Annotated in this window: 42 protein-coding genes (1 of these 42 cut by a window edge); 21 read left to right on the top strand and 21 right to left on the bottom strand. The window is 61.3% G+C overall.

What is annotated here, in order from left to right:
- The 9 genes from QLG10_RS16145 to QLG10_RS16105 all read left to right on the top strand — a co-directional run.
- The coding region (locus QLG10_RS16145) for an aldehyde dehydrogenase family protein (protein ID WP_282487669.1) at positions 1-362 on the top strand (362 nt) is incomplete at its 5' end.
- 265 nt (positions 363-627) lie between these two features.
- Positions 628-1998, top strand: a complete 1371-nt coding sequence (eat, locus tag QLG10_RS16140) for an ethanolamine permease (RefSeq protein WP_110755075.1) — start codon at positions 628-630, stop codon at positions 1996-1998.
- Positions 1999-2166: 168 nt separating this feature from the next.
- On the top strand, positions 2167-3561 hold the full coding sequence (locus QLG10_RS16135) for an ethanolamine ammonia-lyase subunit EutB (protein WP_110755074.1): 1395 nt from the start codon (positions 2167-2169) through the stop codon (positions 3559-3561).
- An 8-nt stretch (positions 3562-3569) separates the two neighbouring features.
- Positions 3570-4394, top strand: coding sequence for an ethanolamine ammonia-lyase subunit EutC (eutC, locus tag QLG10_RS16130; protein WP_110755073.1), 825 nt, complete (start codon positions 3570-3572; stop codon positions 4392-4394).
- 116 nt (positions 4395-4510) lie between these two features.
- Positions 4511-4972 carry a GNAT family N-acetyltransferase gene (locus tag QLG10_RS16125; protein WP_110755072.1) on the top strand — a complete coding sequence of 154 codons (462 nt, stop codon included), beginning with the start codon at positions 4511-4513 and terminating at the stop codon, positions 4970-4972.
- A gap of 204 nt (positions 4973-5176) precedes the next feature.
- On the top strand, positions 5177-5833 hold the full coding sequence (locus QLG10_RS16120; protein WP_188265173.1) for a DedA family protein: 657 nt from the start codon (positions 5177-5179) through the stop codon (positions 5831-5833).
- A gap of 4 nt (positions 5834-5837) precedes the next feature.
- On the top strand, positions 5838-6650 hold the full coding sequence (locus QLG10_RS16115; protein WP_248676959.1) for a zinc-dependent peptidase: 813 nt from the start codon (positions 5838-5840) through the stop codon (positions 6648-6650).
- A gap of 113 nt (positions 6651-6763) precedes the next feature.
- Entirely contained in the window at positions 6764-7291 is a 528-nt protein-coding gene (gene ppa, locus QLG10_RS16110) for an inorganic diphosphatase (RefSeq protein WP_020796295.1), read from the top strand.
- A gap of 228 nt (positions 7292-7519) precedes the next feature.
- On the top strand, positions 7520-8266 hold the full coding sequence (locus QLG10_RS16105) for a helix-turn-helix transcriptional regulator (RefSeq protein ID WP_110755069.1): 747 nt from the start codon (positions 7520-7522) through the stop codon (positions 8264-8266).
- Between the two features lie 386 nt (positions 8267-8652).
- Here QLG10_RS16105 and QLG10_RS16100 read toward each other — a convergent pair whose 3' ends face one another.
- From QLG10_RS16100 to QLG10_RS16075, 6 genes are read right to left on the bottom strand one after another with little or no spacing between them, the layout of a single operon-like run.
- Positions 8653-9465 carry a DUF2135 domain-containing protein gene (locus tag QLG10_RS16100; protein WP_282487668.1) on the bottom strand — a complete coding sequence of 271 codons (813 nt, stop codon included), beginning with the start codon at positions 9463-9465 and terminating at the stop codon, positions 8653-8655.
- A gap of 3 nt (positions 9466-9468) precedes the next feature.
- The gene (locus tag QLG10_RS16095) at positions 9469-11100 is read right to left on the bottom strand and encodes a DUF2300 domain-containing protein (protein ID WP_282487667.1); all 1632 of its coding nucleotides are present in this window, start codon (positions 11098-11100) and stop codon (positions 9469-9471) included.
- Position 11101: 1 nt separating this feature from the next.
- On the bottom strand, positions 11102-15658 hold the full coding sequence (locus QLG10_RS16090; protein WP_282487666.1) for an alpha-2-macroglobulin: 4557 nt from the start codon (positions 15656-15658) through the stop codon (positions 11102-11104).
- On the bottom strand, positions 15655-16305 hold the full coding sequence (locus QLG10_RS16085; RefSeq protein WP_248676935.1) for a DUF1175 domain-containing protein: 651 nt from the start codon (positions 16303-16305) through the stop codon (positions 15655-15657). Before QLG10_RS16085 ends, QLG10_RS16090 begins: the two co-directional genes overlap by 4 nt.
- Entirely contained in the window at positions 16290-18017 is a 1728-nt protein-coding gene (locus tag QLG10_RS16080) for a DUF2138 domain-containing protein (RefSeq protein WP_282487665.1), read from the bottom strand. Before QLG10_RS16080 ends, QLG10_RS16085 begins: the two co-directional genes overlap by 16 nt.
- A gap of 36 nt (positions 18018-18053) precedes the next feature.
- Positions 18054-18842: a DUF2135 domain-containing protein gene (locus QLG10_RS16075; RefSeq protein ID WP_110755063.1), complete on the bottom strand. Its 789-nt coding sequence runs from the start codon at positions 18840-18842 to the stop codon at positions 18054-18056.
- 400 nt (positions 18843-19242) lie between these two features.
- Between QLG10_RS16075 and QLG10_RS16070 the strand changes: the two genes are divergently transcribed.
- From QLG10_RS16070 to QLG10_RS16055, 4 genes are all read left to right on the top strand, one after another.
- On the top strand, positions 19243-19485 hold the full coding sequence (locus QLG10_RS16070) for an exodeoxyribonuclease VII small subunit (protein ID WP_007970180.1): 243 nt from the start codon (positions 19243-19245) through the stop codon (positions 19483-19485).
- Positions 19482-20369, top strand: a complete 888-nt coding sequence (gene ispA, locus QLG10_RS16065) for a (2E,6E)-farnesyl diphosphate synthase (protein WP_110755062.1) — start codon at positions 19482-19484, stop codon at positions 20367-20369. Before QLG10_RS16070 ends, ispA begins: the two co-directional genes overlap by 4 nt.
- 91 nt (positions 20370-20460) lie before the next feature.
- Complete coding sequence (dxs, locus tag QLG10_RS16060) at positions 20461-22359, top strand: 1-deoxy-D-xylulose-5-phosphate synthase (RefSeq protein WP_248676932.1); 1899 nt, start codon at positions 20461-20463, stop codon at positions 22357-22359.
- 129 nt (positions 22360-22488) lie between these two features.
- Complete coding sequence (locus QLG10_RS16055) at positions 22489-24372, top strand: TonB-dependent receptor (protein WP_282487664.1); 1884 nt, start codon at positions 22489-22491, stop codon at positions 24370-24372.
- Positions 24373-24499: 127 nt separating this feature from the next.
- On the opposite strand, the gene QLG10_RS16050 is transcribed toward QLG10_RS16055, so the two are convergent.
- The 12 genes from QLG10_RS16050 to nrdR form a co-directional block, all read right to left on the bottom strand.
- Positions 24500-25300 carry a cobalamin-binding protein gene (locus QLG10_RS16050; RefSeq protein ID WP_110755059.1) on the bottom strand — a complete coding sequence of 267 codons (801 nt, stop codon included), beginning with the start codon at positions 25298-25300 and terminating at the stop codon, positions 24500-24502.
- Complete coding sequence (locus QLG10_RS16045) at positions 25300-25719, bottom strand: MFS transporter (RefSeq protein WP_110755058.1); 420 nt, start codon at positions 25717-25719, stop codon at positions 25300-25302. The genes QLG10_RS16050 and QLG10_RS16045 overlap by 1 nt, the downstream gene beginning before the upstream one ends.
- Positions 25716-26333 carry a GTP cyclohydrolase II gene (ribA, locus tag QLG10_RS16040; protein WP_008059515.1) on the bottom strand — a complete coding sequence of 206 codons (618 nt, stop codon included), beginning with the start codon at positions 26331-26333 and terminating at the stop codon, positions 25716-25718. Before ribA ends, QLG10_RS16045 begins: the two co-directional genes overlap by 4 nt.
- A 194-nt stretch (positions 26334-26527) precedes the next feature.
- A complete protein-coding gene (locus QLG10_RS16035) occupies positions 26528-27265 on the bottom strand; it encodes a transporter substrate-binding domain-containing protein (RefSeq protein ID WP_282487663.1) in 738 nt (245 codons plus the stop codon).
- Between the two features lie 23 nt (positions 27266-27288).
- Complete coding sequence (locus tag QLG10_RS16030; RefSeq protein WP_008059518.1) at positions 27289-27792, bottom strand: phosphatidylglycerophosphatase A; 504 nt, start codon at positions 27790-27792, stop codon at positions 27289-27291.
- A complete protein-coding gene (gene thiL, locus QLG10_RS16025) occupies positions 27789-28754 on the bottom strand; it encodes a thiamine-phosphate kinase (protein ID WP_188265183.1) in 966 nt (321 codons plus the stop codon). Before thiL ends, QLG10_RS16030 begins: the two co-directional genes overlap by 4 nt.
- A 28-nt stretch (positions 28755-28782) precedes the next feature.
- Complete coding sequence (gene nusB / locus QLG10_RS16020; protein WP_008000432.1) at positions 28783-29283, bottom strand: transcription antitermination factor NusB; 501 nt, start codon at positions 29281-29283, stop codon at positions 28783-28785.
- Positions 29280-29756, bottom strand: coding sequence for a 6,7-dimethyl-8-ribityllumazine synthase (ribE, locus tag QLG10_RS16015; RefSeq protein ID WP_003228649.1), 477 nt, complete (start codon positions 29754-29756; stop codon positions 29280-29282). The genes nusB and ribE overlap by 4 nt, the downstream gene beginning before the upstream one ends.
- A gap of 91 nt (positions 29757-29847) precedes the next feature.
- Positions 29848-30939: a bifunctional 3,4-dihydroxy-2-butanone-4-phosphate synthase/GTP cyclohydrolase II gene (gene ribBA, locus QLG10_RS16010; protein ID WP_020796278.1), complete on the bottom strand. Its 1092-nt coding sequence runs from the start codon at positions 30937-30939 to the stop codon at positions 29848-29850.
- Between the two features lie 31 nt (positions 30940-30970).
- Positions 30971-31636, bottom strand: coding sequence for a riboflavin synthase (locus QLG10_RS16005; RefSeq protein WP_020796277.1), 666 nt, complete (start codon positions 31634-31636; stop codon positions 30971-30973).
- A gap of 47 nt (positions 31637-31683) precedes the next feature.
- On the bottom strand, positions 31684-32817 hold the full coding sequence (gene ribD, locus QLG10_RS16000; protein ID WP_282487662.1) for a bifunctional diaminohydroxyphosphoribosylaminopyrimidine deaminase/5-amino-6-(5-phosphoribosylamino)uracil reductase RibD: 1134 nt from the start codon (positions 32815-32817) through the stop codon (positions 31684-31686).
- Entirely contained in the window at positions 32814-33278 is a 465-nt protein-coding gene (gene nrdR / locus QLG10_RS15995; protein WP_003228656.1) for a transcriptional regulator NrdR, read from the bottom strand. The genes ribD and nrdR overlap by 4 nt, the downstream gene beginning before the upstream one ends.
- A gap of 127 nt (positions 33279-33405) precedes the next feature.
- Here nrdR and QLG10_RS15990 point away from each other — a divergent pair, with 127 nt between their 5' ends.
- The 3 genes from QLG10_RS15990 (at position 33406) to trxA (ending at position 35515) form a co-directional block, all read left to right on the top strand.
- Complete coding sequence (locus QLG10_RS15990; RefSeq protein ID WP_110755076.1) at positions 33406-33864, top strand: YbaY family lipoprotein; 459 nt, start codon at positions 33406-33408, stop codon at positions 33862-33864.
- Entirely contained in the window at positions 33861-34514 is a 654-nt protein-coding gene (locus tag QLG10_RS15985) for a 50S ribosomal protein L11 methyltransferase (protein WP_282487661.1), read from the top strand. The genes QLG10_RS15990 and QLG10_RS15985 overlap by 4 nt, the downstream gene beginning before the upstream one ends.
- A 128-nt stretch (positions 34515-34642) precedes the next feature.
- A complete protein-coding gene (gene trxA / locus QLG10_RS15980) occupies positions 34643-35515 on the top strand; it encodes a thioredoxin (RefSeq protein WP_008065763.1) in 873 nt (290 codons plus the stop codon).
- A gap of 34 nt (positions 35516-35549) precedes the next feature.
- On the opposite strand, the gene QLG10_RS15975 is transcribed toward trxA, so the two are convergent.
- A complete protein-coding gene (locus QLG10_RS15975) occupies positions 35550-35888 on the bottom strand; it encodes a hypothetical protein (protein ID WP_110755052.1) in 339 nt (112 codons plus the stop codon).
- A 136-nt stretch (positions 35889-36024) separates the two neighbouring features.
- On the opposite strand from QLG10_RS15975, the gene QLG10_RS15970 reads away from it, so the two are divergent.
- From QLG10_RS15970 to QLG10_RS15950, 5 genes are all read left to right on the top strand, one after another.
- Positions 36025-36609 carry a DUF2796 domain-containing protein gene (locus QLG10_RS15970; RefSeq protein WP_188265186.1) on the top strand — a complete coding sequence of 195 codons (585 nt, stop codon included), beginning with the start codon at positions 36025-36027 and terminating at the stop codon, positions 36607-36609.
- A gap of 136 nt (positions 36610-36745) precedes the next feature.
- Positions 36746-37456, top strand: coding sequence for an ABC transporter ATP-binding protein (locus QLG10_RS15965; protein ID WP_033043467.1), 711 nt, complete (start codon positions 36746-36748; stop codon positions 37454-37456).
- Position 37457: 1 nt separating this feature from the next.
- Positions 37458-38723 carry an ABC transporter permease gene (locus tag QLG10_RS15960; RefSeq protein WP_110755050.1) on the top strand — a complete coding sequence of 422 codons (1266 nt, stop codon included), beginning with the start codon at positions 37458-37460 and terminating at the stop codon, positions 38721-38723.
- Between the two features lie 10 nt (positions 38724-38733).
- On the top strand, positions 38734-39249 hold the full coding sequence (locus tag QLG10_RS15955) for a DUF3299 domain-containing protein (protein ID WP_020796268.1): 516 nt from the start codon (positions 38734-38736) through the stop codon (positions 39247-39249).
- A gap of 143 nt (positions 39250-39392) precedes the next feature.
- The gene (locus QLG10_RS15950; protein ID WP_110755049.1) at positions 39393-40091 is read left to right on the top strand and encodes an OmpW family outer membrane protein; all 699 of its coding nucleotides are present in this window, start codon (positions 39393-39395) and stop codon (positions 40089-40091) included.
- Positions 40092-40253: 162 nt separating this feature from the next.
- On the opposite strand, the gene QLG10_RS15945 is transcribed toward QLG10_RS15950, so the two are convergent.
- Entirely contained in the window at positions 40254-41183 is a 930-nt protein-coding gene (locus QLG10_RS15945; protein ID WP_248676927.1) for an NAD-dependent epimerase/dehydratase family protein, read from the bottom strand.
- A protein-coding gene (locus QLG10_RS15940; protein WP_110755047.1) for a sugar nucleotide-binding protein crosses the window boundary here: on the bottom strand, positions 41176-41529 show its final stretch. The gene runs 531 nt beyond the window's last position; only the last 354 of its 885 coding nucleotides appear in the window; the start codon falls outside the window, past its right edge; its stop codon occupies positions 41176-41178. Before QLG10_RS15940 ends, QLG10_RS15945 begins: the two co-directional genes overlap by 8 nt.

Raw genomic sequence — 41529 nt, 5'->3', positions numbered from 1 at the left:
CGACGCTGCTCAAGGGCACCAACAAGATGCGCGTGTTCCAGGAAGAAATCTTTGGTCCGGTGGTGAGCATCACCACCTTCAAGGACGAAGCCGAAGCCCTGGCCATCGCCAACGACACCGAGTTCGGCCTGGGTGCCGGCCTGTGGACCCGCGACATCAACCGCGCCTACCGCATGGGCCGGGCGATCAAGGCCGGTCGCGTGTGGACCAACTGCTACCACCTGTACCCGGCGCATGCCGCGTTCGGTGGCTACAAGAAGTCCGGCGTCGGCCGTGAAACCCACAAGATGATGCTCGACCACTATCAGCAGACCAAGAACCTGCTGGTGAGCTACGACATCAATCCGCTGGGCTTCTTCTAAAAACCAGGGCGATGCAGGTATTCCTGCGTCGCCCCTTACACCGCTCTCGCGAGCAAGCCCGCTCCCACAGGGGTTTTGTGTGGCCCCACTGGAATGGGTAGACACAAGTCCACTGTGGGAGCGGGCTTGCTCGCGAAGGCGTCCTTAACGACAACATCAAAACATCGCCCTGCCTCTCTGGCACGGGCTTTGCGTGCCCGCTCTCCAAGCAAACGCAACTCCCGAAAGTCCAACAAGATCAAAAAATAAAAGACAGCGAGGACTTATGACAACTACCACACAGCTCAAACCCACACTCGGCACCCTGCATTTATGGGGCATTGCCGTTGGCCTGGTGATCTCCGGCGAATACTTCGGCTGGAGTTACGGCTGGGGCACCGCCGGGACCCTGGGGTTCCTCGTCACCGCCCTGATGGTGGCAACGATGTACACCTGCTTCATCTTCAGTTTCACCGAATTGACCACGGCGATTCCCCATGCCGGCGGGCCGTTTGCCTACAGTCGGCGAGCCTTCGGTGAAAAAGGCGGATTGATCGCCGGCATCGCCACCCTGATCGAATTCGTATTTGCGCCGCCAGCCATCGCCATGGCCATCGGTGCCTATCTGAATGTGCAATACCCGGAACTGGACCCGAAAATCGCCGCCGTCGGCGCCTACTTCGTGTTCATGACCCTCAATATTCTCGGCGTCAGCATCGCCGCCACCTTCGAACTGGTGGTGACCGTGCTGGCGGTCGCCGAACTGCTGGTGTTCATGGGCGTGGTCGCGCCAGGGTTCAGTTTCAGCAATTTCGTGCTCAATGGCTGGTCTGGCTCCAGTGAATTCACTATCGCGTCCATTCCCGGCATTTTCGCCGCCATTCCCTTCGCCATCTGGTTCTTTCTTGCCATCGAAGGCGCCGCCATGGCAGCCGAGGAAGCCAAGGACCCGAAACGCACGATTCCCCGGGCATACGTCAGCGGCATCCTGACCCTGGTGTTCCTGGCCATCGGCACAATGGTAATGGCTGGCGGCGTCGGCGACTGGCGTCAACTGGCAAACATCAACGACCCGCTACCCCAGGCCATGAAAGCGGTAGTCGGCAACAATTCGACCTGGATGCACATGCTGGTCTGGATCGGCCTGTTTGGCCTGGTGGCGAGTTTCCACGGAATCATTCTCGGCTACTCCCGGCAGTTCTTCGCCCTGGCCCGCGCCGGTTACCTGCCGCGCAGCCTGGCCAAGCTTTCGCGCTTCCAGACCCCGCACCGGGCGATCCTGGCCGGTGGCGTCATCGGCATTGCAGCCATCTACAGCGATGGCCTGGTCAACCTGCAAGGCATGTCGCTGACGGCGGCGATGATCACCATGTCGGTATTTGGTGCCATCGTCATGTACATCATCAGTATGCTGAGCCTGTTCAAATTGCGTAAAACCGAGCCGAACCTCGAGCGCACCTTCCGCGCACCGGGTTATCCGGTCGTACCGGGGATTGCGCTGTTCCTGGCGCTGGTGTGCCTGGTCGCGATGGCGTGGTTCAACACCTTGATCGGCCTGATCTTCCTTGGCTTCATGGCGGCCGGCTACCTGTATTTCCAATTGACCGCGCGGCAACGCTCCGAAGCACCAGCTGACGCTATGCTCGAAGGTATCTAGCAGCCCGGCAACGCCCTATCAAGGTGCACACCACGCCCCTGTAGGAGCTGTCGAGTGCAACGAGGCTGCGATCTTTAAAGGCAAGATCAAAAGATCGCAGCCTCGTTGCACTCGACGGCTCCTACAAAGGATAAGCAGTGAATTTGAGTTATTTGGAGGACACCGCCCATGGCCGTTTATGCCCATTCCGTCGGCGCCCAGACCTATCGCTTTGAAAACCTCAAGGAAGTGATGGCCAAGGCCACCCCGGCACGCTCCGGTGACTACCTGGCTGGCGTCGCCGCCCTCAATGACGGCGAGCGCGTCGCTGCGCAGATGGTGCTGGCCGACATCCCGCTGAGCCACTTCCTGCAGGAAGTCCTGATTCCCTATGAGACCGATGAAGTCACCCGCCTGATCATCGACACCCACGATAAACAGGCTTTCGCAGTGGTCAGCCATCTCACCGTCGGCGGTTTTCGCGACTGGCTGCTCAGCGACGCCGCCGACGAACAGGTCCTGCGCGCCCTCGCCCCCGGCCTGACCCCGGAAATGGCGGCTGCCGTGTCGAAGATCATGCGCGTACAGGACCTGGTGCTGGTCGCGCAGAAAATCCGGGTCGTTACGCAGTTCCGCGGCACCTTGGGCCTGCGCGGTCGCCTGTCTACCCGCCTGCAACCCAACCACCCGACTGACGAACCGGCCGGCATTGCCGCGAGCATTCTGGATGGACTGCTGCACGGAAACGGTGACGCCATGATCGGCATCAACCCGGCCACCGACAGCATCGCCTCGATCTGCGCCATGCTGGAGATGCTCGATGCGATCATCCAACGCTACGAAATCCCGACCCAGGCGTGTGTACTGACCCATGTCACCACCTCGATCGAGGCGGTCAATCGCGGCGTACCCCTGGACCTAGTATTCCAGTCGATCGCTGGCACCGAGGCGGCCAACGCCAGCTTCGGCATCAATCTCAATGTGCTCAAGGAAGGGTACGACGCCGGCTTGAGCCTCAACCGCGGCACGCTCGGCAAGAACCTGATGTATTTCGAAACCGGCCAGGGCAGCGCCCTGTCGGCCAATGCCCACCACGGCGTCGACCAACAAACCTGCGAGACCAGGGCTTACGCCGTGGCCCGCCATTTCAAGCCGTTCCTGGTGAACACCGTAGTCGGGTTCATCGGGCCCGAATACCTCTATAACGGCAAGCAGATCATCCGTGCCGGCCTCGAAGACCACTTCTGCGGCAAGCTGCTGGGCGTGCCGATGGGCTGCGATATCTGTTACACCAACCACGCCGAGGCCGACCAGGATGATATGGACACCCTGTTGACCCTGCTTGGGGTCGCCGGGATCAACTTCATCATGGGCATCCCCGGCTCCGACGACATCATGCTCAACTACCAGACCACGTCGTTCCACGATGCGTTGTACGCCCGCCAGACGCTGGGGCTCAAGCCTGCGCCGGAGTTCGAGCAATGGCTGGCGAAAATGGGTATTTTCACGCAGCCGGACGGCAAGGTCCTCTTCGGTAACAGCCTGCCGCCGGCCTTCCGCCAGGCCTTGGCGCAATTGGGATGAGTGTCGATATGGAAAAACCACCTTTTGATCCGCACAACCCGTGGCTGGAACTGCGACGCCTCACCCCAGCACGCATTGCCCTGGGCCGCACCGGCACCAGCCTGCCGACCCGTGCACAACTGGACTTCCAGTTTGCCCACGCCCAGGCGCGAGACGCGGTGCACTTGCCGTTTGACCATGTCGCCCTCAGCGAGCAATTGGCCGAATGCGGTCGCGACAGCTTGTTGCTGCATAGCGCTGCAACCGATCGCAACAGTTATCTGCAACGCCCCGATCTGGGGCGAAAATTGAGCGTGGAGTCGGTAAAAAAACTGCGCGAATACGCCGCCGCCAATCCTGCCGGGGTCGATCTTGCCATCGTAGTGGCCGACGGTTTGTCGGCATTGGCCGTGCATCGCCATACCCTGCCGTTCCTGGCGCGCTTTGCCGAGCAAAGTTCGGCCGATGGATGGTCAATGGCACCGGTGCTGCTGGTGGAACAGGGGCGGGTCGCGGTAGCCGACGAAATCGGCGAACTGTTGGGTGCAAAAATGACTGTGATCCTGATCGGCGAACGCCCTGGCCTGAGCTCTCCAGACAGCCTGGGATTATATTTCACCTATAATCCGAAGGTCGGCCTGACCGACGCCTATCGCAATTGCATCTCGAATGTGCGCCTTGAAGGCTTGACTTACGGCATGGCGGCACACCGTTTGCTGTATTTGATGCGCGAGGCATGCCGGCGACAGCTATCGGGCGTCAACCTGAAGGACGAAGCGCAGGTGCAAACGCTGGAGTCAGACGCAGGAGCGGACATTAAAGGAAATTTCCTACTGGATTCGCCGCAAACCTGAACCGCTTCCGCATTGCACTTTCCAATCCTTTTCAGGCAGGATCGATGCACGGCTGCCAGTGAGTACCCTTTGCCGCCAAAGCACGTGAAGACAGCCACTTGAAGACGAGAACTACCATGCGGATTATTCAAGCGACCCTCGAACACCTGGATCTGCTCACCCCATTGTTCGTCAAATATCGCGAGTTTTATGGCTCCCTGGCGTACCCGGACTCGTCCCGGGCGTTCCTCGAGAAACGCCTGCGGCGCAAGGAATCGGTGATCTACCTGGCACTGTCCGATGACGACAGCAACAAACTGTTGGGCTTCTGTCAGCTGTACCCCAGCTTTTCTTCGCTTTCGCTCAAACGCGTTTGGATCCTAAACGACATCTACGTCGCCGAAGACGCCCGCCGCCAGTTGGTCGCCGACAACCTGATCCGCACGGCGAAGAAAATGGCCAAGGAAACCAACGCGGTGCGCATGCGCGTGTCCACCAGCAGCAACAACGAAGTGGCGCAGAAAACCTACGAATCCATCGGATTCAAGGAAGACACCGAGTTCAAGAACTACATATTGCCGATCAGCGACGAGTTGTAAGGAAAAAAAGATCGCAGCGTTCGGCCGAAGGCTGCGATCTGGTTCTCGCAGAAATCCCCTGCTACAAACGCCACACGCTTTTCACTTCCCAGCCCGTATAATTCCGTTCTTTCCGGCTTGTAAGAAAAACTACCTCCTGTCTGTAGTCTTACGCGAAGTCATCCGCAGGCCTGCCGAACCGGGCCGTTACCACAGGTGCCGTCCATGGATTTCAACCCGCTCGATCTCGTCCTGCATCTCGATGTCTACCTCGATTTGCTGGTCAACAACTACGGGCCATGGATCTACGCCATTCTCTTCCTGGTGATCTTCTGTGAAACCGGCCTGGTGGTCATGCCTTTCCTGCCGGGCGATTCGCTACTGTTCATCGCTGGCGCCGTCGCGGCCGGTGGCGGCATGGACCCGGTTTTGCTGGGCGGCTTGCTGATGCTCGCGGCGATCCTCGGTGACAGCACCAACTACATCATCGGACGAACGGCGGGCGAACGATTGTTCAGCAACCCGAACTCGAAGATCTTCCGGCGCGACTACCTGCAACAAACCCACGACTTCTATGACAAGCACGGCGGCAAAACCGTGACCTTGGCGCGTTTCCTGCCGATCATCCGCACCTTTGCCCCTTTCGTCGCCGGCGTCGCGAAAATGCCTTACCCGCGCTTCTTCGCCTTCAGTGTGCTGGGCACGGTGCTCTGGGTCGGTGGCCTGGTCACTCTGGGTTACTTCTTCGGCAACGTACCCTTCATCAAATCGAACCTGTCGCTGCTGGTGGTCGGCATCATCCTGCTGTCGCTGGTGCCGATGATCATTGGTGTCGTGCGCAGCCGTTTTGGCAGCTCGAACTCCAAAACCGCATCGCGCTGACAGAATGTGGTCCCTTGCCGCCTGGCGACGTCGACGCATCCTGGCCAGGCACCCGATAGCCGACGACATGTGGCAGCGGGTGCGTCATCACCTGAGTTTCCTGGATGGCATCAGCGCCGCCGAGGACCAGTGGCTGCGTGAAGCCTGCGTACTGTTTCTGCAAGACAAACACCTGACCGCCCTGCCCGGTGTCGAACTGCATCAGGAACAACGCCTGCTGCTCGCCGCCCAGGCGCAACTGCCGTTGCTGCATCTGGGCGACCTGAACTGGTATCAGGGTTTTCACGAAATCGTGCTCTACCCCGACGACTTCCTCAGTCCCCAGCGCCATCGCGACGCCAGTGGGGTCGAGCACGAATGGGACGGCGAGCACAGCGGTGAAGCCTGGCAGCAAGGGCCGATCATCCTGGCCTGGCCCGGTGTCATGGCCAGCGGCGGCTGGGAGGGCTACAACCTGGTGATCCACGAACTGGCGCACAAGCTCGACATGCTCAATGGCGATGCCAACGGCTTGCCCCCGCTGCACACGAACATGCGCGTCAGCGACTGGGCCAGGATCATGCAAGAGGCCTACGACGACCTCGACCGCCAACTGGAGCGCAATCCAGACGCCGAGACCGCCATTGATCCGTATGCCGCCGAAAACCCGGCCGAGTTTTTCGCCGTCACCAGCGAATATTTCTTCAGTGCCCCGGATTTGCTGCACGAGGCTTATCCACAGGTCTACGAGCAACTCAAGCTGTTCTATCGCCAGGACCCGCTGGCGAGGCTGCGGCAACTTCTGGCCGAGAACCCGGTCTATCAGGCACACGACTAAGGTCTACACGACCTCTGGTACGTGGCGTCGCCGTAGGAATATGCCTATAATCGCCGCCACTTTTTGGTCAATCCGGCCAAGTATTTCTGGTCAACTAACGGGGGCAACGCCCAATGAGCTACAGCAAGATTCCGGCTGGCAAAGACCTGCCGAACGACATCTACGTCGCGATCGAGATTCCGGCCAACCACGCGCCGATCAAATACGAAATCGACAAAGACAGCGATTGCCTGTTCGTTGACCGTTTCATGGCCACCCCTATGTTCTACCCGGCCAACTACGGTTACATCCCGAACACCCTGGCAGACGACGGTGACCCCCTCGACGTGCTGGTCGTAACCCCTTACCCGGTTGCTCCAGGTTCGGTGATCCGCGCTCGCCCAGTCGGCATCCTGAACATGACCGACGATGGCGGCGGCGATGCCAAAGTGATCGCGGTTCCACACGACAAGCTGTCCCAGCTGTACGTCGACGTGAAGGAATACACCGACCTGCCTCCACTGCTGATCCAGCAGATCGAGCACTTCTTCGCGAACTACAAAGATCTCGAAAAAGGCAAATGGGTGAAGATCGAAGGCTGGGACGGCGCAGACGCCGCCCGTGCTGCGATCACCCAGTCGGTTGCCAACTATAAAGGCTAAGAGCAGCTGCAGGCTTTGAGCCATCAGTTTCAAGAAGAACCCCGGTGATCCGGGGTTTTTTTTGGGCACCTGTAAAGCCGATTTAAACTATTCGTTTAACGCTTTAGGCTCTCAGGTTGCCCTGTTTATTTTTTACCCAACACGTCTCACATCAAGTCGTAAATTTCACGCGAAATTTGAACGGGACGTTTATTCAAACCCCCGACCGGCGCCAGTAGACTTCCGGTCATGAAAAAGAACACTAGCGGCCCTCGGTTTAAAGCGCTCCTTGAAGCAGCGAACATCACGACGACAGGTTTCGCCGAATTCCTGGATACGGCTCCGCAAAATGTACACAACTGGTACAGCCGCGGCGTGCCCGCCCATTGCATGGAAGAAGTCGCCAGAAAACTTTCGGTCAACAGCGACTGGCTGAAAACCGGCGAAGGCTCGAAAGACGCCAGGCACTTGCGCCTGCTCGACGACTCCGGCAACCCCTTCGACGCCCAGGCGATCCGAGGTGTCTACACCGTAGTCGAACCTATCGACATCGAATTGCCGTTCTACAAGGAAGTCATCACGGCCCCCGGTTCCAACAAGACCCACGTCGTCGAAGACCGCGAACAATGCCTGCGCCTGCCCCGCAGCCACCTCGACGCTTTGGAAATTAATCACACCGACGCCATCGGTGCCGCGATGATCGGCAACAGCATGGCCGAGAAAATCGATGACGGCTCCACCCTGGCGATCGATCGCGGGCTGACCCAGATTGTCGATGGCGAAATCTACGCAATCGAACATGACGGCATGCTGCGCATCAAATACCTGCACCGACTGCCGGGCAACTCCCTGCGCTTGCGCAGCCATAACCGCGCAGATTACCCCGATGAAATCTTCAGGCCGGCGCAAATCGAAGAGCAGAACATCAGGGTACTGGGCTGGGTATTCTGGTGGTCAACCCTGAACAAACGCCGGCCACCGATACCGTTCCTGTAACAACAAGGCGTATCTCGCGGACACCACAGGTATTGCGCACCACCGTAGGAGCGAGGCTTGCCCGCGAACGCGCCAGTCAATTCGCCGAAACCCTGCTCCACCCCCTGACTGAGCTCCCCAGAAACGCCCTCTCACACACCAAGCTGGGAATTTCACAAAAAAATCAGTATGCTGCGCCCCACATTTGCGCATCGACCCGCCAAGCGGCCCTGATCGCACCGACAAGGCAGATGACTTTCTCGCCAAGTCCCACAGCCGGACGCAAGATCCGGGTGTACGTTTTGAAGGCTGGCGCGGTTTACCAAAAATGAACCAAGCCAGTCCCCGAGAAGCCGGCCACAAGCCGGCTTTTTAATGCCCGTAATAATGTCATCCGCCAGTCTCTCTCACGGATAACTAAACGACTTAACCAACGTCAACTCCCCCACCGCCCGCATCGGCACCAGAAACGTCTCCATCTTCTCACTCGGCGTCCCCTCCTCCGTAATCACCGTCACCTGCGCCGTCGTCAGCGGTTGCACCGCATCCTCCTGCCCTTCCTCGTCGCTGCGATAGCCACCGCCAAAGTAATTCACATACACCAGATACTGCCCCTTGATCGGCGCGGGCATGGCGAAGATTTCCGGGCCGTAGCCGGTGGTGACGTCGACATCGAGTGCGGCGCCGTTGGCCACGGCGCGGTCGCCGTACCAGATGTGGGCGCCGTCGGGGGTAATCAGGTGCAGGTCAAGGTCGGTGCCGTCGCTGTCCCAGGCCAGTAGCACGCGCAGTTTGGCTGGAGTTGCTCCACCACTGGCGTTGAGGAATTGCACGCGGCGGCGTTGCTGGCCGTCTGGGCTGCGGACTTCAACGCTGTTGCTGCCATTGGGGAATGAGAACGGCCGATCGAAGCCGCCCGCGGGATCGATTTTCAGCGGCATGCTGACACCGTTGACGATCAGCCGTCCGGGCTCGCCGTTCTTCGGCGCGACTTTGATCTGACCTTTGATACGTGCGGTGTTTGCCTGTCCCGCCGGGGTGTTCACCGATGACGCCGGGTAGTTGACGACCTGCCGAAAATTTTCGCCTTCCCCTTCGGCGGCGCCGGCTCGCCAGCCGCCAGAGGGGGTGTCGAGTTTGACGCTGTCGGCGGCGGTTGCCGGCGATAGCACGGCAAACGCGCAGAGCAGCAGCAAGACCTGTGGATAACGATCAGTCATGGCCTATTCCAGCAAGAGGTGGCGGGCGAGCGCTTCGATGTAGGTTTCATCCTGGCCGTTCGGGTGCGCTTCGAAGGCCAGGTGCAGGTATTCGTGGGTCAAGTCGAGGCGGTCCTGCAGCGAGAGCACTCCGCGCGCGTAGATGCGCTGGCGTTCACGGTCGACGAAAGGACGGCCGAAGGCCAGGCGACATACGGCGAAGATGCTGACTTCGTTGTAGCCGGCTTCGCTTTCAAGACGGGGGCGCCAGCCGCGGCGTTGCTTTTGCAGCCAGTCTTGTGCGGCGGGCAGCGCCTCGCAGGAAGCAACAGGATTGTCCCAGCGGCTGAGGCTGGCGCGTGGGTAGGCATGGAGCAGGATGGCGTCGTAGCGCTGGCCGGCGTTGGCTTGGTCCACGGCAAGTTGCCAGGACAATCTGTCGAGGCCTGGCTGATTGGAGTGGTAGGTCACGGTGCCGCCGGCGAGCACCAGGTCACTGGTCCAGGCGGCGATGCTGCGTACCTGCGCCGCGGCTGGGCGCGGGGCGACGCGTTGGCGCTGGCTGCTGTCGTCGATGCTCAGGCAATCACCGCGGCGCGTGGCGTTTTGCAGCAGGTAGGTGCGAATGGCCACGGCCAAGGCCTTGGCGGCCTCGGCGGGTTCCGCACTGGCTTCACGCTGCAAGACTCGGGCGACGTACTCTTCGCGATCGAGGCGGCCGACCAGTTTTGGTGAAGGGCTGTCGTTGAGTAAAAACAGGTCGCCGTCACTGTGGATATCCAGTTGGTTGCCGTTGACGAACTCGACCCGGTAATCGCCCCGCAACAGGCCGGACGACATGACACGCTCACCTGACATGACCCGCTGCAGTGGATAGCGGGAGAACAGATCGACCTCGACACACTGGCCGCTGTCCACCGCCCAGGACGTCGGCAGCACTACGGACAACGCCTGGGCGTAATCGCGCAGAACCCGCTGACTGGTTCCGCGCCCTCCCGCCCAGATCGGCGTGCCATCCGTCGTCCAACCGGCGAATCCACCCTGACGCGACGCAGTATCCCGGTCCCCGAACCAGCTCCAGGTCTTCACCCGCAAGCGACTGCCGAGCTCGCCCACGACGTTGCCATCCGCCGCGTTCAATAGCACATCCAGCAATACCCGACGCGCCTGGTCCTGCGCCGGCATCAGCGCCAACATGCTCAACAATTCCACCACCGAAACCCGGGTGGCTGGCTGCAAGGATGGCAAGTCCAGCAGCCACTCCGGCGCCTGACGAGCCTGCCAATACGCTCGCCAACCAGAAACATCGATGCCCAATCGCGCCGGCTCGAAATACAGCCCGCAGGATTTCACCAACGCCTGATCCCGATCGATCTTGCCACCAGCGGCGCAACAATAGACTTCCTCTTTCGACTGCCCGCGGCAGGTATATGCCGGCTCACGCGCACCGGTGTCCACCAGCCATCCGTACACGAACAGCTTCCAGACACTGCCCAAGGGCGTTTGCAGACTGGTGGACAACGGTTCACGCGACAGCAGTTGCGTGCGGCTAACCGTCAGCAACTGATCCTTGAAAGCCAGGCGCAAGGGCTCTTCCTGCGCACTGGCCAGCGCGGGAATCAGACACAGCAGCAACCAGACCCAAGGCCGACGCATATCAGTGAACCGTCACCTGACCGAGCGCCGGTTTTTGCTCCTGAGCCTGATGCTGTGGCGCGTACACCTGGGTAAAACGCGCCGGGGGCAGACTGAACTGGCCTTTCTGCGAGAAGCGCACCAGGTGACGCAGACGCAGTTCGCCACTCAAGGCATCCACCGGCACTGCATAGGCCATTTGTCCGGGCTCGAAACGGGCCTTCTCCAGCGCCGAAGGTTCGGTCCCGGCCTTGCCCATGAGCTTGATGCCCCAGGTCGTGCGTTCGACATCCGCACCCGGTGGCAGCGGTACTTCGAGCAGGCCGTAACGCAAGGGTCTGGCGGCTTTGCTGGTCAGGATCACTTCGTCCAGATACAGGTTGTCGCTGGACAAGGGAGCATTGCCGACCGGCTGCAGCTTGAAGGTGAAGGCTTCATCGCCCGGCACCAGTCGCGACAGGCGACGGGTAATGGTCACAGGCAGCGGATCGACCGCTGGCTGTTTGCTCTGGAAGCTCAGCGCGGCGCTCAATGGACGCTCCTGCGCACCGCTCAGCGACAAGACGCCGGGGACCTGTGCGCCTTGCCATGCCCAATAGACTTCACCCGTCGCGCCCTGCTCCTGCTTCCAGTCGTCAGCCGGTTTAAGGGCCACAGCCGGCGTGGCCTGTTCGATGCTGCGTTGCAACCAGGTCAGCGCCAACGCACGTTCCAGGGTGGATTGCTGTGGCAGTAAACGCAGCAACAACGCTTGCGCATGCGCCTGATCGAAAGGTTGCAGCGATGCATTCAGCGCCTCGGCAAATGGCTCGGAGCTGGTGGCCAGTCGCTGCTGTGCGTCAGTCAATTGCCGCTTGAATGCGGCTGGCAGAGCGACCTTCGATTGCCCGGCCAGCGAGGCGGTCAAAGCCCGCGCAGCAGCCAGGCCCAGCGCCGAATCCGGATCAGTCATGACCAGGCTATCGCCAGCCACGTCCATGACGTTTGCGGCACTGCCCTCACCGGCGCGGATCAGGTCTTCCATCAAGCCGCTGAGCAAGGTGTCGACCGGCAATTGCATCTGTCTGGCGAACGACAGGATCAGCGCCCGTTGCAACAGCGGCGTGTTCTTCGCCTGTTTCGCGTATACCTCCAACACTCGCTGCCAGTGCTCTGGCGGTAGGTTCAGCGCCATTACCCGGCTGGCATGCCAGTCGGCGTAATACGCGTAGGCGGTGAGAAACGCGTCCGGCTCGCCGTCCAGGCCCCACCAGGTGAAGCTCGCCGAAGGGCCGGCCATCTGCACCAGGCGCAGGCGGCTATTCTGCATGATCAAGCGCAAGCGATCGCGGACCTGCGGGTTCGACGATAAGGCTGGATAGGCGATGCTCAACGGCAGCAATTGACTGGCGGTCTGTTCGACGCCGCCGTACGGATAGCCCAGCAGATCATCGAGGGCAGCACGGAACAGTGCTTGCGGGCTGTCGTCCAGACGCAGACGGATATCCGTTGCATCCGCCGGCAGGTTCAGCGGCGTATCCGCGCCAACTACGTCCAGGCGTTGGCTTTGCGTGACTTGCCAGCCTTCGCCGGTTGCGCTCAGGCGCACGGCCAAGGCATCGACGGTTTTACCGCCCTGCACAAGTTCCGCGCTCCACTCGCCATTGACCAGCCCGAATGCCGGCAGCGGTATGTAGTTGATGCCGCTGTCGAGCGTGACGGGAACCCGCTGTTCGCTGCCCGCGTAATGAATCACCAGCTCGGCCTTGACCTGGTTTTGCGCCTGGCTGAAAGCAAACACCCCGAGATCCGGTTTGTCGCCGGCGCGGAACCGGGTCGGCCCGCTCCACTTCAGGTACAGCGGTTTCTCCGAGCGCACGAACTGCTTCTTCTGCCCGACCTGGCCGTCATCGGCGATGGCCCGGGCGGTGATGCGCCAGCGGGTCAACGAGTCCGGCATCTTGAAGGTGAAACGGACCTTGCCACTGGCATCGGTCACAAGCTCCGGTTGCCAGGCGGCAGTGTCGACGTCTTCGCGACGCGGGCGCTCCAGCACCTTGACGCCCCGCTCGCTGCGGTTGGCTTTGCCCGGTGCGCCAGGGCTGCCAGGCAGCGCGACGTCGTAACTGATGAACGACAGGCTGGCGCTGGTGCGCACATTGTTGCGGCGCGGATGGTAGAAGAACTGGTCGATGGACGGCGCGATTTCCGGCTGCAAGGCATAGACCATTTCGTCGACCACACTGACCGTCAGATGCGCCGGAATCGGCTTGCCGGCGAACTGCGTGCTCAGGTCGACCGACACGGTTTCACCGGGTCGGTAGGTCTCTTTGTCAGTGCCGATGGCCACGTCGATCTGCGGCGTAATCACCTTGATCCCGGCGTTCTGGAAGCTGTACTGGCCGCCCTTGGTGTATAGCACCGAAAAGGTCAGGTTCGGCGCGAAGCTGTCTTGCACCGCAATGCGTGCGCGGTATTGGGTGTCGCTGAGTTTTTCCAGCTTCAGCCAGTCGCCGCCCTTGGACAGCAGCCCCGTGGCCTCGACCTTGTCGCGCTCCAGGGACAGCAGCGCATCGCTGATCGGCTCGGGAAAAGTAATCAGCGCCAGCGCTTCATCGCCAGCCTTGTACTCGGGTTTGTCGAGGACGATTTCCACGGTTCCCGGCACCGCCTTGACGCCCTCGCCGGTGACAGAATGGCCGGTGGCACCGAGGGTGCGACCATGGTCATCCTTGAGCGAGAGGTTGTAAGTACCGGGACGCTCGAAGGCCAGGCTGAAGCCCTTGTCGGTTGCCGCGAGCTTGCCCTCGCCGGTGCTTTGATCCTCCAGGCGTACCCAGCCGTAGCTGGCAGGCGTGACCGCTGCGCTCTGCTCGCCTTGATTGACGTAGCTGAACGCAACCTTGTCGCCCACCGCACTGAAGCGCTGCGGCGCACTCAGGCGAAAATTCGCCGCCCCGCGGTCGATGAGGATTTCCTTGGTGGTCTTGACCCGATACGCCGCGCCATCGCTGGCGAACACGGTGAGCATGTAGCGACTCGGTTTCTCGGCGGCCGGCAAATCGACAACGGCATTACCCTTGGCGTCGGTGGTCAGTTCGGTGCTGGTCAGTTCCACCGGGAATTGCCCCAGGTATTGCAGCTCGTTGTCGACCATGGACAATTGCTGGGCGCGCAGGCTCAGGGTCAGCTTGGCATTGACCACCGGCTTGCCGTCCGGATAGAGCAGCACCAGGTTGCCCTTGACCGGTTCGCCGGTGCGGTAATCCTGCCTGGCCAGGTTCAGGGAAATTTCGAAGTGCGGCTTGATGTATTCAGCGACGCGAAAAGCGCTGCTGTAGGCCTGATCCTTATAGTTGAAACGCAACTCGTACCCACCGGCCACAGCATTGTCGGGCAACTGGAAGCGGCCTTGGGTACCGGCCTTGGAGTCGAGCTTCAAGGCCAGAGATTGCAGCGCCGTCCCGGTCGCATCCAATACGGTCACGTTAACGTCGGCTGCGACGGGCTGCACCGAATCCCGGGCGTTCTTGAACTCGCGCCCGACGATTTTCAGCGACACCCAATCGCCCGGTCGGTACAGCGGGCGATCGGTGAAGGCAAAGAGTTTGGTGTCGTAGATTTCGCTGTCGTAGTAGAAGTTTTCCGAGACGAAAACGCCGCCCTCTTCATCCTCGCCAATCACGAACGAGCGCTCGGGGCTGACGTGTTTCAGGCGCAGCAAACCATCGGCATCGGTTGCACCGCTGCTCATCACACCCAGGCCATCGGTCCACAACACGTTGACCTTGGGCACCGAACTGCCTTCGTGTTTACGCGCAGCCCACACCAGCAGTTCATCCCCGGCAATCTTGCTGACCGCCACGGTGTTAGAGACGAACACCATGGTGGTCGCGCGGTACTTGCCGATCAGCGCCTCCACCAGATACAGGCCTGGTTTCAAGTTGCCCAATGGGATGTAGACGTTGCCCGGCGCCACACTGACGAACTCGCTGGAAGACCCGGCGAGGTTCACGCCTTCGGGCGGCTGGATGGGTTTGGCTTGCCACAGCGGATAACGAAACTGACTGACCACCGGCAGCCCTGGAATCAGGGCGAATTGTGGCTGCGCGTCGTAGGGTGTTGGCGCAGCCATGGCGCTACCCATCTTCAGTTCCGGTACTTCCTCGGTGACTTGTTTACGCGACTCGTAGGAGAACGCCCGCTGCATGACCCGACGAGATTTGCGGTACCAGTTGTCCCACAAGTAAGCGAGCGTATTCGACAGGCCTTCGCCCTTGAACTGGCCGTCACTGACGACCCGGTGCAGGTTCTTCTGGCGCTTGAGGAAGTCCAGCGGCTTGTCGATGCGGTACACCCGAATGTCGGCGCCGCCATAGGGTTCCATGCGCAAGCGACGGTAGTCGCGACCCGGCGCTTCAAGACGGACCATCGCCTGTTCGTCGCTGGCAAAACTGCTGTCGGCCAGCAGGAAAAAACTTTCACCGGCCACCGTTGTGTAGCCGCTGGGTTCGACAGCGTCCTGGGCGTTGACCGTCGAAAATGGCAGCACCAAAGCCAACAGCAGAGGCAGAAAACGCAACATGCGCGCACCCATCATTGGGAGAGAAAATTCAGTCGATAGACGCCGATGAAGTTGGGGTTGGCTGCATCGGGTATCCATCGGGTGTCCTTCCATGTCATGAGTTGTTGCAGGCTTGCCGAACGCATGCCGTTGTCGGTGGGAGTAGTGGTGCCAGTGTGATAGGCGATGTATCGGCCCATCCAGATCATCAGGTGCTGGTCGTCGCCCTGGTCGAAAAACATCAGGTCGCCGGGACGCGCCTGTGCGACATCGCGGCCAACCAGCTGGCTGTTGAACTGGATGAGCTTGATCGCGTTGACGTAGGGTCCGACCTTGCCACCACCTTGCTGCCATTGCTGGGCCAGCCCGCGCTGAGCCGCACTCAACTCCAGTTCCGGCGGCAGGTAGCGGTTGGACAGGCCATTGCTGCGCAGCCATTTATCGTCATGGACTTTCAGCGCTTCGTTGGCGGCAAAACGCACCAGACCTGCGCAGTCCTGCTGGTACCAACGCGGGCTCGGCCCCCGACTCAGCTGTTCCTGGGCGATGCGCACGAACCAGGCGCGGAACACCTGGGATTGCTGCGGATCAAGCGCCGGTGTTTCGATCGCCCCGGCGCCTGCGCTCAACAGCAGAGCGAGCACGCCGAGGCTGCGGATCAGTAAGTTCACAGGGCTGTCCATTGCAGCGGCAGCCATTGCCAGTGGCCATCGGGTTCGGTGCCCTCGGGCAGGGTCAGGGCGTACTTGCCGTATCCGCCGAGCTTGCGCAATTTGGGGATCAAGTAGGTTTGCGCCGCGTTGTAGAACACCGGTTCCATGTCTTGCGGCAGGCTGTCGAGGGTTTCACGCTGCATCAACTGCGCCATGGCGTCCGGGCCGAAGTACACCGGCATCAGCAGGTCCTTGGGCACTACGTCGGCCATCGGCGGGAAGCGCTTGTCGAGGGTGCCAAGGGCCTTGTCCAGCAGTTTGTCATCGAGGGAAAACAACAGCGTCGAACCGTGGCGCGCCAGGCTGACGGTCATGAAAGCCTGGCCGGTAATCGCATCGGGATTCGCGGCATCCTTCGCCGCATACGGACCGAAACGGGAACTGACCTGACGCTGCCACTGGCGGTTGTCACCTTGCTGTTTCTCAATCACCGGGAACACATGCTCATCGACCTTGCCTTCATAGGCGCCGACCATCGAGCCGAACAGCCTGCCCAGTTCGCCATCGAGGCTGGCACTGTCTTCATCCTTGAGGCTGGCCACCAGCAGTGGTGTGTACAGCCGCGAATCGGCGTACCAGCACAGGCCCGCCGCACCGGCCATTTGCTCGGTCAACGCCTGGGCCGCAGTCTCGTCAGCACCGAGCTTGAGCAGCAGCGGCTTCTGTTGCTCGGCAGCCAGCGGCACCGCCACGCAAGCGCTGGCGCCCATCGGCATGGCTTGCCAGATCGGCTTGAAATCAAAGTCCGGCTGGTCGTCCAGTTCATCCATGGCCAGGAAGCTGTGCCAGCCCTTGTCATCCATGTCGAAGCGCAATCCGGCGAAATTCGGGATGAAGCGCTGATACCCCATGGCGAGCACGCTGGCATTCACCGACAGTCGCTGCTTCACTTCTGGCGCGCGGGGTTGCAAGCCAAACGCTTCGGGGAACAGTTTGTCGCCGTTGAGCAGCGCGGCGATGGCTTGGGTCGAGACACTGCCCGGCTCCTGCGTCGCTCCACTTTGCGGATCGTAGAGTTTGGTTGGGTTCGACAGCACCACCAGTTTGTCGCCATGGGAGGCAAACAGCAGCGCCTTGCTGGCGTTGTAGCTGAGCTGATAAAGCGCCACGTCGTCGTTGCCGACTTTCACGTCTGCGAGTTTGCTCAACTGCGAATCATCCAGCGCCACTTTGGCAATCGGCTCCAGCACCTTGGCCAGGCCACCGCGATCCATCACCAGCAGGAAATCCTTGAGCCGGCCATCCGCACCGCGCCACAACGCAACGTCCGCCGGTTGATCGAACAGTTGCTCGATCAGCGTGTCCTGCAACTTCAGCTCATGCTCGTAAATGATCCGCCGCAAGCTGCCGATCAGCCCGAGGCGATCGGCGTGGTTTTGGTAATAGAAGACGAAATCTTCGGTCAGGGTTTCCTTGAGGAACGGCACCGCCAGCAGGTACCTGGGCAACTGGCTCAGGGAGTGGGTCTCGAGCAAGCCATCGGGACGGCTCATGCCGAGTTTTTCCGCCGCCAGTTGCGGGGCCGGGGCTTTGCTTTTCAGCATCAACCAGCCCATGCCAGCAGCCACGCCCACGACCAGACACAGCCCGATCACAATGGCCCGGACATTTTTTCCTGCCCAATAGCGGGACGGCTTGGGGCCAGGTGTTTCAGCGGCCGGGGAAACAGTGTCATCGCTCATTTCACAAAACCCGAATTCATCCGTGGAGCGGGATGCTTAATAGTTGAAAGTCTTGACCAGCAGCAGGTCACCGATTGCGCGCAGGGGCACGATGAAGGTTTCGCGTTTTTCGTCGACGGTGTTTTCGTTGAGCACCAGGTTGATTTGCGACGTAATGACCTCGTTCTGATTGCTGGTCTCATCGAAGTTATAGCCGCCGCTACCGAAGTTGCCCCAATAGTTGACGTAAACCAGATAGGTGCCATGCAGCGGCGCGGTCATGGTGAACATTTCCGGGCCGGGGCCGTCGACGCCGTCCGGGTCGAGGCCACCGCCATTGCTCATCGCCGGCCGAGCCCAGAACGCGTGCTGGCCGTCGGGCGTGACGATGTGCAGGTCGAGTTCGGCTTTCGGGTCGTCCCACCCCAACACCACGCGAATCCGCGCGGGCGTGCGCAGGTTATTGGCTTCATAGAACTGCACGCGCTTGAGCGGCTGGCCTTCGGCACTGCGCACTTCGACGCTGTTGGAACCGGCGCCGAACGCATAGGGCCGGGCGAAACGACCCTGGTCGTCGGTGTACAGGTTCAGTGGGTTGCCGTTGACCGCCAGCGTGTGGGGCCCGCGCTGGGTGCCGATGGCCTTGAGCTGGCCCTGGATCATCGTGCGATTGCGCTGCACGCCACGGTCGATGGGTGGCGTGGGATAGGCGACTTGCGGATTTTCCGTGCGGTCCAGCAAACCGTTGAAGCGCCAGCCGCCCACCGGTTCCGACAGCTCGGCACTGGGCGCGGCCAGGGCGGGCGCACAGGCCCAGCCGATCAGCAGCAAAAGAAATGAGCGCATGTAATGCCTCCTGCCATGCATGACGAAACCTTGCGCCTGATCCTCGGCGCGTTACAGATGCGGACACTGCGTTTCGTCTGAAACCCATGAATTGCGAGTCTTAACGGCGCGAAGGTTAGTCGTTCGTCTGCATCCTCACAATCAGATCAGTCCTGGAATGCGGTACAAATCACGGTTGTGGTGCCCAACTCTGTAGGAGCGAGCCTGCTCGCGAAAAACCCGAAGACACCGTTGGGCATCTGGTTCCACGCGTTTTCATTCACGACCATCGCGAGCAAGCTCGCGCCTGCAGTGCCATCGAGCCTCAGGGAAACGGCGGCCGAAATACCTTGCTCATTTGCCCATAAACCCCCTATCTGCTAGTGTCGCGCCGGTTTAACGTCAACCGGAAATCGCCGCCATGGCCCGCAAAAAAGCTGCACTGGATTTCGAACAGTCCCTCGCTGACCTGCAAACGCTGGTAGAGCGTCTGGAGAATGGCGAATTATCGCTGGAAGACTCGCTGGCCGCTTTCGAGCAAGGCATCGGCCTGACCCGCGATTGCCAGGCGGCGCTGGCCCAGGCCGAGCAAAAGGTTCAAGTGTTGCTCGAGCGTGATGGCGAGTTGGCCGAGGAACCCTTCGACGCGGATCAACCAGAATGATTGCAGCGTATTCAGCGACCAGCCAGGCCCGCGTCAACGCCGCCATGGAAACCCTGTTCATCGCGCCAGGCCCTGAGCTGGCGCGCTTGTACGACGCCATGCGCTACAGCGTGATGAACGGCGGCAAACGGGTGCGACCATTGCTGGCCTACGCTGCGTGCGAAGCGCTGGGCGGCAAGGCGGAGCAAGCCAACGGCGCGGCCTGCGCGGTAGAGCTGATCCATGCCTATTCGCTGGTGCACGACGATTTGCCGGCCATGGACGATGACGATCTGCGCCGCGGCCAGCCGACAACGCACAAGAAGTTCGATGAAGCCTGCGCGATCCTCGCTGGCGATGGCTTGCAGAGCCTGGCGTTCAGCGCCCTGCTCGACCCACGCCTGAGCAACGTCGATGCCGAGATCCGCCTTGAAATGGTCAGCACACTGGCATTGGCGGCAGGTCCGGCGGGCATGGTCGGCGGCCAGGCCATCGACCTTGGCTCGGTGGGCCTGAAGCTCGATCAGCAGGCGCTCGAATACATGCACCGGCACAAGACCGGCGCGCTGATCGAAGCCAGCGTCAAGCTCGGCGCCCTGGCCAGTGGTCGCGCCGAAAAGGACGAACTCAAGTCCCTGCAGACTTATGCACAGGCCATCGGCCTGGCATTCCAGGTCCAGGACGACATTCTCGACGTCGAGAGCGATACCGAAACCCTGGGCAAACGCCAAGGCGCCGACATTGCCCGCGACAAGCCGACCTACCCGGCACTGCTCGGCCTGGACGCCGCCAAGGCCTACGCCCTGGAACTGCGCGATCAGGCACTGCATGCGCTGCGACCGTTTGACGCGGCTGCCGAGCCCCTGCGTGAACTGGCCCGCTACATCGTCGAGCGACGCAACTGACGGCGAATCCGCCAAAAAAGACCAACGCGTGGGCAGGGGCCGATGCATCAGGTAAACTGCCGCATCTTTTATACCTATAACGATTCGCCTGATGCCCACGACGTTTCATGAGATTCCCCGCAAGCGCCCGACCACGCCCCTGCTCGACCGCGCGAATACGCCGGACGGCCTGCGCCGGTTAGGCGAAGCCGAGCTGGAAACCCTGGCCGATGAGTTGCGCCTGGAATTGCTCTACACGGTCGGTCAGACCGGTGGGCATTTCGGTGCAGGTCTGGGCGTCATCGAGCTGACAATCGCGTTGCATTACGTTTTCGACACCCCGGACGACCGGCTGGTGTGGGACGTGGGTCATCAGGCTTATCCCCACAAGATCCTCACCGGTCGTCGCGAGCGCATGGCCACCCTGCGCCAGAAAGACGGGGTCGCCGCCTTCCCGCGTCGTTCCGAGAGCGAGTACGACACCTTTGGCGTCGGCCATTCCAGCACGTCGATCAGCGCAGCCCTGGGCATGGCGATTGCCGCCCGTCTGCAAAACAGTGATCGCAAGGCGATTGCCGTGATCGGCGACGGCGCACTGACGGCCGGCATGGCGTTCGAAGCGCTGAACCACGCGCCGGAAGTGGACGCCAACATGCTGGTGATCCTCAACGACAATGACATGTCGATCTCGCGCAACGTCGGCGGTTTGTCGAACTACCTGGCGAAGATCCTTTCCAGCCGTACCTACGCGAGCATGCGCGAGGGCAGCAAGAAAGTCCTGTCGCGCCTGCCCGGCGCCTGGGAAATCGCCCGTCGCACCGAAGAATACGCAAAAGGCATGCTGGTGCCCGGCACGCTGTTCGAAGAGCTGGGCTGGAACTACATCGGCCCGATCGATGGCCACGACCTGCCAACCCTGATCGCTACCCTGCGCAACATGCGCGATCTCAAGGGCCCGCAGTTCCTGCACATCGTCACCAAGAAAGGCAAAGGCTTCGCCCCGGCTGAGGTCGACCCGATCGGTTACCACGCCATCACCAAGCTCGAACCTGTCGATGCGCCGGCCAACCCGCCGAAAAAAGCCAGCGGGCCGAAGTACTCCGGTGTGTTCGGTGAGTGGCTGTGCGACATGGCGGCTGCCGACCCACGCCTGGTCGGGATCACCCCGGCAATGAAGGAAGGCTCGGACCTGGTGGCCTTCAGCGAGCGGTTCCCGCTGCGCTACTTCGACGTGGCGATTGCCGAGCAACACGCCGTGACCTTTGCGGCCGGCATGGCCTGCGAAGGCGCGAAGCCGGTGGTGGCGATCTATTCGACCTTCCTGCAACGCGGCTACGACCAGTTGGTGCATGACGTCGCGGTGCAAAACCTCGACGTGCTGTTCGCCATCGATCGCGCCGGCCTGGTGGGCGAAGACGGTCCGACCCACGCGGGCAGCTTCGACCTGTCGTTCCTGCGCTGCATACCCGGCATGCTGGTGATGACCCCGAGCGACGAAAACGAACTGCGCAAGATGCTCTCGACCGGTCATCTGTATAACGGCCCGGCTGCCGTGCGTTACCCGCGCGGCAACGGCCCGAATGCAACCATCGAGAAAGACCTCGAGCCGATCGAAATCGGCAAGGGCGTGGTTCGCCGCCAGGGTAGCAAGGTCGCCCTGCTGGTGTTCGGCGTGCAACTGGCCGAGGCGCTGAAAGTCGCCGAGACGCTGGACGCGACCGTGGTCGACATGCGCTTCGTCAAACCGCTGGATGAAGAGCTGGTTCGCGAAATCGCTGGCAGCCACGAGCTGCTGGTGACCGTCGAAGAAAACGCCATCATGGGTGGTGCCGGCGGTGCGGTCAGCGAATTTCTCGCTCGCGAGAACATCCTCAAGTCGATGCTGCACCTGGGCTTGCCGGACATTTATGTCGAACACGCCAAGCCGGCGCAAATGCTGGCTGAGTGTGGGCTGGATGAAGCCGGGATCGAGGCTTCGATCCGCGAGCGTCTGCAACTGTTGACCCTGTAAACCCGATATCACACCTGTAGGAGCCGGCTTGCTGGCGATGGCATTTTCAAGGACGCCATCGCCCCCCCCCCCCCCCCCCCCCCCGGTTCCTACAGGGACTGTGTACTCCTGCGCGTCTACGAAAAAAATATGAATATCTCTCGCCTCGCCCTGGCACTGACCCTGCTGCCAGCCGGCCCAGTGCTGGCCGACACCTTCGAACGCGACCAGGCCCTGAAGCTGCCCGACGTACTGATCAGCGCCAACCGCCAGGTCGAGGCGCGCAACGACAGCAGCGCCGCCAACACGGTCTTCACCCGCGAAGACATCGACCGGCTGCAACCCAACAGCGTCACTGACCTGCTGCGCCGTGTACCGGGGGTGCAAGTGGCACAAACCGGCGGGCGCGGCAGCCTGCCGGGAATTTACATTCGCGGCACGCAGTCGGCCCAGAGCCTGGTGCTGGTGGACGGCCAGCGGATCGGCAACTCGTCCTCCGGCGACAGCAACCTGCAACACATCAACATCGACCAGGTCGAGCGCGTGGAAGTGCTGCGCGGCTCCCGTTCGGTGATCTACGGCAGCGATGCGATTGGCGGGGTGATCCAGATCTTCACGCGGCGTGGCAGCGACCCCGGCCTGCAACCCAGGCTGCATATGGGGTTTGGCAGCAACCAGACCTGGGAGCGTAGCCTCGGCTTGTCTGGTGGCGATGAGCAGACCCGCTTCAACCTCGGCGCCAGCCTGGATGAAACCGCCGGGATCGATCGCACCCATGAGTCGTATCCCAGCGACAGTGATCACGACGCCTACCGCAACAAATCCCTGAGCCTGAGCGTGAGTCACGCCCTCAGCGACGACGCCGAGATCGGCGCCAACCTGCTGGATAACCGGGGCAAAAGCGAATTCGACAATCCGTTCGGTCGCTTCGACCTGAACACCTTCGAGTCAGTCCAGCAGCAGCCCTACAACGAATTCGACGTGAGCAGTGTCAGCAGCTACGTCGACGCACGAGTCAACGAGCTGTGGAAAACCCGCGTCGAGTTCGGCCACAGCGAAAACCGCGAGAAGACGTTCGACAAGCTCAGCGATGAGCGCAGCGTGTTCAATACCTACCGTGACTCGGTGAACTGGCAGAACGACCTGACACTCAACCAGCGCAACAGCCTGATCCTCGGCGGCGACTGGTACGAAGACCGGGTCAACAGCAGCACAGCGTTCGACGAAGACAGTCGCTGGAACCGTGCAGCATTTGTCCAGCATCGTTATCAGGCTGACAGCTTCTCTACCGAACTGGGCCTGCGCCGCGACCAGAACCAACAGTTTGGCGGCCAGAACAGCTGGAGCGGCACCTTCACCCTGCCGCTAAACCCCGACAACGACGTGCTACTGACCTACAGCGAAGGTTTCCGGGCGCCGACCTTCAACGACCTGTACTACCCCGACTTCAGCAACCCGGACCTCAAACCCGAGACCTCGAAAAGCTATGAGCTGCAATGGCGCAGCCAATTGACCGAGAGCAGCCGCCTGGAAGCCTCGCTGTACCGCACAGACCTCGAAGACGCGATCATCTTCGGCAGCAACTCACGGCCAGAGAACGTGGCCTCGGCACGCATCAACGGCTTTGAAGCAACATTAAGACAGGAACTGTTCGGCTGGCAGAGCAACCTCGGCGTGGCGATTATCGACCCGCGGGACCGCGATACGGGGCATACCCTGGCCCGTCGCGCACGTCGCACATTGAGCTGGGATCTGGATCGACAGTTCGACCGCCTGGGCCTGGGCGCCAGTTGGCAAGCTGTGAGCAGCAGCTATGACGACCTGAACAATCAACAACCATTGGGGGGTTATGGATTGCTGGGGTTGCGCAGCAGTTGGGCACTCAATCGAGCGATCAGCCTGGAGCTTAAGGTGGACAACCTGCTGGACAAAGGTTACAGCCGGGCACTCTACAGCCATGAAGGCAGCCAGTACGGATATCGCGAGGAAGGTCGGGCGTGGGTGTTTGGGGTGACTTGGACCCCGGAGCTCTGATGGTGTCCGGGTTGGCCTCTTCGCGAGCAAGCCCGCTCCCACATTCGATCTGTGTCGTACACGAACTCTATGCCTGAACTCGGTCTAGTGTGGGAGCGGGCTTACCCGCGAAGGCCGCACCTCGGTCTCAGCGGTCAGGTGCAATCTCGCGGCACAACTTGGCCGTCGCGTCGACCATCTGCCCGCTCGGTCGCTCCAGCCCCTTGTCCGTGACCAACCGCAACTGCCCCTGCCGCACCGCCGCCACCTGCGGCCATGCCTTCCACGCATCAAGTTGCGCCTGATCACCGGCCAGAATCACCTCGGGATCGCGCTGCAGGACCGCTTCGACACTGATTTGCGGCGCGGGGAGTGTCTGGTCGCCGAATACGTTTTGCGCCCCACAGACTTCAAGCGCAGCGCTGATGATCTGCCCTCCGCCTACGGTGTATAGCGGCTTATCCCAGACTTGGTAGAACACACGCAACGGCTGGTCCCGCCGATAGCGTTGACGCAGCTGCGCCAGGCGTTGACGCAAATCGTTGGCCAATACCGCCCCACGCTCAGGCCGCCCGAGTTGCGAGGCAATGGCTTCGATCTGTGCGGTGAGTTGCGCGAAATCATGGGGTTCAGCGACGTACGTCGGGATGTTCAAGCGCTTGAGTTGTTCACGCTGGGCGGGGCCGACACTGCCGGGCCAGAGCAGCAACAAATCAGGCTTGAGGCTGAGCAAACGTTCCATGTCCAACTGGCCGTAGCGCCCCACGGAGGGCAAGTCCTTGAGTTCAGCGGGACGCTCACCGGCATCCAGCACGCCGACCAGCAAGTCGGCCGAACCCAGTTCGACGACCATTTCAGTGAGGGACGGAGCGAGGCTGACAACCCGTTCGACCGCCATGGCCGAGCCGCTGATCGCCAGCAGCAAAACCGCCAGCCAGACAGGGCGCATCAACCGAGCTGACGTGGAATTCGGTAGAGGTAGAACAGCACCGCGGTTGACAGCGCCAGCAGCATCAGCGGCACCGCTTCGAGACCGACAAACACCGCCAATGCACCGATCCAGGCCGGCAGGCCGGCTGCGAGGAACGCCGTGCGCCGCTTGGCCGCCAGGCGGATCCAGGCACCAGGCTCTTCAGGGGTATCGAGGGCTTTCTGGGTGGCGATCAACGCATGTTTATAGCCGCCAAAAAACTTCAGGCTGACAAACATCGAGGCGACACCGGCGATGAACAACGGCATTGCCAGAACCGGCAGTATGGCTTCACCCTGGCCAAACACCGCGTTGATCACGAACAGCGGCAACAAGGCCAACGCCAGGTATTGCCACCAGCTGACGGACAGTCGCCGCCGTACCTGGCCGCGCGTCACGCCCGGTCTACCTCGCCCTGATGTTCATTACCCATCATATGGTCGAGTTTGCTGGCCTTGGTTGCCAGGTAGAGTTTGTTGTGCGGATTGTGACCCGTGTGCAGCGGCACGCGCTCGGCAACCGCGATGCCCATGTCGGTCAAGGCTTTGACCTTGCGTGGGTTGTTGGTCATCAGGCGCAGGGATTTCACCCCCAGGTGCTCAAGCATCGGCAGGCACATGGCGTAATCGCGCTGGTCGGCGGCAAAGCCCAGGCGCTCGTTGGCCTCAACGGTGTCGGCACCGCCGTCCTGCAGCTCATAGGCGCGGATCTTGTTCAGCAGGCCAATGCCACGGCCTTCCTGGCGCAAATACAACAATACGCCCCGACCTTCACGAGCGATGGCCTGCAGCGCAGCCTCAAGTTGCGAGCCGCAGTCGCAACGCTGACTGAACAAGGCGTCGCCCGTCAGGCACTCGGAGTGCAACCGACCGAGTACCGGGGCACCATCGGCGATCTCACCCAGGCTCAGCACGACGTGCTCGCGGCCGGTGGCCTCATCGAGAAAGCCGTGCATGATGAATTGCGCAAAAGGCGTTGGCAGCTTGGAAGCGGCGACAAAAACGACAGGCACCGGTGTGCTCCTGATCTAAAAGTCTGAAGATTCGCAGGCCGGCATTGTAACAGCAGGTTCCAACCGACGCTTAGGCTGAATTATCGGCCATAACGATCAAAAAGTTTGATCTCTGCAGGAGCTGCCGCAGGCTGCGATCTTTTGATTTTGTATTTTAAGATCAAAAGATCGCAGCCTGCGGCAGCTCCTACAGGTTATTCCTCATCGAACGGGTAGGGTTGTTTCCAGCGCTCGAAGATCGGTTTGAGCTCTCCGCTTTTAACCAACTGCGCCATGCGTTGGTCGAACAACACCATCAGGCTGCGGGCCGTCGGGGTCTTGGCAAAGCACAGGTACAACGGTAATTCGGCGATATGCGTGCGGCGGAACTGGGAAGGATCCTTTGCCCGACTGAGCACCCAATCGACTTCGGTCAGTGCGTCTATGTAGAAGTCGGCGCGGTTCTGCGTCAGCATCGAAACGATGCCAGTACGACGTAGTACTTCGTTGTAGCGACGGACATTGGGCAGATAATGTTGGTAATCGTAGCCACGCACCCACGCCAGACGGTAATTGCCCAGGGTTTGCGGGGTCGGTTGCGGGCTGCTGGCCAGGCCCAGGGCGTAGATATGGTCGGTATCGAAGTTCCAGTGCGGATAAAGCACATCGCTGGATTCTTCATGGTAGGAACCGACACATGCATCGACTTCACCCCGCTCGGCCAGGCCCATCGAGCGCACATAGGGTTCGCTGCGGATGTCCAGCTTTACCCCCGCCGGCTCGAAGATCTTGCGCAACAGGTCCCAACCCAGGCCGTGGCCGTCGGCAGCGGTATAGTCTTCCCAGTCTTCGCTGGCCAGATGAATCACGGACGGCGTGGGGGTTGCTTCCTCCGCCTGGGCGAGTGCACCAAATACCGCCAACACCATCGCTACCCACCAGCGTCGAGCCATCCCTAGTTCTCCCAATTAATCCCTCAGGCGAAAATCCATACCAGCCCCTGCATCGCCAACCACGCAAACACTCCAGCCAACACGTCATCGAGCATGATACCAACGCCTCCGTGCACATGCCGGTCAACCCAGTGAATCGGCCACGGCTTGAGGATGTCGAAGAAGCGAAACATCAAGAATCCTGCCAGCAGCCACTGCCAACCTTCCGGCACCAGCCACAGGGTGATCCACATTCCGACCATCTCGTCCCAGACGATACCTTCGTGGTCGTGTACCCGTAAATCATCGGCCACCTTGCCGCACAGCCAGAAGCCGAACAGCATGGTAATGCCCAGCATCAACCAGTAACCCCAGTCGGGCAGCATCTGCCATAACGGGATAAAGGGTAGCGCAACCAGCGACCCCCAGGTGCCCGGAGCCTTTGGCAAGGTGCCCGAGCCAAAGCCGAACGCCAGGAAATGCCAGGGATTGCGCCAGACCGATGGCGGTACGAACTCCGCCGGAACCTGTTTGGGGTGATCTGTCACGGTGTCTCCCGAAAATGTTGGTAGCCCCGGGTTTGCGGGGTGATGTCCTTGCCGTCGGCGTCCAGCAGCGTCACGCCCTGCCCTGCTACCACCCGCCCGACCACATGGATCGGCCAGCCGTCGGCCAGCAACAGCGGCAATTCGACAGACGGTAGGGTGAAAGCCAGTACGTAGTCGTCGCCGCCACTCAGGGCCGCAACCTGTGCGTGCGCCAGTCCAAGAAAATCGACCAGGCTTTGCGACAGCGGCAAGCGATCTCGCTCGACTTCGATGCCGACCTTCGAGGCCAGCGCGATATGCCCGCAATCCGCGAGCAGACCATCGGAGATATCCAGGGCCGAAGTGGCCTTGCCACGCAGCGCCTGACCCAATCCAAGCTGCGGTTGCGGCGACCAGTAATGCGCCAGCAGCGGCTCGGCAATGCGCGCTTGGGCCGTGCGCTGGCCGAGCACCAATGGCAAGGCACCGGCGGCATTGCCAAGGTTGCCGCCCACACACAGCAGGTCGCCCGGCCGCGCACCGCTGCGGGTCAGCGCCAAACCACCCGGCACGCGCCCGAACACCGTCATGGTCAGGCTCAGCGGCCCGCGGGTGGTATCGCCGCCCACCAGCGCCACGCCGCAGCTCGACGCCATAAGGTTCAAACCACGGGCATAAGCCTGCAACCAATCGGCGGTCACCGTCGGCAAGGTCAGGGCAAGGGTAAAGGCAACGGGCGTGGCGCCCATGGCAGCCAAGTCGCTGACCGCCACGGCCAGCGAGCGCTGACCGAGCAGGAATGGATCGCAGGGGTCGGCGAAATGTACGCCGGCCACCAGGGTATCGGTAGAAATCGCCAACTGCTCCCCGGGAGGAACAGCCAGCAAGGCACAGTCATCGCCAATCCCGAGGGCAACGCCTTCACCGCCCTGCGCACAAGGCGCGGCGGCGAAGAAATTGCGGATCAGCTCAAACTCGCCCATGGCTTCGTGTCGACATTCCAAGCGCCAATCAGCGCTTGAACGCCTTCACTTCAGCTTCACGCAGACGCGGGGCCAGCTTGTCGAGCACACCGTTGACGAACTTGTGGCCATCGGTAGAACCAAAGACCTTGGCCAGTTCGATCCCTTCGTTGATCACAACGCGATACGGGACGTCGACACGCTTGAGCAGCTCCCAGGTGGACAGGCGCAGAACCGCCAGTTCAACCGGGTCCAGCTCTTCGATGGTCAAGTCCAGGCAAGGCTTGAGCGCGGTGTCGATTTCGGTCTTGAACTGCGGAACCCCGTGCAGGATTTCGCGGAAATACGCACCATCGACATCGGTGAAATCGTTATCGACCCGGAACTGTGCTTCGATCTCGTTCAGCGATTGCTTGGCCATGTGCCATTGGTACAGCGCCTGAGTCGCGAGCTGACGGGCTTCGCGACGCTTGACGCTTTTCGATGGCTTGCCAGCATCCGCAGGTTTTGGATCGCGCGGGTTGAAACGATCGCTTTCGTCGCTAATCACTTGGCCTCCAACTGCGCCAGCAGGCTGACCATTTCCAGAGCGGACAGGGCAGCTTCGGCACCTTTGTTCCCGGCCTTGGTGCCGGAACGTTCAATGGCTTGCTCGATGGAATCGACGGTCAGGACGCCGAAAGCGACCGGTACGCCGAACTCCATGGACACCTGGGCCAGGCCCTTGGTGCACTCGCCAGCCACGTATTCGAAGTGCGGAGTACCGCCACGAATGACCGCGCCCAGGGCGATGATTGCCGCGAACTCGCCCTTCTGAGCGACTTTCTGCGCAACCAGCGGAATTTCGAAGGCGCCAGGGGCGCGGATGATGGTGATGTCGCTTTCGCTCACGCCATGGCGAACCAGGGCATCAACAGCACCGCTGACCAGGCTTTCAACGACGAAACTGTTGAAACGGCCTACTACCAAAGCATAGCGGCCTTTAGGGGCGATGAAGGTACCTTCGATGGTCTTCAGGGTCATTCGATAGATCTCTTAAAGAGCCGGGACGCGTCTCGTACGCGCCCCTCGGTGATATTTGAACCGCGAATTCAAGGCCGGAAACAACCGGTCATTATTCGGAGGGCACGTATTCTACAACTTCCAGATCGAAACCGGATATCGCATTAAATTTCATCGGTGCCGACATCAAGCGCATTTTGCGTACGCCCAGGTCGCGCAGGATCTGCGAACCGGCACCCACGGTGCTGTAGGTGGTCGGTTTTTTCACCGCCGCGTGGTCTGCGGTTTCGCGGATATGCGCCAGTAACACGTCGCCATCGAGCGGGTGTCCGAGCAACAGCACCACGCCGCTGCCGGCCTCGGCAACCGCGGACATGGCGGCGCGCAGGCTCCAGCGGCCCGGCTGCTTGACCATCAGCAGGTCGCGCAGCGGGTCCATATTGTGCACGCGCACCAGGGTCGGTTCTTCGGCGCAGACATTGCCCAAGGTCAGGGCCATGTGCACGTCACCTTCCACGGAATCACGATAGGTCACCAGGTTGAATTGGCCCAGTTCGCTGTCCAGAGGCTGCTCGGCAATCCGCTGAACGGTACGTTCGTGGATCATCCGGTAGTGAATCAGGTCGGCGATGGTGCCGATCTTGATGTTGTGTTCAGCCGCAAAGGCTTCCAGTTCGGCACGACGGGACATGGTGCCGTCGTCGTTCATCACTTCGCAGATCACCCCGCTCGGCTCGAAACCGGCCATGCGCGCCAGATCGCACGCGGCTTCAGTGTGGCCGGCGCGGGCCAGGGTGCCGCCGGCCTGGGCCATCAGCGGGAAAATGTGGCCGGGACTGACGATGTCTTCAGCCTTGGCATCACGGGCGGCAGCCGCTTGCACGGTGCGCGCACGGTCGGCGGCAGAGATGCCAGTGGTGACGCCTGTGGCCGCTTCGATCGATACGGTGAACTTGGTGCCGAAACCGGAGCCGTTGCGCGGAGCCATCAGTGGCAGCTTGAGCAGTTCACAGCGCTCGCGGGTCATCGGCATGCAGATCAGGCCACGGGCGTGCTTGGCCATGAAGTTGATGTGTTCGGCCTGACAGCACTCGGCGGCCATGATCAGGTCGCCTTCGTTCTCGCGGTCTTCGTCATCCATGAGGATGACCATCTTGCCTTGGCGGATGTCTTCAACCAGTTCTTCGATGCTATTGAGCGCCACAAGGCACCCCCATTCTTTTAGAAATTGAGTTTCAGGATTTGAGGTAGCCGTTGGCGGCGAGAAAGCTTTCGGTAATGTTGCTGCCGGTAGTTGGCTCAGCGGCCTTGTCGCCCAGCAGCAGACGCTCCAGGTAACGGGCCAGCAAGTCCACTTCCAGGTTCACCCGGCGGCCTGGCTGGTAAGACGCCATGATGGTTTCGCTCAGGGTGTGCGGAATGATCGTCAGCAGGAACTCGGCGCCATCGACCGCGTTCACGGTCAGGCTGGTGCCGTCGACGGTGATCGAGCCTTTATGGGCGATGTACTTGGCCAGGTCCTTCGGCGCGCGGATGCGGAACTCCACGGCACGGGCGTTCTCGGTACGGGCAACGACTTCGCCCACTCCGTCGACGTGGCCACTGACCAGGTGCCCGCCCAGGCGTGTAGTCGGGGTAAGGGCTTTCTCAAGATTGACCGGGCTGCCGCTCTTGAGGTCATTCATGGCGGTGCAGTCGAGGGTTTCACGACTGACGTCAGCCGCAAAACCATTGCCCGGCAGTTCAACGGCGGTCAGGCACACGCCGTTGACCGCGATGCTGTCGCCCAGTTTGACGTCGCTCAGGTCGAGCTTGCCGGTTTCGACGTGGACCCGTACATCTCCGCCTTTAGGGGTCAATGCGCGAATACTGCCGATGGATTCGATGATGCCGGTGAACATGGGGTTCTCCTCGAGAACAGAGCCAGCGCTGTAGCGATGGCCGGAAATTATACGCTCGCTGCCGGTGAAGGAATGGCGGTGACTCGCCAGTCATCGCCCACCGCGCGAATTTCGGTGATTTTGAGCTCGGGTGCATCCTTCATCTGCGCGAGCGGCCAGTCCAGCAGCGGCCGCGCCGAAGAGCCAAAAAACTTGCCGGCAATGAAAATCTGGAACTCATCCACCAAACCGAGTTGAGCGAAAGCACCGGCCAGCCGTGGACCGGCCTCCACCAGCACCTCGTTGACGCCACGGTGGGCGAGTTCGACCAGTAGCTGACGCAGATCGACCTGACCGTCGTAGCCAGGCACGATCAAGCATTCCGGGCCATTGGCGTATTGCTCTTCCACCGCTACACAGGTGGCGACCAGCACCGGGCCGGCCTTGAAGAACGGGGCATCCAACGGTACGCGCAGACGCCCGTCGACCAGTACGCGTAGCGGCGGACGGCTCATGACCAAAGCGGTTTGATCGGCATCCAGGCCCAGCTCATCGGCGCGCACGGTCAAGCGGGCGTTGTCTGCCAGCACGGTGTCGGCACCGGTCAGCACCACACTGGCCTGGGCACGCAGGCGTTGTACCGCCGAACGTGCCGCGGGGCCGGTGATCCATTGGCTTTCGCCGCTTTCCATCGCCGTGCGACCGTCCAGGCTCATGGCCAACTTGACCCGCACGAACGGCAAGCCATGTTCCATGCGCTTGAGGAAGCCCTGATTGAGCTTTCGCGCTTCACCCTCCAGCACACCGCTTTCAGTGGCGATGCCGGCCTGGGCCAGGCGTTGCAGGCCACGTCCGGCCACTTCCGGGTTCGGGTCCTGCATCGCCGCCACGACCCGCGCCACACCGGCGTTCACCAACGCATCGGCGCACGGAGGCGTGCGACCGTGGTGACTGCAGGGTTCGAGGGTCACGTAGGCGGTAGCACCACGGGCCAGCTCACCGGCAGCGTGCAAGGCGTGGACTTCGGCATGGGGCTCACCGGCGCGCTCGTGCCAGCCTTCGCCGACGATCTGCCCGTCGCGCACGATCACGCAGCCGACCCGCGGGTTGGGGTGCGTGGTGTAATGACCTTTGCGTGCCAACTCCAGCGCGCGGGCCATGTAGTGGGCGTCGAGGATGGCAAGCTCAGCGGACGTGGTCATTCTTTCACCGGTTCCCGGGCCAGGCGATCGATCTCTTCGCGGAACTCATTGAGGTCCTGGAAGCGGCGATACACCGAAGCGAAGCGGATGTAGGCGACTTCGTCGAGCTTTTGCAGCTCGGCCATCACCAGTTCACCGACCACGAGGGACTTGACCTCACGCTCGCCGGTGGCGCGCAGTTTGTGTTTGATGTGCACCAGCGACGATTCGAGGCGCTCGACACTCACCGGGCGCTTTTCCAGCGCACGCTGCATGCCGGCGCGGAGTTTTTCTTCGTCGAACGGCTGGCGACTGCCGTCGGTTTTGATCAGGCGCGGCAACACCAGTTCAGCGGTTTCGAACGTCGTGAAACGTTCGCCGCAGGCCAGGCATTCGCGCCGGCGGCGTACCTGTTCGCCCTCGGCGACCAGACGCGAGTCGATGACCTTGGTGTCGTTGGCACCGCAGAAGGGACAGTGCATGGTGGCAGGCAACAAAAAAAGGGAGGGCCATGGTAGCGCATCCGGGTGGCAAGACAAGCCATAGGGTTTGCGGTATACAGACGGGATGATCACTGGATCCATGGATTTCACCCTTCCGGAGCTGCCAATGCCGTTACGACCGCTCGTTTTGCTCAGCCTTTTAAGCCTGTTGGTGGCTTGCAGCAGCGATGCCCCCCAGCCGCCAACGCCTGGCCCTGCGCCACAACAAGCGCAGAAAAAAGCCCGAGAGTCGGCCAACCTCGGTCCTTTGCCGGCCCATCAACGTGAATTGAGCGGCACCCTGCAAGGCGTCCCGGATGGCGCCGAAGTCGAGCTGGCCCTGCTGGTGATCGACGACAAGGACCGTCCGCAACAATTGCTCGCCAGTTCCAACCTGATCGGCACCAACCAGGCATTGCCGTTTCATCTGCGCTTCAATCCAGAATCGTTCCCGGCCGGCGCCCGTGTTGAACTGCGCGGCCGCGCCAGCCAGTCCGGCCAACTGATCCTGCACCTGCCGTCACAGCGCATCTATCAGCCGACCACCCAGGCGCTGGGCCAGCTGCAATTCGTCAAAGCGCCATGAAGACGCCGCTGGACCTGCAACAGGCGTTGGGTGAACTGCTCGGCGATGCGCGACTGGTCGCCTGTGGGCTGCCGGAGACTGATCTGCAGCTGTGGCTGATCGATGGCGACAACATGGACCGCGCCTTCAGCCCGGAAGAGACCCGGCGCATTCTGCATGAGCCGCCGTACTGGAGTTTCTGCTGGGCCAGCGGTCTGGCCGTGGCTCGCTATCTGGCGCAGAACCGGCATTGGGTCGAAGGCAAAAGGGTGCTGGACTTCGGTGCCGGCTCCGGGGTCGCGGGGATTGCCGCGGTCAAGGCCGGGGCGCTGGAAGTGGTGGCCTGCGACCTTGACCCGCTGGCGATTGCCGCCTGTCGGGCGAATGCCGAACTCAATAACGTAGCGCTCACTTACTCGACGGATTTTTTCGCCGAAGACGACCGTTTTGACCTGATCCTGGTGGCGGATGTGCTGTACGACCGGGCGAATTTGCCGCTGCTCGATGAGTTCCTCAGTCGTGGCCGGGAAGCGCTGGTGGCGGACTCGCGGGTACGGGATTTCCGGCATCCGTTGTACCGGCGCATTGAAATGCTCGAAGCCATGACCTTGCCGGATCTGTGTGAGCCCGAAGAGTTTCGGCATGTGAGCCTCTACCACGCAAACCGTTAAAAGATCGCAGCCTTCGGCAGCTCCTACATTGGCCGTGTGTAAACCCGATCCTGCAGGAGCTGCCGAAGGCTGCGATCTTTTGCGCCAGCCCTTATAGTGAGCACATTCACGCTTCCAAGAGATCCCCCATGAGTCAGCAAACGCCGTACATCTTCGACGCCACGACTGCCGATTTCGACCAGTCGGTGATCGAGAACTCCTTTCACAAACCGGTGCTGGTGGATTTCTGGGCCGAATGGTGTGCGCCCTGCAAGGTGCTGATGCCGATGCTGCAGACCATTGCCGAGAGCTATCAGGGCGAACTGCTGCTGGCCAAGGTCAACTGCGACCTCGAACAGGACATCGTCGCCCGCTTCGGTATTCGCAGCCTGCCGACCGTGGTGCTGTTCAAGGATGGCCAGCCGGTCGATGGTTTTGCCGGTGCGCAGCCGGAGTCGGCCGTGCGGGCGCTGCTCGAGCCCCATGTCCAAATGCCGCCACCGGCGGCCGCCGATCCGTTCGAACAGGCCCAGGCCTTGTTCGATGACAGCCGCTTCGCCGATGCGGAAGCCCTGCTCAAAGTGCTGCTGGGCGAAGACAACACCAATGCCAAGGCGCTGATTCTTTACGCCCGCTGCCTCACCGAGCGCGGTGAGCTGGGCGAGGCGCAAGCCGTACTCGACGCGGTCAAGAGCGATGAACACAAGGCCGCCCTGGCCGGCGCCAAGGCGCAGATCAAGTTCCTCGGCCAGGCCAAGGATTTGCCGGATGCCGCCGACCTGAAAGCGCGCCTGGCAAAAAACCCACAGGACGATGAAGCGGTCTACCAACTGGCCGTGCAACAACTTGCGCGCCAGCAGTACGACGCGGCGCTGGATGGCCTGCTCAAGTTGTTCATCCGCAACCGCAGCTACAGCGAAGGTTTGCCGCACAAGACCTTGCTGCAGGTGTTCGAACTGCTGGGGAACGATCATCCGTTGGTGACGACCTACCGCCGCAAGCTCTTTGCTGCGTTGTATTAACAGCCCCGTCCTGTAGGAGCGAGCATGCTCGCTCCTACAGCCAGCGATAAATCGGCGTATCGCCGCCGCTCTCGACTTTTACATCCGCACTATGACGCAAGCGCACCAACAGGCGCTTGCCCGCCGCCGCACTGCCGGCCAGCCCTTCCAGCTGATCGAGCAAGTCCGGCCCGCTCAATTGCCCGGCCTTGCGCAGCAAATCCCTGGCAACCTGCCACAGCGCGTCGTCCTGATTCAGCGGTTTCGCCGCTGGGGCACTGACTTCGGTTTTTTCCACCTGCAGTTGCGCACCCAGCCGCGCCCAATCGGCGTCATCCATCTCCAGCGTCAAATCCACCGGCCAGTCGCCGATGCTTCCGCGAATTCGCAACATGAGTCAGCTCCCGAACATTTCTTCATGTCCATGCTCCCATGGGGCTTGTGCAACGCCAAGCTGACAGTCACAATTCGCGCACTAACGTTATAAGATTACATAACATTTTTTTCATCTTGTCTTTCGGAGACTCGCCATGCGCCGCTTGCTTCTCGCCCTGCCGTTTGCCTTGTTGCCGCTGGCTGTCGCCCATGCCGCCGACGAACATGATCACGACCATGAGCACGGCAGCCTCGGCGCCCACGAGCACGGCGTCGGGCGCCTGAACGCGGCGCTGGACGGCCAGACCCTGGAGCTGGAGCTGGAAAGTCCGGCGATGAACCTGGTGGGGTTCGAGCATGCCGCCACCACCGACGCTGACAAGGCCAAGGTCGCCGCAGTCCGCAGTCAGCTTGAAAAACCCTTGGCGTTGTTCAACCTGCCGACAGCAGCCGGTTGTGGGGTGGCTTCTCAGAAATTGCAAAGCCCCCTCTTTGGTGACAAGCCGGACGCCGACGACGATCACGACAAAGATGCCAAGGATGAGCATCACCACGATCACAGCGAAATCCACGCCCACTACCAGTTCACCTGCACGACACCCGCTGCGCTGAAAACCCTGGACCTGGCGAATATCTTCAACACATTCCCGGCGACCCAGAAAATTCAGGTACAACTGATCGGCCCGAGCGGGCAGCAAGGGGTTGAAGTGACGGCGAAGGCTGCCGCCCTCAAATTCTGAATTCACTTCAAAACCAATGTGGGAGCGGGCTTGCTCGCGAAGGCAGTGTGTCATGCAACATAGATGTCGACTGACACTCCCCCTTCGCGAGCAAGCCCGCTCCCACAGGTTAATCAACATTCATAAAATCGGCGCCATGACCCAAGCACTCATCGAACTGTCCGACCTGGGCTTCAGCTGGCCCGGTCATCCGCCATTGCTGGATATCCCGGCGTTTCGCCTGGAACCGGGGGAAACCCTGTTCCTCAAGGGCCCCAGCGGCAGCGGCAAGACCACCCTGCTCGGCCTGCTCGGCGGTGTGCAAAAGCCCGATCGCGGCAGCATTCGCCTGCTCGGCCAGGAGCTGACGGCACTCTCTGCCGGGGCCCGCGATCACTTTCGCGTCGATCACACCGGCTACATTTTCCAGCAGTTCAACTTGCTGCCATTTCTGTCAGTGCGCGAGAACGTCGAACTGCCCTGCCACTTCTCGAAACTGCGCGCCGAGCGGGCAAAACAGCGCCACGGCAGCATCGATCAGGCCGCCGCCACCCTGCTCGCCCATTTGGGTTTGAAGGACGACAACATCCTCGCTCGCCGCGCCGACTCCCTGTCCATCGGCCAGCAACAACGAGTGGCCGCCGCGCGCGCGCTGATCGGTCAACCGGAACTGGTGATCGCCGATGAGCCGACCTCGGCCCTCGACTACGACGCCCGGGAGAACTTCATTCGCCTGCTGTTCGCCGAATGCCGCGAAGCCGGGTCGAGCCTGTTGTTCGTCAGCCATGACCAGAGCCTGGCGCCGCTGTTCGACCGCCACCTGTCGCTGGCCGAACTCAATCGCGCCGCCACGTCTTTCGAGGTTTGAGATGTATCTGTTTCGTCTAGCCATGGCCAGCCTGGCAAATCGCCGTTTCACCGCGATTCTCACCGCGTTCGCCATTGCCCTGTCCGTGTGCCTGCTGCTGGCTGTGGAACGGGTGCGCACCGAGGCCAAGGCCAGTTTCGCCAGCACCATCAGCGGCACTGACCTGATCGTCGGCGCACGTTCCGGCTCGGTCAATCTGCTGCTGTACTCGGTGTTCCGCATCGGCAACGCCACCAACAACATCCGCTGGGACAGCTTCGAACACTTCGCCAACAACCCGAAAGTGAAGTGGGCCATCCCGATGTCACTCGGCGACTCCCATCGCGGTTATCGGGTGATGGGCACCACCGAGGCGTACTTCGAACACTACCAGTATGGCCGCCAGCAACACCTGGAACTGGCCGATGGCCGTGCCTTCGCCACCGATCCGTTCGAAGTGGTGCTCGGCGCCGAAGTGGCCGACGCATTGCACTACAAACTCGGCGACAAGCTGGTGCTGGCCCACGGTGTGGCCGTGATCAGCCTGGTCAAGCATGACGACAAGCCATTCACCGTAGTCGGCATTCTCAAGCGTACTGGCACCCCGGTGGACCGCACACTGCACATCAGCCTCGGCGGGATGGAGGCCATTCACGTTGATTGGCATAACGGCGTGCCGGCCCGTGGCAACGGGCGGATCAGCGCCGATCAGGCGCGCAACATGGACTTGACGCCCCAAGCGATCACCGCATTCATGCTCGGTCTCAACAGCAAGATTTCAACCTTTGCCTTGCAGCGCGAAATCAACGAATTCCGCGGCGAGCCGATGCTGGCGATCTTGCCGGGCGTTGCGTTGCAAGAGTTGTGGAGCTTGATGAGCACCGCGGAAAAAGCCTTGTTCGTGGTGTCGCTGTTCGTGGTGTTGACCGGGTTGATCGGCATGCTCACGGCGATTCTTACCAGCCTCAACGAACGCCGCCGGGAGATGGCGATCCTGCGTTCGGTAGGTGCGCGACCTTGGCATGTCGCGACGCTGCTGGTACTGGAGGCTTTTGCCCTGGCGCTGGCCGGTGTGGTTGCAGGCGTGGCGCTGCTTTACATCGGCATCGCTGCGGCACAGGGTTACGTGCAAGCCAATTACGGCCTGTTTCTGCCACTGGCGTGGCCAAGTGAATATGAATGGACGCTACTCGGTGGCATCCTGATCGCTGCGTTGCTGATGGGCAGCGTGCCTGCCTGGCGCGCCTATCGCCAATCCCTGGCCGATGGCCTGTCGATCCGTTTATGAGGAAGTCGAAATGCCCCGCGCTGTCTTTGCGCTGTTGATGCTGGTCGCCCTGCCATTGTGGGCGGCTGCGCCGAAAGAGCTGACCTGGTCGGAAATGATCCCTCCGGATGCGGCCGCGGAAGTGCCGAACATGACGCCGCTGCATGACCTGTCGAAGATGAGCGATGCACTGGCTGCCGAATCGGCACCGGCCGCGAAGCAGGACATGCCCAACGCGCCGGTGGTCAAGGCCCTCGACGGGCAGAACATTCGCTTGCCGGGCTACATCGTGCCTCTGGAAGTGAGTGAAGAAGGTCGCACCACGGAGTTTCTGCTGGTGCCGTATTTCGGCGCCTGCATTCACGTACCGCCACCGCCGTCGAACCAGATCGTGCATGTCAAAAGCGAAGTGGGCGTGAAGCTCGACGAGCTGTATCAGCCGTACTGGATCGAGGGTGCGTTGCAGGTAAAAGCGTCCACCAGCGAGTTGGCGGATGCCGGTTACCAGATGGAGGCGGACAAGATTTACCTGTATGAATTGCCGTAGGAGCGAGGCTTGCCCGCGAAGAGCCCCTCATAGGTTCCGCAAAAAAAATCTCATCCCACTTTCATTGAGCTGCATCAAAAGACCAAATCGTTAGCCGACTTACCATTGGACATCGAACATTTTTAACGTCCTCTGGAGCCCCCATGAACAAGTCCTTGCTCGGCGCCTCGCTGTTTGCCCTCGCGCTCGCGGCCCCGCTCGCCCACGCTCACGAAAAAGGCGATATCCTCCTGCGTGCAGGCGCGATCACCGTCGACCCGAATACCGACAGTTCCAGCGTCAAGGTCGATCAGGGCCCATTGAGCGGTGCCGACCTGGGCGGCGAGGCGACGCTGAGCAGCGACACACAACTGGGCCTTAACTTCGCCTATATGATCACCGATCACGTTGGCATCGAATTGCTGGCGGCCACGCCGTTCGAGCATGACGTAAAACTCAAGGGCACTGCCCTGAGCGCAGCCAACGGCAAACTCGGCAGTTTTAATCAACTGCCGCCGACCTTGAGCCTGGTGTACTACCCGCTCGACCCCAAGTCCGCGTTCCAGCCCTATGTCGGTGCAGGCGTCAACTACACCTGGATGTATGACGAACACTTGAGCAGCGAAGCGCGCGCCAATGGTTTCAGCAACTTCAAGACCGAAAACTCCTGGGGCGTGGCCTGGCAGGTAGGTGCCGATTACATGCTGACTGACAACATCCTGTTCAACGCGCAGATGCGCTACATCGACATCGACACGCGTGCGACCGTGGAAAACAACGCCATCGCGCCGGGCACCCGGGCACGGGTGAACGTGGATGCGGATCCGTTCATCTACATGGTCGGCCTGGGTTACAAGTTCTAAGCATTCACGTGGTGGTGATGATCGTTCCCCCGCTCAGCGTGGGATGCAGCCAGGGACGCTCCGCGTCCCGAGAGCAGACGCAGAGCGTCCATTGAGGCATTCCCACGCAGAGCGTGGCCGATCTGCAAGCAACAAAAAAGGCGCCTCGACCGGCGCCTTTTTCTATTGTCCCAGCAACCGCGCCAACCCGACACTCAACGGCGTCGGCTCGGGCGCTCTGAAGCGCTCCAGCAAACGCTGGTTGTTGGCGCGTGAATGACGAATATCGCCGGAGCGTGCCGGGCCGTAGCTCACCGGGGGCAGCTTGCCAACGACCACCTCGAGGGCTGCAAGCATTTGCTTGAGACTGGTCGCCTGGTTCCAGCCGACGTTTACCGCGCCGTCTTCCACCTGGGGTTTCTCGATAGCCTGCACCAGCAAATCGACCAGATCTTCGACATAGAGAAAATCCCGCGTTTGCTCACCGTCGCCAAACACGGTGATCGGCAGGCCTTTCTGCGCGCGCTCGCTAAAAATGCTGATCACCCCGGAGTACGGCGAGGAAGGATCCTGGCGCGGGCCGAAGATGTTGAAGAAGCGAAAAATCACCGGTTCCAGCCCATGCTCGCGCCGGTAGAAATCAAAGTATTGCTCGCTCGCCAGCTTGTCCGACGCATAGGGTGTCAACGGTGCCTTGGGCGTGTCTTCACCGATCGACTCGCCTTCGCCATTGTTGCCATACACCGCGGCACTGGAGGCAAACAGCACGCGCTTGACGCCGGCCTGGCGCATGGCTTCGCAGACATTCAGCGAGCCGATGAAGTTGCTCTGGTGGGTCTTCACCGGATCGTCCACCGACGCCTGTACCGATGCCACTGCCGCCAGGTGCGCCACGGCACCGCAACCGGCCACCGCACGGGCGACCAAGGCGGCATCGGCCACGTCGCCGACAATCAGCTCGACCTTGGGATTATCCAGCGGCAGGTTGCTGCGTTTACCGGAAGACAGATCATCGAGAATCCGAACCGAATAGCCCTTGGCGAGCAAGGCATCGGTGAGGTGGGAGCCGATGAAACCGGCGCCCCCGGTAATCAAAACGGGGCGATCAGCCATGACGATAGAACCTGTCCAAAAGACCCGGAAGGGCCGCACGCCAGGCGCGTGGCTTGATTCCGAAGGTGTGCAGAATTTTCTTGCAGGCCAGTACCGCGTGCTGCGGTTCTTCGGCGGCGTCCGGTCGCGCGGCGTGAGCCTGGGCGGTCGGCGCTTCGACAGCCAGCGGATGCAGGGCGCGTGCTTCGGTGAGAATCGCCTGCCCCAAGGCTAGTGGCGTGGTCGCCTCATGCCCGGCGTAGTGGTAGGTGCCCCACAGCGGCGCGCCACAGTCCAGTTGCTTGAGCACCGAAATGATCACGCGGGCCGCGTCGTCCACCGGTGTCGGATTGCCACGGCGATCGTC

Source organism: Pseudomonas sp. V98_8 (assembly GCF_029967975.1).
Classification (GTDB): Bacteria; Pseudomonadota; Gammaproteobacteria; order Pseudomonadales; family Pseudomonadaceae; genus Aquipseudomonas; species Aquipseudomonas umsongensis.
This window is presented reverse-complemented; position numbering and strand designations above follow the sequence as displayed.

What these genes read in the sequence shown, in the direction of transcription:
- QLG10_RS16105 (WP_110755069.1), top strand. Translation starts at nt 7,520, where the DNA reads ATGAAAAAGAACACTAGCGGCCCTCGGTTTAAAGCGCTCCTTGAAGCA.
- QLG10_RS15965 (WP_033043467.1), top strand. Translation starts at nt 36,746, where the DNA reads ATGACCCAAGCACTCATCGAACTGTCCGACCTGGGCTTCAGCTGGCCC.
- QLG10_RS16050 (WP_110755059.1), bottom strand. Translation starts at nt 25,300, where the DNA reads ATGCGCCCTGTCTGGCTGGCGGTTTTGCTGCTGGCGATCAGCGGCTCG.
- trxA (WP_008065763.1), top strand. Translation starts at nt 34,643, where the DNA reads ATGAGTCAGCAAACGCCGTACATCTTCGACGCCACGACTGCCGATTTC.
- QLG10_RS15970 (WP_188265186.1), top strand. Translation starts at nt 36,025, where the DNA reads ATGCGCCGCTTGCTTCTCGCCCTGCCGTTTGCCTTGTTGCCGCTGGCT.
- QLG10_RS16070 (WP_007970180.1), top strand. Translation starts at nt 19,243, where the DNA reads ATGGCCCGCAAAAAAGCTGCACTGGATTTCGAACAGTCCCTCGCTGAC.
- QLG10_RS16035 (WP_282487663.1), bottom strand. Translation starts at nt 27,265, where the DNA reads ATGGCTCGACGCTGGTGGGTAGCGATGGTGTTGGCGGTATTTGGTGCA.
- eat (WP_110755075.1), top strand. Translation starts at nt 628, where the DNA reads ATGACAACTACCACACAGCTCAAACCCACACTCGGCACCCTGCATTTA.
- QLG10_RS16085 (WP_248676935.1), bottom strand. Translation starts at nt 16,305, where the DNA reads ATGGACAGCCCTGTGAACTTACTGATCCGCAGCCTCGGCGTGCTCGCT.
- nrdR (WP_003228656.1), bottom strand. Translation starts at nt 33,278, where the DNA reads ATGCACTGTCCCTTCTGCGGTGCCAACGACACCAAGGTCATCGACTCG.
- QLG10_RS16080 (WP_282487665.1), bottom strand. Translation starts at nt 18,017, where the DNA reads ATGAGCGATGACACTGTTTCCCCGGCCGCTGAAACACCTGGCCCCAAG.
- QLG10_RS16135 (WP_110755074.1), top strand. Translation starts at nt 2,167, where the DNA reads ATGGCCGTTTATGCCCATTCCGTCGGCGCCCAGACCTATCGCTTTGAA.
- QLG10_RS16095 (WP_282487667.1), bottom strand. Translation starts at nt 11,100, where the DNA reads ATGCGTCGGCCTTGGGTCTGGTTGCTGCTGTGTCTGATTCCCGCGCTG.
- QLG10_RS16005 (WP_020796277.1), bottom strand. Translation starts at nt 31,636, where the DNA reads ATGTTCACCGGCATCATCGAATCCATCGGCAGTATTCGCGCATTGACC.
- QLG10_RS15960 (WP_110755050.1), top strand. Translation starts at nt 37,458, where the DNA reads ATGTATCTGTTTCGTCTAGCCATGGCCAGCCTGGCAAATCGCCGTTTC.
- ribE (WP_003228649.1), bottom strand. Translation starts at nt 29,756, where the DNA reads ATGACCCTGAAGACCATCGAAGGTACCTTCATCGCCCCTAAAGGCCGC.
- QLG10_RS15975 (WP_110755052.1), bottom strand. Translation starts at nt 35,888, where the DNA reads ATGTTGCGAATTCGCGGAAGCATCGGCGACTGGCCGGTGGATTTGACG.
- thiL (WP_188265183.1), bottom strand. Translation starts at nt 28,754, where the DNA reads ATGGGCGAGTTTGAGCTGATCCGCAATTTCTTCGCCGCCGCGCCTTGT.
- QLG10_RS15990 (WP_110755076.1), top strand. Translation starts at nt 33,406, where the DNA reads ATGCCGTTACGACCGCTCGTTTTGCTCAGCCTTTTAAGCCTGTTGGTG.
- QLG10_RS16055 (WP_282487664.1), top strand. Translation starts at nt 22,489, where the DNA reads ATGAATATCTCTCGCCTCGCCCTGGCACTGACCCTGCTGCCAGCCGGC.
- QLG10_RS16120 (WP_188265173.1), top strand. Translation starts at nt 5,177, where the DNA reads ATGGATTTCAACCCGCTCGATCTCGTCCTGCATCTCGATGTCTACCTC.
- QLG10_RS16100 (WP_282487668.1), bottom strand. Translation starts at nt 9,465, where the DNA reads ATGACTGATCGTTATCCACAGGTCTTGCTGCTGCTCTGCGCGTTTGCC.
- QLG10_RS15955 (WP_020796268.1), top strand. Translation starts at nt 38,734, where the DNA reads ATGCCCCGCGCTGTCTTTGCGCTGTTGATGCTGGTCGCCCTGCCATTG.
- dxs (WP_248676932.1), top strand. Translation starts at nt 20,461, where the DNA reads ATGCCCACGACGTTTCATGAGATTCCCCGCAAGCGCCCGACCACGCCC.
- QLG10_RS16075 (WP_110755063.1), bottom strand. Translation starts at nt 18,842, where the DNA reads ATGCGCTCATTTCTTTTGCTGCTGATCGGCTGGGCCTGTGCGCCCGCC.
- ispA (WP_110755062.1), top strand. Translation starts at nt 19,482, where the DNA reads ATGATTGCAGCGTATTCAGCGACCAGCCAGGCCCGCGTCAACGCCGCC.
- QLG10_RS15985 (WP_282487661.1), top strand. Translation starts at nt 33,861, where the DNA reads ATGAAGACGCCGCTGGACCTGCAACAGGCGTTGGGTGAACTGCTCGGC.
- QLG10_RS16090 (WP_282487666.1), bottom strand. Translation starts at nt 15,658, where the DNA reads ATGATGGGTGCGCGCATGTTGCGTTTTCTGCCTCTGCTGTTGGCTTTG.
- ppa (WP_020796295.1), top strand. Translation starts at nt 6,764, where the DNA reads ATGAGCTACAGCAAGATTCCGGCTGGCAAAGACCTGCCGAACGACATC.
- QLG10_RS15945 (WP_248676927.1), bottom strand. Translation starts at nt 41,183, where the DNA reads ATGGCTGATCGCCCCGTTTTGATTACCGGGGGCGCCGGTTTCATCGGC.
- eutC (WP_110755073.1), top strand. Translation starts at nt 3,570, where the DNA reads ATGGAAAAACCACCTTTTGATCCGCACAACCCGTGGCTGGAACTGCGA.
- QLG10_RS15950 (WP_110755049.1), top strand. Translation starts at nt 39,393, where the DNA reads ATGAACAAGTCCTTGCTCGGCGCCTCGCTGTTTGCCCTCGCGCTCGCG.
- ribD (WP_282487662.1), bottom strand. Translation starts at nt 32,817, where the DNA reads ATGACCACGTCCGCTGAGCTTGCCATCCTCGACGCCCACTACATGGCC.
- QLG10_RS16115 (WP_248676959.1), top strand. Translation starts at nt 5,838, where the DNA reads ATGTGGTCCCTTGCCGCCTGGCGACGTCGACGCATCCTGGCCAGGCAC.
- QLG10_RS16125 (WP_110755072.1), top strand. Translation starts at nt 4,511, where the DNA reads ATGCGGATTATTCAAGCGACCCTCGAACACCTGGATCTGCTCACCCCA.